43 protein-coding genes and 1 pseudogene (2 of these 44 cut by a window edge) are annotated in these 57,671 nt (G+C 66.7%); 11 read left to right on the forward strand and 33 right to left on the reverse strand.

Annotated features, from left to right (window positions below):
* The 4 genes from GO999_RS19315 to GO999_RS19330 form a co-directional block, all read left to right on the forward strand.
* Positions 1 to 1,121: the 3' portion of an aminotransferase-like domain-containing protein gene (locus GO999_RS19315; protein ID WP_058908114.1), read on the forward strand. Its footprint begins 283 nt before the window's first position; only the last 1,121 of its 1,404 coding nucleotides appear in the window; its start codon lies off the left edge, out of view; it ends in the stop codon at positions 1,119 to 1,121.
* Positions 1,122 to 1,651: 530 nt separating this feature from the next.
* Positions 1,652 to 2,395 (forward strand): acetoacetate decarboxylase, encoded by a 744-nt coding sequence (locus GO999_RS19320; RefSeq protein WP_058908115.1) that lies wholly within the window; start codon positions 1,652 to 1,654, stop codon positions 2,393 to 2,395.
* A gap of 44 nt (positions 2,396 to 2,439) precedes the next feature.
* Complete coding sequence (locus GO999_RS19325) at positions 2,440 to 3,225, forward strand: 3-hydroxybutyrate dehydrogenase (RefSeq protein WP_011004348.1); 786 nt, start codon at positions 2,440 to 2,442, stop codon at positions 3,223 to 3,225.
* Positions 3,226 to 3,256: 31 nt separating this feature from the next.
* Positions 3,257 to 4,525 (forward strand): DUF3734 domain-containing protein, encoded by a 1,269-nt coding sequence (locus tag GO999_RS19330; protein WP_019719593.1) that lies wholly within the window; start codon positions 3,257 to 3,259, stop codon positions 4,523 to 4,525.
* A 16-nt stretch (positions 4,526 to 4,541) separates the two neighbouring features.
* Here GO999_RS19330 and GO999_RS19335 read toward each other — a convergent pair whose 3' ends face one another.
* Entirely contained in the window at positions 4,542 to 5,639 is a 1,098-nt protein-coding gene (locus GO999_RS19335; protein ID WP_211907125.1) for an oxidoreductase, read from the reverse strand.
* A gap of 265 nt (positions 5,640 to 5,904) precedes the next feature.
* Between GO999_RS19335 and GO999_RS19340 the strand changes: the two genes are divergently transcribed.
* On the forward strand, positions 5,905 to 8,037 hold the full coding sequence (locus tag GO999_RS19340) for a TonB-dependent receptor (protein WP_020829945.1): 2,133 nt from the start codon (positions 5,905 to 5,907) through the stop codon (positions 8,035 to 8,037).
* 49 nt (positions 8,038 to 8,086) lie between these two features.
* On the opposite strand, the gene GO999_RS19345 is transcribed toward GO999_RS19340, so the two are convergent.
* From GO999_RS19345 to GO999_RS19415, 15 genes and pseudogenes are all read right to left on the reverse strand, one after another.
* Entirely contained in the window at positions 8,087 to 8,548 is a 462-nt protein-coding gene (locus tag GO999_RS19345) for an acyltransferase (RefSeq protein ID WP_165591900.1), read from the reverse strand.
* On the reverse strand, positions 8,545 to 8,694 hold the full coding sequence (locus tag GO999_RS24840; RefSeq protein WP_020829944.1) for an HU family DNA-binding protein: 150 nt from the start codon (positions 8,692 to 8,694) through the stop codon (positions 8,545 to 8,547). Before GO999_RS24840 ends, GO999_RS19345 begins: the two co-directional genes overlap by 4 nt.
* 235 nt (positions 8,695 to 8,929) lie before the next feature.
* Positions 8,930 to 9,493: an HI_0983 family protein gene (locus tag GO999_RS19355; protein ID WP_064478533.1), complete on the reverse strand. Its 564-nt coding sequence runs from the start codon at positions 9,491 to 9,493 to the stop codon at positions 8,930 to 8,932.
* Positions 9,494 to 9,674: 181 nt separating this feature from the next.
* Entirely contained in the window at positions 9,675 to 10,076 is a 402-nt protein-coding gene (locus GO999_RS19360) for a hypothetical protein (protein ID WP_211907126.1), read from the reverse strand.
* A 70-nt stretch (positions 10,077 to 10,146) separates the two neighbouring features.
* Positions 10,147 to 11,061 (reverse strand): PoNi-like cognate immunity protein, encoded by a 915-nt coding sequence (locus GO999_RS19365; RefSeq protein WP_081350319.1) that lies wholly within the window; start codon positions 11,059 to 11,061, stop codon positions 10,147 to 10,149.
* Positions 11,062 to 11,175: 114 nt separating this feature from the next.
* Positions 11,176 to 11,325 (reverse strand): hypothetical protein, encoded by a 150-nt coding sequence (locus tag GO999_RS25120; protein WP_111374528.1) that lies wholly within the window; start codon positions 11,323 to 11,325, stop codon positions 11,176 to 11,178.
* Positions 11,326 to 11,367: 42 nt separating this feature from the next.
* On the reverse strand, positions 11,368 to 11,742 hold the full coding sequence (locus GO999_RS19375) for a hypothetical protein (protein ID WP_011004358.1): 375 nt from the start codon (positions 11,740 to 11,742) through the stop codon (positions 11,368 to 11,370).
* A gap of 147 nt (positions 11,743 to 11,889) precedes the next feature.
* Positions 11,890 to 12,804: a PoNi-like cognate immunity protein gene (locus tag GO999_RS19380; RefSeq protein ID WP_211907193.1), complete on the reverse strand. Its 915-nt coding sequence runs from the start codon at positions 12,802 to 12,804 to the stop codon at positions 11,890 to 11,892.
* Positions 12,804 to 15,428, reverse strand: a pseudogene (locus tag GO999_RS19385) (hemagglutinin repeat-containing protein); the annotation flags it as partial. The pseudogene GO999_RS19385 and the gene GO999_RS19380, both read right to left, overlap by 1 nt.
* Before the next feature lie 20 nt (positions 15,429 to 15,448).
* On the reverse strand, positions 15,449 to 15,721 hold the full coding sequence (locus GO999_RS19390) for a hypothetical protein (RefSeq protein ID WP_173940863.1): 273 nt from the start codon (positions 15,719 to 15,721) through the stop codon (positions 15,449 to 15,451).
* A gap of 131 nt (positions 15,722 to 15,852) precedes the next feature.
* Positions 15,853 to 18,672 (reverse strand): hemagglutinin repeat-containing protein, encoded by a 2,820-nt coding sequence (locus tag GO999_RS19395; protein ID WP_328517103.1) that lies wholly within the window; start codon positions 18,670 to 18,672, stop codon positions 15,853 to 15,855.
* A gap of 52 nt (positions 18,673 to 18,724) precedes the next feature.
* A complete protein-coding gene (locus tag GO999_RS19400; protein WP_211907128.1) occupies positions 18,725 to 19,057 on the reverse strand; it encodes a DUF6572 domain-containing protein in 333 nt (110 codons plus the stop codon).
* 6 nt (positions 19,058 to 19,063) lie between these two features.
* Positions 19,064 to 28,561 (reverse strand): hemagglutinin repeat-containing protein, encoded by a 9,498-nt coding sequence (locus GO999_RS19405; protein ID WP_249215121.1) that lies wholly within the window; start codon positions 28,559 to 28,561, stop codon positions 19,064 to 19,066.
* Positions 28,558 to 29,118 (reverse strand): protein-lysine palmitoyltransferase, encoded by a 561-nt coding sequence (locus tag GO999_RS19410; RefSeq protein WP_011004363.1) that lies wholly within the window; start codon positions 29,116 to 29,118, stop codon positions 28,558 to 28,560. Before GO999_RS19410 ends, GO999_RS19405 begins: the two co-directional genes overlap by 4 nt.
* Before the next feature lie 8 nt (positions 29,119 to 29,126).
* On the reverse strand, positions 29,127 to 30,863 hold the full coding sequence (locus tag GO999_RS19415; RefSeq protein ID WP_011004364.1) for a ShlB/FhaC/HecB family hemolysin secretion/activation protein: 1,737 nt from the start codon (positions 30,861 to 30,863) through the stop codon (positions 29,127 to 29,129).
* A 530-nt stretch (positions 30,864 to 31,393) separates the two neighbouring features.
* Here GO999_RS19415 and GO999_RS19420 point away from each other — a divergent pair.
* Complete coding sequence (locus GO999_RS19420) at positions 31,394 to 32,548, forward strand: Gfo/Idh/MocA family protein (protein ID WP_019719731.1); 1,155 nt, start codon at positions 31,394 to 31,396, stop codon at positions 32,546 to 32,548.
* Positions 32,549 to 32,600: 52 nt separating this feature from the next.
* On the opposite strand, the gene GO999_RS19425 is transcribed toward GO999_RS19420, so the two are convergent.
* From GO999_RS19425 to GO999_RS19500, 16 genes are all read right to left on the reverse strand, one after another.
* Complete coding sequence (locus GO999_RS19425) at positions 32,601 to 32,897, reverse strand: hypothetical protein (protein ID WP_211907129.1); 297 nt, start codon at positions 32,895 to 32,897, stop codon at positions 32,601 to 32,603.
* 262 nt (positions 32,898 to 33,159) lie between these two features.
* Positions 33,160 to 33,945: a DUF2968 domain-containing protein gene (locus GO999_RS19430; protein ID WP_087452639.1), complete on the reverse strand. Its 786-nt coding sequence runs from the start codon at positions 33,943 to 33,945 to the stop codon at positions 33,160 to 33,162.
* A 101-nt stretch (positions 33,946 to 34,046) separates the two neighbouring features.
* Positions 34,047 to 35,450, reverse strand: coding sequence for a sigma-54-dependent Fis family transcriptional regulator (locus GO999_RS19435; protein WP_011004368.1), 1,404 nt, complete (start codon positions 35,448 to 35,450; stop codon positions 34,047 to 34,049).
* A 15-nt stretch (positions 35,451 to 35,465) separates the two neighbouring features.
* Complete coding sequence (locus GO999_RS19440) at positions 35,466 to 37,127, reverse strand: TadG family pilus assembly protein (protein ID WP_211907130.1); 1,662 nt, start codon at positions 37,125 to 37,127, stop codon at positions 35,466 to 35,468.
* A 46-nt stretch (positions 37,128 to 37,173) separates the two neighbouring features.
* A complete protein-coding gene (locus tag GO999_RS19445) occupies positions 37,174 to 37,503 on the reverse strand; it encodes a DUF3613 domain-containing protein (protein ID WP_211907131.1) in 330 nt (109 codons plus the stop codon).
* The gene (locus GO999_RS19450) at positions 37,500 to 38,411 is read right to left on the reverse strand and encodes a tetratricopeptide repeat protein (RefSeq protein WP_249215122.1); all 912 of its coding nucleotides are present in this window, start codon (positions 38,409 to 38,411) and stop codon (positions 37,500 to 37,502) included. The genes GO999_RS19445 and GO999_RS19450 overlap by 4 nt, the downstream gene beginning before the upstream one ends.
* 2 nt (positions 38,412 to 38,413) lie before the next feature.
* Complete coding sequence (locus tag GO999_RS19455; RefSeq protein ID WP_019719726.1) at positions 38,414 to 39,394, reverse strand: type II secretion system F family protein; 981 nt, start codon at positions 39,392 to 39,394, stop codon at positions 38,414 to 38,416.
* Between the two features lie 16 nt (positions 39,395 to 39,410).
* Positions 39,411 to 40,337, reverse strand: coding sequence for a type II secretion system F family protein (locus GO999_RS19460; RefSeq protein WP_020829926.1), 927 nt, complete (start codon positions 40,335 to 40,337; stop codon positions 39,411 to 39,413).
* Complete coding sequence (locus GO999_RS19465; protein WP_019719724.1) at positions 40,330 to 41,682, reverse strand: TadA family conjugal transfer-associated ATPase; 1,353 nt, start codon at positions 41,680 to 41,682, stop codon at positions 40,330 to 40,332. Before GO999_RS19465 ends, GO999_RS19460 begins: the two co-directional genes overlap by 8 nt.
* Positions 41,679 to 42,998, reverse strand: coding sequence for a CpaE/TadZ family protein (locus tag GO999_RS19470; RefSeq protein ID WP_211907132.1), 1,320 nt, complete (start codon positions 42,996 to 42,998; stop codon positions 41,679 to 41,681). Before GO999_RS19470 ends, GO999_RS19465 begins: the two co-directional genes overlap by 4 nt.
* Positions 42,999 to 43,016: 18 nt before the next feature.
* Positions 43,017 to 44,381: a type II and III secretion system protein family protein gene (locus GO999_RS19475; protein WP_021155626.1), complete on the reverse strand. Its 1,365-nt coding sequence runs from the start codon at positions 44,379 to 44,381 to the stop codon at positions 43,017 to 43,019.
* The gene (cpaB, locus tag GO999_RS19480) at positions 44,374 to 45,309 is read right to left on the reverse strand and encodes a Flp pilus assembly protein CpaB (protein ID WP_211907133.1); all 936 of its coding nucleotides are present in this window, start codon (positions 45,307 to 45,309) and stop codon (positions 44,374 to 44,376) included. The genes GO999_RS19475 and cpaB overlap by 8 nt, the downstream gene beginning before the upstream one ends.
* Positions 45,310 to 45,360: 51 nt before the next feature.
* The gene (locus GO999_RS19485; protein WP_011004379.1) at positions 45,361 to 45,852 is read right to left on the reverse strand and encodes a TadE/TadG family type IV pilus assembly protein; all 492 of its coding nucleotides are present in this window, start codon (positions 45,850 to 45,852) and stop codon (positions 45,361 to 45,363) included.
* Between the two features lie 77 nt (positions 45,853 to 45,929).
* Positions 45,930 to 46,394: an A24 family peptidase gene (locus tag GO999_RS19490; RefSeq protein WP_019719720.1), complete on the reverse strand. Its 465-nt coding sequence runs from the start codon at positions 46,392 to 46,394 to the stop codon at positions 45,930 to 45,932.
* A gap of 96 nt (positions 46,395 to 46,490) precedes the next feature.
* Positions 46,491 to 46,667: a Flp family type IVb pilin gene (locus tag GO999_RS19495; RefSeq protein ID WP_011004381.1), complete on the reverse strand. Its 177-nt coding sequence runs from the start codon at positions 46,665 to 46,667 to the stop codon at positions 46,491 to 46,493.
* Positions 46,668 to 47,242: 575 nt separating this feature from the next.
* On the reverse strand, positions 47,243 to 48,304 hold the full coding sequence (locus GO999_RS19500; protein WP_197369188.1) for a collagen-like triple helix repeat-containing protein: 1,062 nt from the start codon (positions 48,302 to 48,304) through the stop codon (positions 47,243 to 47,245).
* A 474-nt stretch (positions 48,305 to 48,778) separates the two neighbouring features.
* On the opposite strand from GO999_RS19500, the gene GO999_RS19505 reads away from it, so the two are divergent.
* The 5 genes from GO999_RS19505 to GO999_RS19525 all read left to right on the forward strand — a co-directional run bounded on the left by GO999_RS19505 (position 48,779) and on the right by GO999_RS19525 (position 56,567).
* On the forward strand, positions 48,779 to 50,158 hold the full coding sequence (locus GO999_RS19505) for a collagen-like triple helix repeat-containing protein (RefSeq protein ID WP_028854444.1): 1,380 nt from the start codon (positions 48,779 to 48,781) through the stop codon (positions 50,156 to 50,158).
* Between the two features lie 297 nt (positions 50,159 to 50,455).
* Positions 50,456 to 52,129, forward strand: coding sequence for a ShlB/FhaC/HecB family hemolysin secretion/activation protein (locus GO999_RS19510; protein ID WP_087452632.1), 1,674 nt, complete (start codon positions 50,456 to 50,458; stop codon positions 52,127 to 52,129).
* A 271-nt stretch (positions 52,130 to 52,400) separates the two neighbouring features.
* Complete coding sequence (locus GO999_RS19515; RefSeq protein ID WP_011004385.1) at positions 52,401 to 53,543, forward strand: helix-turn-helix transcriptional regulator; 1,143 nt, start codon at positions 52,401 to 52,403, stop codon at positions 53,541 to 53,543.
* Positions 53,544 to 53,782: 239 nt separating this feature from the next.
* Positions 53,783 to 55,870: a putative bifunctional diguanylate cyclase/phosphodiesterase gene (locus GO999_RS19520; RefSeq protein ID WP_211907134.1), complete on the forward strand. Its 2,088-nt coding sequence runs from the start codon at positions 53,783 to 53,785 to the stop codon at positions 55,868 to 55,870.
* A 388-nt stretch (positions 55,871 to 56,258) separates the two neighbouring features.
* Positions 56,259 to 56,567 carry an H-NS histone family protein gene (locus GO999_RS19525; RefSeq protein ID WP_011004387.1) on the forward strand — a complete coding sequence of 103 codons (309 nt, stop codon included), beginning with the start codon at positions 56,259 to 56,261 and terminating at the stop codon, positions 56,565 to 56,567.
* A 105-nt stretch (positions 56,568 to 56,672) separates the two neighbouring features.
* On the opposite strand, the gene GO999_RS19530 is transcribed toward GO999_RS19525, so the two are convergent.
* Positions 56,673 to 57,671, reverse strand: the 3' portion of a protein-coding gene (locus GO999_RS19530; protein WP_111374532.1) for a methyl-accepting chemotaxis protein. 543 nt of this gene lie beyond the right edge of the window; 999 of the gene's 1,542 nt are visible here — the last part of the coding sequence; its start codon lies off the right edge, out of view; its stop codon occupies positions 56,673 to 56,675.

The following is a 57,671-nucleotide window of genomic DNA, read 5'->3' on the forward strand; positions in this document are numbered from 1 at the left end:
CCGCGCTCAACGCGGCCTGGCTGCTGTCGGACGTGTTCGCCGACCGCTCCATCGCCATCAAGCCGGGCTGCGGCTGGCTGCCGAACGACTGGCTGGACGAGCGCGGCGTGCAGGAAGCGATGCGCATGGTCAGCCGCGTGTCGGCGCTGCGGGTGGCGGGCTATGGGCACCCATGGGGCTACGCGCCGCTGGGCGAATATGTGGCGCAGTCGCTCGCGCTGCGCGGCCTGCCCGTCGAGCGCGCCCAAGTGCTGCTGACCAGCGGCGCCACCCAGGCGCTGGACCTGATCGTGCGCACGCTCTTCAAGGCGGGCGACGTGGTGGCGGTGGAAGATCCGGTCTACTGCAACGTACTCCAGGTGCTCAAACTGGCCGGCCTGCGCGTGGTGGGCGTGCCGCGCACCCCCGAAGGGCTCGACACAGCAGCGCTGGAAACCGTGCTGCGCCAGGACGAGGCCAGCCGCCCGCGCGCCCTCTTCGTCAGCACCGTGCTGCAGAACCCGACCGGCTCGTCGATGACGGCGCAGAACGCCTACCGCGCACTGCAACTGGCCGAGCAGCACGGCCTGTGGATCGTCGAGGACGATCTGCACCGCGAGCTCGCCGACCCCGCCGCGCCGATGCTGGCCGCGCTCGACGGGCTGCGCCGCACGCTCTATGTGAGCGGCTTCTCCAAGACCATCTCGCCGTCGCTGCGCGCGGGCTACGTGGTGGCGGACGCAGCCATCACGCGCGAACTGGCGCGGACCAAGATGGCGGTGGCGCTCACCTCGTCGGAGATCACCGAGCGCATCGTGCACGCCTTCGTGACACGGCCGGCCTACGCGGAGCACGTGGCCCGCCTGAACGCACGGCTGGGCGCGGCGCATGCCGGCGTCGAGGCGACCATGCGCGAGCACGGCGCCGTCGTGTTCGACACGCCCGGACGCGGGCTCTTCCTGTGGGCGAGGCTGCCCGGCCATGCGGATGCGTCCGCGCTGGCCGACCGCGCCATCCGCGGCAATATCTGGCTGGCGCCGGGCCAGTACTTCCGCCCGGACGACGCGGCCAGTCCGTGGCTGCGCTTCAATGTCGCTTACTCGGGCGACCCGGCGCTGTGGGATTTCCTGGCGAGCGCCTAGTAAGGGCCGGTATCTTCATGCTTTGCCGTGCCGGGGTCGAACGATGGCCTCGCGCGCTTGGCACGGGCACCCCATCACGCCGCCGCCGGCTGACCGGGCCGCGACCGCGGCGTCACACATTCCACATCACCCGCGGCTAGGATGGCCGAAGCCGCGATCGGGGCGGCGGGGCCACGGTACAGATATCGGCCCGTCGGATTGGCGCGCGGCCCGAGACAACGGTGTGCCGGTGAGCCGGCGCCCATGCCGGGTGCGGCACCCTTGCACTTTGTCTATCGTGGTCGAGGCACGCCAGCACGGCCAGGCCGGGCGCTCGACCGCGCGCCGACCCAGTCGAGGCCAGCCGGCGCGGGCGCGACCCTGCGACGGACGGAACGGTCGCCAGGGACATGCGCCCCGGCTGCCGGCCGGTGTCAGGCGGGCACGGCCGGCCGCTGGCAAGGCCGACCTGCCCCGGATCGCATGCAGCCGGGTGTCCGCCGCTGGCGCCACGGCGGGCCCGAGGATTCGCACCACGCACAAGGAGAGCCATGGACATCGATACCGTCCGCAAGACTGCCTTCGCCATGCCGCTGACCAGCCCGGCCTATCCGCCCGGCCCCTACCGCTTCATCAACCGCGAATTTTTCATCATCACCTATCGCACCGACCCGGCCAGGCTGCGCGCGATGGTGCCCGAGCCGCTGGAGGTGCCCGAGCCGCTGGTGAGCTATGAGTTCATCCGCATGGCCGACTCCACCGGCTTCGGCGACTACACCGAGAGCGGCCAGGTGATCCCCGTCACCTTCGAGGGCAAGCCCGGCACCTACACGCTCGCCATGTACCTGGACGACCATCCGCCGCTGGCCGGCGGCCGCGAGATGTGGGGCTTTCCCAAGAAGCTCGCCACGCCCAGGCTGCAGACCAGCAAGGACACCCTGCTCGGCACGCTCGACTACGGCCCCGTGCGCGTGGCCACCGGCACCATGGGCTACAAGCACAAGGAGCTGGACCTCGCGGCGCAGCAGCAGCGCCTGGCGCGGCCCAACTTCCTGCTGAAGATCATTCCCCACGTGGACGGCAGGACGGCGCGCATCTGCGAGCTGTCGCGCAACACCATGGACGACATCGTCATGAAGGGCGCCTGGACCGGCCCGGCTTCGCTGGAGCTCGCGCACCATGCGCTGGCGCCGGTGGCCGACCTGCCGGTGCTGGAAATCGTGGAAGCCCGGCACCTGATCGCCGACCTGACCCTCGGCATGGGCGAGGTCGTGTTCGATTACCTCGCCAAGTAGGTCCCCATCCCCCTGTCCCACCCCACCCTCGCGGAGCACACAGCATGTCCGACCTGAAAGGAAAAGTCGCCGTCGTCACCGGTGCCGCCAGCGGCATCGGCAAGCAGATCGCCCTCACGCTTGCCCGGGCCGGCGCGGCCATCGGCATCGTCGACCTGAACGAAGATGGCGCCCAGGCCGCCGCCAAGGAGATCACCGACGCCGGCGGCAAGGCCATCGGCCTGCGCATGGACGTCACCGACGAACAGGCGGTCGACATCGGCATCGACCGCGTGGCGGCCGAACTGGGCTCGGTCGACATCTTGGTCTCCAACGCCGGCGTCCAGATCGTCAACCCGATCGAGAGCTATGCCTTTGCCGACTGGAAGAAGATGCAGGCCATCCACGTCGACGGCGCCTTCCTGACCACGCGCGCGGCGCTGCGCCACATGTACAAGGACAAGCGCGGCGGCGTGGTGATCTACATGGGCTCGGTGCACTCGCACGAGGGCTCGCCGCTGAAGTCGGCCTACGTGGCGGCCAAGCACGCGCTGCTGGGGCTGTCCAAGGTGCTGGCCAAAGAGGGCGCGGCGCATAACGTGCGCTCGCACGTGGTATGCCCGGGGTTCGTGCGCACGCCGCTGGTCGACAAGCAGATTCCCGAGCAGGCCAAGGAGCTCGGCATCAGCGAGGAAGACGTGGTGAAGAAGGTGATGCTGGGCGGCACCGTCGACGGCGTGTTCACAACGGTGGAAGATGTGGCCGAGACCGTGCGCTTCCTGGCGAGCTTCCCTAGCGCGGCGCTGACCGGCCAATCGTTCGTGGTCAGCCACGGCTGGTTCATGCAGTAAGCCCGGCCCAGTGCCAGCAAACGGAGGAGACATGCCCGCATCCACACCACGCAAGCCCGCAGCCAAGCGTTCGGCCCCGGCCGCCGCGCCATCCCCCGGCCCGGCCGACGCCCCGCAGACCGGGGCCCCGCGCATCGCGCTGCCCGCCTACGAGAACATCGCACTGGTGCTGCAAGGCGGCGGCGCGCTGGGCGCGTACCAGGCCGGCGTGTTCGAGGGGCTCGATGCGGCGGGCATTGCACCGAACTGGATCGCGGGCATTTCCATCGGTGCGCTGAACACCGCGATCATCGCCGGCAATGCGCCGGAACAGCGGCTGGCCAGGCTGCGCGAATTCTGGCAGACCATCTGCCAGCCGGGCTTCTCGCCGCCGCTGCCGGACATCCTGGAGAACGCCTGGTTCGACGGCAACATGCACATGCGCAAGTGGCTGACGGCCATGCAGATCGGCGAGACGTTCATCGAGGGCCAGCGCGGCTTCTTCGCGCCCCGCTGGCCGGCGCCGCTGCCGGCCAGCGAAGTCGATCCGCTGGAGGCGAGCTACTACGACACCACGCCGCTGAAAGCCACGCTGGAGCGCCTGTGCGATTTCGACCGCATCAACGACGGCGGCATCCGCGTGTCGGTGGGCGCGGTCAATGTGCGCACCGGCAATCTCGAATGCTTCGACAACACCGAGCGCCGCCTGCGCGCGGAGCACTTCATGGCCTCCGGCGCGCTGCCGCCGGGCTTCCCGCCCGTGCTGATCGACGGCGAGTATTACTGGGACGGCGGGGTCGTCTCCAATACGCCGCTGTCCTACGTGCTGGAGAGCACGCCGCGCCGCGACACGCTGGTGTTCCAGGTGGACCTGTGGAGCGCGGTGGGGCCGGTGCCCGACACCATGATCGGCGTGGCCAGCCGGCGCAAGGACCTGCAGTATTCCAGCCGCACCCGGCTGGTCACCGACTGGATGGAGCGCGCGCAATCGACGCGGCGGCTGGTGCTCACCATGCTCGACCACCTGCCGGCCTCGGAATTCGGCCACACGGCGTGGTACCGGCACGCGCAGGAGCTGGCCAGCAACAAGCACTTCAACGTCATCCACCTGATCTACGCGGCCAAGGAAGACGAGGGCCCGGGCAAGGATATCCAGTTCGGCCCGTCGACCATGCGCGACCATTGGCATTCGGGGCTGGCGGATATCCGCGAATCGCTGTCGCACCCGGAGTGGCTGGCGATGCCCGACAGCGTATCCGGCTTCGCCACGCACGACATCCACCGCAAGGCCGGCTCGCCGCGCCCCGGCAAGCGCATGTAGGCGCCGGGCGCCCGGCTTACCCCGCCGGCGCCGTCGCTGCCCAGTCGGCCCGTTCGGAATCGGTCAGGTCGGGCACGGCGGCGGCGCCGGTCTCGGCCGCCGCCAATGCCGCTTCGAGCACGGCCATCACCGCCACGGCCTGGACCGGCGGCACCGGGTTCGGCGCGGCCCCGCCGATCGCATCGCGCACCGCGGCGTAGTACGCGCGCTGGTCGCCGGCCGGCGCGGCAATCTCGGTGACGGCCGCGCTGGCGCCGTCGATCAGACGGGCGGCATCGTGGTCGCTGCCCCAGCCGGCGGCGCCCGGCGCCATGCCGGCCAGCAGTTGCGCCTCCTGCCGATCCATCCCCTGCTTGATGAACGAGCCGCGCGTGCCGTGCACGATCCAGCGCGGTGCGCCGCCGGCCACCAGCATGCTGGCGTGCAGGATGGCGCGCCGCTCGCCGTAGTGCAGGACGACGTGGGCCCAATCGGCCGTCTCGGCGCCGGGCCGCTGACACGCGAACGAGGCGCTCACCAGCTCCGGCAGGCCCAGCAGCACCAGTGCCTGATCGACCAGGTGCGGCCCCAGATCGAACCAGATGCCGGTGCCCTGCCCGGCCTGCTCGCGCCAGCGGGCGCGCACCTGGGGGCGGTAGCGGTCGAAATGCGCCTCGACATGCATCGCCTCGCCGATCGCGCCGCTGGCCAGCGTGGCGCGCAGGGCCAGGAAATCGCTGTCCCAGCGCCGGTTCTGGAACACCGACAGCAGGCGGCCGGTCTCGCGCGCCACCCGCGCCAGGTGCCGCGCCTCGGCCAGCGTGACGGTGAACGGCTTGTCGACCACTACGTGCTTGCCGGCGCGCAGCGCGGCCTCGGCCAGCGCGGCATGGCGATCGTTCGGCGCCGCGATGACGACGAGATCGGCCTCGGGATGCACGGCCGCGGCCTCGGGCGGACAGACCAGCGCATCGGGCAAGTCCGCCAGCACGGCCTCGGGCCGATTGGAGCCGACCACATGCAGGCGCAGCCCGGGCACGGCACCGATCAGCGCGGCATGGAACAGCTTGCCGGCGTAACCGTAGCCGACCAGCGCCACGCGCAAGACCGACGGGGAAGGTGCAGAAAGCGACATAGCGACCAGAACAGGAATGGGAACAGGAAGATGAGACGGCGCCACACAACCACCGACGCTGCGTGCCGCCCGGTGCACAGCATTGTGCGCGGAATGCCACCGCGCCCAGCGACGAAAAACCCACACTCAGTCAAAAGTATTGCTTAACACTCTTGTAAATAGGAATTGTTCTCATTAGTATTTGCGCCTTCACAAATTGAAGGCGCCACCCCGCGGGAACGGCGCCCTGCCCGCCATCGGGCCTGCTCACTTTACGGGAACCGTCATGCCGCCGAAACGCCTGTGCCTCTCTCTGGCTGTCCTTGGAACCTTGCCCTTCTTCGCCCAGGCAGCTTTCGCCGAGGAAGCCGCAAAGGCCGGCCCGACCGTGGAAGCCGGCACGCTCCCCGCCGCCACCGTGCTGGGCACGCGCAGCCGCACCAGCTATGACACGCCCGTCGCCACCACGGCCACCAAGATCCCGGCGCCGCTGCGCGAGATTCCGCAGTCGGTCAACGTCGTGCCGCGCGCGGTGATCCAGGACCAGGGCGCCCTGTCGCTCAACGATACGCTGCGCAACGTGCCCGGCGTGTCCGCCTCGCTCGGCGACGCGCAGCGCGATCAGGTCACCATCCGCGGCTTCTCGGCGATCAACGACCAGTACGTCGACGGCCTGCGCGACGATGCGCTGTACTTCCGCGACCTCTCCAACGTCGAGCGCATCGAGGTGCTGAAGGGGCCGGCCGCCGTGCTGTACGGGCGCGGCTCGTCGGGCGGCATCATCAACCGCGTGACCAAGAAGCCGCTCGCGACGCCAATGGCCGAAGTGGGCGTGCTGCTCGGCACCGAGGGCCAGAAGCGCGCCGAGTTCGACCTCAACACCTCCATCAACGACGACGCCGTCCGCGCCCGCCTGACCGGCGCCGTGGAAGATTCCGGCGGCTTCCGCAACGACTATTTCCTGCGCCGCCAGGCGATCTCGCCGTCGTTCCTGTTCAACTTGTCGCCCGATACCAAGCTGACGCTGCAGTTCGACTACCTGCACGACACGCGCATCGCCGACCAAGGCGTGCCGTCGTACCGCGGCCGCCCCGTCAACGTGCCGATCGAGACGCGCTATGGCTCGGCCAACGCGGGCGACGGCAATGTCGAGACCACCGTCAAGAGCGTGACCGGCACGCTGGACCACCGCATCAACGACCAGTGGTCGTTCCACAGCGTGGTGCGCAACTACGAATACGCGCTGGGCCGCAACAACTACGTGACCGTGAGCCGGGTGACCGGCGGGGCCGTGCCCACCGTCACGCTCGGCGTCAACCAGCGCAACCGCAGCGACCGCGGCACCGTCTGGCAGAACGAGCTGACCCAGCAGGCCGAGACCTTCGGCATCCGGCACACGCTGCTGTACGGCATCGAGCTGGGCTACCAGGACAAGAGCGACCGCGTGGCCGCCGCCTCGGGCAGCTTCACCTACAACCTGTTCAACCCGGTGCCGGTGGTCTTGCCGACGGTGCCGGCCAACGCCACGCCCAGCAACTACGGCCTCACCCACAACGAGACCTACGCGATGTACGCGCAGGACCTCATCAAGTTCTCGCCACAATGGACGGTGCTGGCCGGCCTGCGCTACGAAGTCCTCAAACAGAGCCGCGACGACCTGACCCCGAAGAACCAGGACCTGTCGCGCACCGACAAGCCGGTCAGCCCGCGCCTGGGCATCGTGTACCACCCGGTCGAAGCGCTGTCGCTGTATGCGTCGTACAGCCGCTCGTTCCAGCCGCTGGCGGACAGCTTCACCTACTACACCAACAGCAGCGCGCTGGCCCCGCAGTCGACCACCAACTACGAGATCGGCGCCAAATACGATGTGTCGGCCAGCGCCAGCGTGAGCGCCGCGCTGTTCGACATGAAGCAGACCAACCTGACCAGCGTCGACCCCGCGACGCAGCTGGCCGTGCCCATCGGCACGCAGCGCACGCGCGGGCTGGAACTGTCCTTCACCGGCGAGGTGGTGAAGACGTGGTCCGTGATCGCCAGCTACGCCTACCTGAACGGCGTGCTGACCAATCCGTTCGACAAGAGCAACGGCGTGTCGGTCTCGGGCAACCAGCCGTCGCTGACGCCGCGCCACAGCGGCTCGCTGTGGGTCAAGCACGATCTGCCCAACGGCTTCTACGTGGCCGGCGGCCTCCGTGCCGAAGGCGCGCGCTTTGCCTCGCAGTACAACGTCACCACGCTGCCCGGCTACATGACCGTCGACCTGGGCGCCGGCTATCGCAGCAAGCATGTCGACGTGACGCTGAACCTGCAGAACCTGTTCAACCGCGCATACTACGTCTCGGCCCACGGCGGCGCGGAGAACTACAACCTGCCGGGCGCGCCGCGCATGGCGCTACTGGGCGTGCGGTACAAGATGTAAGACGCTGCGGCGCGCCGGCACACGCAGACCGGCGCGCTGCGCATGCACGTCAGGGTGCGCCGGCCGAGGGCGTACCCGCCGGCTGCGGAAAGCGCCAGGCCAGGAACAGCGCGCGTGCGCCCGGGTCGGTGGCGAGCTTGTGCACGGTCCCAGCACTGTTGGCGTACCGTTCAGCGCTGTGGAAGATGTCGTCCGGGTCGTCCGTCAGATTGAGGGATGCCACCACCGAATCGCCAACCATGCCGAACCACGGCGCTTCCTTGGCGTGCCTGACGAGGTCCGGATAGGCGGCTTCGAATTCCGCCACGGCAGCACGCAATGCCGCGGCCTCCGTCGGATAGCGGCTGCAGAACGCCCGCAGGTGATCGCCGTGTGCAAACAGCGCGACGCCCGCATCAATGCCGTCATACCGTGCCATGCTGGCCTGTGCCTCCTCCACCGTCGCGGCATGGACCGCCGGCACGCAGACAAGCGCCCACGCCGCCAGCACGCGCCGCAGCCCCGCCGTCATTGGAACAGCGACGACACGCCAAACGCCACCACCAGCAGCGCCGTCCACTGCAGGGGAATCCAGAACAGCGTGTGCCTCGCCTTCAGCTCGACCTGCTGCCCCGTCTTCGGATCGACCAGCACCCGGCCCGGCCGGCTGTTGAGCACCTGCCCAGATGCCAGACAGCCGCGGCGCTGAGCACCATCAGCGTGGCAAACACGGAATGGTGCGCGGTGTAGTAGCCCTTGCCGAACAGCGCATCGGCCGCAAGCTGGCCGACGAGCGAAACGCACAGGGGAATCAGTACGGCGAGAAAGCCGAGGCCTTGCCAGATCAGGATCACGATGGTTCTTCGGAAACAGTCGGTGGATTCGAAAACGGTGCCGTCGCAAAGCACGCGCGTCAGTCGCAGCGTGGCACCCAGGCCTGCTTTTTCAGAGCGTCGGCCAGCTTGGCGTTCTCGCCGGCAATCCAGTCCAGCCGCTCGAAGCGGCCCTTCGGGGAGGCATCCGCGGCCGGCTCGTACTTGACCGCCACCTGGTAGATCACCAGCCCATCGCAGGCACCGACATGGTAGGAACGGTGCGCATCGGACTCGTAGGTCGGCGCCTTCGCCGTCGGCTCGTAGAGGATCCGCGCGTAACCGCTCGGCCCATCGACGGACAACTGGTAATGCGGGCGCGGCGTGGCCCGGTCCAGGGCATGCTTGGTGGCGACGACCCACGCCGTGGGGTCCTGCTGAATGTTCTTGCCGTAGCGCAAGGTCAACAACGTCGTCCAGGCGTCGACGGACTCGCCGTTGGTCGTGTACTCATAGAAGCGCTGGCCATCGGGCAGGGCGTTCTGATAGGCGAGCTGGTAGGTACGGTCTTGCCAGACCAGGGTGTCCGGCGCGTGAAATTCGCCGGCGTGGCTCAGCGACGCCATCAGCGGGAGCAGCAGCGCTGCCAGGTGTTTCTTCTGCATGGTTTGTTTTCTTTACAGCGGCCGATGCTCGGTCAGTCGATTCGTCGGGCTGCTGTCTGCCGATTCCTGCGGGGTAGTTTGGCAGGAAGAAGCCGGTGCGGGTGTGGAGATTTGTGTCGCTGCGCGGGAATCCACCAAACTCTGCCGGGCGTCTCAATTGACTCTGAATGCCTACGGCCGCTCAAAAATTTGAAAGAACAGTCAACCCTGCCCGATCTCTAATCGCATAAACCTTCTCGTTCTCAAATGCAACGATGAAGTATGCAGGACTTACGTCAATCAGCCTTGAGATGAATTCATGCATCTCTGAACTGCACGCAGCATAGCGGCTCATAACATAATAAAACTCTGCCCTAATCCCAATGATCCAGTCCTTCGCAAAATCCGCCCCCTCTGTAAGGGGATGCATGCGATCCGGATCCGTCACGACCTTTGCGACAACACACATATTTGAAGCCGGAAGACCACCCCGAATTTCGCCGTCATCTTCCTGCGTCACGAACAGTCCCATCGCGAGCAAGATATTTTTCATTTCCTGCCAAGTTAAGCGATTTTCCACCTCTACACAGATGGCAATAGACAAATCACCCTCTTAAATTCAGTGAATTTCGTGAAGTTCTCACCCTAAAGAACATCATCGGCACGAGCCACCGCTACAACTTCCCAAACAAGCGGGACAGCCAGCCGGACCGTTTCACAACATCGGCTGTCCCACCGGCTTCCCCGCTGCCGCCTCCTTCTGGCGCGGGACGCGAAGGATGCGTGGTCGGCGCATCGGCATGCAGCAAATCCCCTGGATAATTCGGATGCCCCAAACAAAGGCTGTCGTCAATACCAAATACTCTCACTGCCGCGACGGCTTCCACACACCAGCGCCCAAAATAAGCGCCTCCTTCGAAATTCTGGTCGCCGTATCGATGCCAATAGGGCCTGTCATACATCGCTGTCTGCTCAGACAACCCTTGCTTGGGCGGCCAGTCCAGTTCGACATACCAATTGTTGACGAACGCGAAAAGCGGTTCAGCTTGTTCGTCACGCGGCGCATTCACTGCGTCCAATAACCGTCGATACGGTTGCGGGTGGCACAACCGTGTGCCGATCTGGCGCCCCGCCTGCCGAGAAGCAATGACGCGGTCCAGCAGTTCGTCCTCCCCTTCGTTTCCGATCAATTGGAGAAGACGATTCCACAGGTCATCTGGAATATCCAGTACCAGAGCAAGGCCCACCAGCCAGAAACACACAATGTAGTGGTCCAGATTCACAGCCCACGCATGACGGGTGTACTGCTGCTTCTCCGTCCAAACTGACTTCCCGAGACGCTCCGCCTCTTCCCACGCGTCCAGCAGCGGGGGGAAATACCGAGTGATCTGCGAAACAGCGTCACCTCGCGAGTAGCGACGCAACATCTGATGCCAGTACCCCTTTGCAAGATTGAAGAGATATTGGGGCTCGTAGCTCGCATCTCCCGCCGCAGTCTTCAGGGAATCGTGGACCGCTTGGAAGCGATCCTCTGCGTACTCAACCCATTCGTCCCAATATGCTTGGTCTCCACACGCCGAACGAATCAACCGCCACCTCCAATAATCTTCGAAGCCTGTGCTGGGTTAGGAATGAACTTGCCGCTCTTATCCAAGACACCGACGGTGACCTGACCAAAGGGATCCGTATGCACGAACCACTTTTCAACTCTTCCAGAGCGCAAAGTAGTCGACGCTGTCTGCCACCTGTTGGTTACCGCTCACGGATTCCAATATTCGATCATAGCCAGTATCGTCATACTGACCGAATAGGTCGATCGAGTAGTGTTTCAGGCTGAGTTCACGTGGCGACATGGGCGACGCGGGTAGCGGCTTGCCTGTGCGCGTATCCGGCTGTCAAGGTGCGCCGCACCCTGGCGAGGATTGGCTATAGCACGTTCCCATGTAGCGATAGCCCTTCCCGAGCATGCAGCGTTGCCATCTGTGATGAAGGCGGGAATATGCAGCATTCTCCTTTTCGCCGGAACGCTGTTCTGCCTTGATCTCAGCAGCAGTAAAAAGAGGAGCGTGGTTACTGTCTCCTCCCCCGCAGCTTTCCGAATCCCGGCGCCGCATCTCAGATGTCACACTGGGCTTCTCCCATTCCTCTATGTAAGGCTTCAGGTCTTTTCCAGCGGAGGGATCACCATTCATCCAGAATCCGCCAATTCCACAGCCGTTTAGCAATAACGTTGCGCAGAAAATCGCGGCGACAGAATTCGGATTCTTCATTTTTCAGCCTTAAGTAGGATAGAGATTGCATTCCACACAGGAGAGGGCAACTGCTCTGACATGGCAAACGACGCTGATTCGACGCCTGCCCGATCCAATCCTTCGTGGAGTTCCCCCCCCAAAGACCATCATCGGCATGAACAACCGCTACGACTTCCCAAACAAGCGGGATAGCCAGCCGGACCTTTTCACAACATCGGCTGTCCCACCGGCTTCCCCACTGCCGATTCCTTCCGGCGCGGGACGCGAAGGATGCGTGGTCGGCGCATCGGCATGCAGCAAATCCCCTGGATAATTCGGATGTCCCAGACAAAGGCTGTCGTCAATACCAAATGCTTTCACCGCCGCGACGGCTTCCACACACCAGCGCCCAAAATAAGCGCCTCCTTCGAAATTCTGGTCGCCGTATCGATGCCAATAGGGCCTGTCATACATCGCTGTCTGCTCAGACAACCCTTTCTTGGGCGGCCTGTCCAGTTCGGCATACCATTTTTCGACAAAGGCAAACAATGATTTCCCCTGTTCAGTTTTCGGTGCATTGACTGCATCCAATAACCGCTGATATGGCTTCGGATGACAAAGCTTCTCACCGACCCGCCTACCAGACTGGCGAGACGCAATAATACGATCCAGCAATACATCCTCGCCTTCATTTCCGATCAATGCAATCAAGCGCCTCCATTGGCCATCCGGAATATTTAGCGCTAGCGCCAACCCCACAAGCCAGAAACAAACTATATAGTGATCTAAATTAACGCCCCATGCATGGCGGGTATATTGTTGCTCTTCCGTCCAAACATCTTTTCCAAGGAGCTCGGATTTCTCCCATGCATCAATTAGCGTGAGAAAATAGTTTTCCAACTCCAAAACAGAGTCACCTCGCGAGTATCTTCGCAGCATCTGCTCATAATTCTCCCTGGCGATCTCATAGACGTATTGAGGCCGATAGCCTGGATTACGGGATGGCTCCTTTGCGCGATTGATCATCTCCGCAATACGAGCGTCGCCGTAGTCGACCCACTTGTTCCAGTAAGCCACATCGCCCAGATTTTCTCTGACCATCATTTTGATCCTAGAATTTTCGATGCCTTGACGGGATCGGGGAGAAATTTCCCGTTCTTATCCAGCACACCTACGGTGACGTTTCCGAAGGGATCTGTATGGACCAGCCACTTCTCAACTCGCCCGGCATCAAATGCATCCATAAATTTTCCTGCCTCAACCCTATCACCACTCAATGAATCGAGAACACGACTCTTGCCTGTTTTCGCTCCTGCAATCCAATCATCACTCATCTGCAAACCATCTGCTGGATTACCCAGCTTAGATGAGCCAAATTTGTATTCTACGACTACGTAATCCACACCCGGCTTATTGACCTTGTAGAGATCATCAATGCCGGCTTCACCAACGCCTGGGGTTCGACCAATTTTCTGAGCATCCGGCAGTAGCTGCTTAACCTTTTCGCCACCCAGCATGTCACCCACAATACTCTTCTGCGGATTGCTAAGGCTCCGGAAGTCCATCAGAGGCTTGCCGTCTGCGGCGAACAAGCCGCCGTTCGCAAGCAGGCGATCGAACTTCGCAGCACCGGACAGCGTTTCCATCATGTCGGTGCCAAGACGGACACCCACTGATGCCAGCTTGGTCGCCCCCTTTGCAACCCCGCCCACGCCAGTCACAACACTACCCACCTGCCACAGCAGCCCACCCAGGTCCTTGCCCAGCTGTTCCGCATTCGCATCCCCACCCTCATTGAGGGCCTTGCTCATGCGGTCGATCTTCGCATCCAGCTCCGTGAACAACGCATCGCCCAGTTGCTGCCGGGCATCCGGGCTGCTGATCAGTTGCTTCAGCCCCTTCAGCCCCTCAATCGGGTGCGCCAGGAATTCCGCCACGCCCTTGACGTCGTTCCAGCCCGACTCCGCCAGCCCCTTGCCGATGCCCGTGGTGGTCAGCACATCCTGCTTGGTCGAGATATAGGCCCACTTGCTGGCCACCTTCAACTGCTCCAGCGTCGACTTCGCGTTGGACAGCTCCTTCTTCATCTGCACGATCTGCTGCGTCGCCAGCCAGTTGTTATCAACCGCAGCGATGGCGCCGTTGGTGGCCGTGGTGGCATCCGCGCCGCTCATGGCGGCGATGCCGGTCACCAGGCTGGTGATGAGATTGCGCTTGCCCTCGCGCTGCGTGGCCGTCTCGTCCGGGCTGGTTTCGCTGAACAGGCCGGTCAACAAGCTGCTCGCCGCCGCACCCAGCGCACCTGAGCCGCAACTTTGACTGCTCGCCGCCGCACCCGCGCAAGCGACGATCGCATGCAACGCGGCGTGGGCCGGGCTGCCTTCGACCAGCGTGCCGTCCGCGACCAGCTTGCCGATGTAGCTCGCCCCCTGCTGCTGCACATAGTTGACCACCATGTTCTGGGCGAACTGTGCCGTGCTGCCCGTCACGTTGCCGCCAACGCCGGCCATCAGCGCCGAGGTGATCTGGCGATAGGTGCCACCCGCGCCCCACTTGTCATTGATCGCTTGCGCTTCCGAGCGCAGCGCCGAGGCCTGGTCGCGCAGTGCAAGACGCTGCTCGTCGGTCAGGCCATTGCTGGGGTCGGCTGCCTTTGCGTCCGCATCCTTGGCCTGAGCGTTCTTCTGGTCGACTTCCTTGGCGCGGTTGCTCAGGAACGTTCCAGCCTCCCGCTGCAACGCGCCAACGATCTCGAACCCCGCCTGAATCTCCTTCTCATTAAAGATCGGCTTGAGCGCATTGCTGCTATCCCGCTCGGTGCTGACGTTCCGGTTGACGCTCGCCACCGTCTGCTCGCCGTCCTTGCCCGTCAGCGCCTGCTGCTTCGCATCGTCCGTGATGTGGATCGCGCCGCCGCTGATGCCGCTGCCCGTCACGCTGCTGCCGCTGCCCGAGGCGCCCATCACGACCGGTGGCGTGGCGCTCCAGTTGCCGCTGGTCGGCACGTTGCTGCCCGGCACCTTGTCGCCGCCCGTTGTGGCCTGGCCCTGCTGGTTGGTGCCCACGCCACCGGCCGTGGTGTTGCCACCGCCACCGCTGCCGCCACCGACCGGCATCATGCCGCCGCCACCGTAGCTGTAGCCCCCGCCGATGCCGATGCTGCTCGCGCTGTACTCCGCCCGGTTGTGGATCTCGCTCTGCGTCAGCGTCGCCGTCGTCAGGCTGTTGACCCCGTCCTGCACCGCCTTGTCTGTGCTGGCGATCACCGCGCCCTTCAGGTCGGTGTTGCCGTGCACATTGACCTGGAAGCCGCGATCGCCCGCCTTGATGCCCGACTGCTCGGTCACGCTGGCGAAGTCGCTGTCGATCTTCTGCTGACTGAAGTTGGCGCTGCCCGAGAAGCCAAAGCCCACCGTCACGCTACCGCCGATCGACTGGTCCTTGGTGTGGTACGTGCTCGTGTCTTGCAGGCTTTCGATGTTCAGGTCGCCGCCCACGTTGGCCACTACCTGCTTGCCGGTGGCGACCGCGCCCTTCAGGTTCGTGTTGCCGCCCGATTCCAGTGTCAGCGTGTTGCCGGCCGATACGTGCGTGTTGGTCCAGCTCACGTCCGAGCCCTCGCCCTTGCCGCGCGAGGCGCTCGCGTTGGCCGTCACGCCGAAGGCCGCGCCGTTGGAGTTCAAGCTGATCGCCACGCCGAACCCGCCGCTCATGCTGCTAGACGCGCCCCTTCAGATCGGTGTTGTTAGGGTGCTCCGCACGCTGGTGACGACTGGCTATAGCACTCTCCGGTGTACCGATAGCCCTTCTTGAGCATGCAGCGTTGCCATTCATGATGCAATCGGGAATACGTAACGTTGTCTTTTTCTCCCGGGCGCTGTGCGGCCTTGACTTTTTCCTGGCTGAAACCTGGCGCGTATTTACCATAACCGCCACCACAACTCTCCGAGTCCCGATCACGCATTTCTGATGTCGCTCCTTGCTTCTCCCATTTCTCAATGTAGGGCTTGGGATGCATCAATTTCTCGTACGCCTCACGATCACAATAGAACGCAGGTGTCTGCGGTCCACAGATGTGCCCGTTACCAATGGTGCAGCCCGATGTAATCAATACAACTGCCATCATTGCTAGTTTCAGCCTCATAGCTACTACCTCGCGGCTTTCAAAAAAACAGAAATCGCATTCCACACCGAAGGCGGAAGATATTCCGCCATCGCAAACGGACTGGATGTCACGATCGCGCCAGTAGCGCTCCACGTATCTTGTGCCTTAACCACGGAGGCGGGTCGCCCTCGGGTCGCATTGCCTTGGTCATCATACAAACCACTGAGCTTGCCGCCGATCAGATCGTGTGTACCGGCAAACGATTCGATCAGCTTGTCTTGCCAGCTTCCAGCTTCGTATGGAACGCCGAATAGCGTGCCCTTCACGCCTTGAATACCGCCCGTTGTACCCCCGAGCTTCTTACCCTCATCAGTTTGCAAGAATGCGTCTAGTGTCATCTTGGCTGCTTTGGGATCAAACTGCACCTGCCCTTTTTCGTTGAGAGCCAGTTGTGTCTTGCCATTGGCGTCCAAGATCGGTTGTTCATTCGTGTCTCGCAACACCTTGCACCGAGCATTATCGGCTCCGCAAAGACCATCCAAATCCCACCGCGTCCCGCCCACCTTGTGGCCATCCCCGCGCACGCCAGCACTCTCCGCCGACAGATTGTCGTAAGTCGTCGTGCCATCCGTCACGCCCGCAAACTTGGCGGAGTCCTTGATCATCAAGCTGCGCATCTCATCTGCAGCGGCAGAGAGACCTTCCTTGGTGACCGCGGCAGTCCCCACGCCAGTGACCGCGCCGACAAGGATGTTCATGACACGCTCTTGCAACTTGAGATCATCGAGCTTGCCTTGCACGGCGCTGCGCTCTTCCTCCGTGGTGGCTTTCTTCATCTGCGCGATCAGTTCGCCGCGATTTTTCTCAACATAGTTGCTCACGGCTTGGCCCGCCTGCTGGCTGAAGGCTAGGGTGATCTGCATCTGGGCGTTGATTTCCTTCTGCACCTTGTCGGCATCAAAAATCTTGGCGATACCAGTTTCCGCGTCTCCCGTGCGCACAGCGGTGTTGCCCGCAATGCCGGAGATGCCGGATGTCGTTGTGCTGCTCGCGCTGCCGCTGTCCTGCCCCACGCCCGCTCCGGTTGGCGAGATGCGGCCACCCTTGACATCCTTGCCGCCGCTGAGCGTCATACCGATGCTGCTCGCGCTGTACTCCGCCCGGTTGTGAATCTCGCTCTGCGTCAGCGTCGCCGTCGTCAGGCTGTTGACCCCGTCCTGCACCGCCTTGTCGGTGCTGGCGATCACCGCGCCCTTCAGGTCGGTGTTGCCGTGCACATTGACCTGGAAGCCGCGATCGCCCGCCTTGATGCCCGACTGCTCGGTCACGCTGGCGAAATCGCTGTCGATCTTCTGCTGACTGAAGTTCGCGCTGCCCGAGAAGCCAAAGCCCACCGTCACGCTACCGCCGATCGACTGGTCCTTGGTGTGGTACGTGCTCGTGTCTTGCAGGCTTTCGATGTTCAGGTCGCCGCCCACGTTGGCCACCACCTGCTTGCCGGTGGCAACCGCCCCCTTCAGGTTCGTGCTGCCGCCCGATTCCAGCGTCAGCGTGTTGCCCGCCGACACGTGCGTGTTGGTCCAGCTCACGTCCGAGCCCTCGCCCTTGCCGCGCGAGGCGCTCGCGTTGGCCGTCACGCCGAAGGCCGCGCCGTTGGAACCCAGGCTCACCGCCACGCCCACCCCGCCGCTCACGCTGCTGCTCGAGCGGTGCATCTCGCTCGCGTTGCGCGCGGCCAGCAGGTCGATGTCGCCATCGGCCTTCAGGCTCACGTCCCCGCCGCCCTTGATGTCGCTGCCCTGCACCGTCAGCGTCGAATCCTGCCCCGCGCCCGTGGCCTGGATGCTGACATTGCCGCCCGCCGCCACCTGCGAGCCCGCCGCCTGCGTCGCGTCCTGCGTCGTCTTGCTCTGGCTCTTGCTCCCTCCCACCGTGATCGAGATGCTCACCCCGCCGCCCGACTTCGGATCGGCCGCCACCGCATCCGCCGCGTTCTTGCCGGCCAATGCGGTCGTCGCACCGGCCAGCACCTTCATCCGCCCGTCCGACGTCTGCCCTGCCGCACGGCCCATCTGCTGCGCCGTCTGGATCGCCGCGATCACCGGCGCCGTCACCGCCACCGTCAGGCCCGACTGCTTGAACTGCGTCTCCTGCGTGCTATGCGTGGTCTCCTGCGCTTCCAGGATGTCGACCTTCTTGGCCTGGATGGTGATGTCGCCCTGCGGCGCTACCACGTTGCTGCCCACCTGCTGGTAGTGGTTGCCCGCCCCGATCGCCACATTGCCGTTGGTCGAACCCACCGTGGACGCCGCCGCCGTGGTGCGCGCGTCCTGGTTGTCCTGGCTCTGCTGCTGGGTGCCGATCGTGAAGCCGATGCCGCCCGAGCTGAACAGCCCCGACTTCTTCTCCTCCCGGAAATGCCGCTCCGTGGTCGAATTGGTCGCCGCATCAATGTTGACGTCGTGCTTGGCGATCAGCGTCGTCCCATCGGTCGACACCACGTTGCTGCCCTTCACGTTGATGTCGTTGCCCGCCTGCACGTACGTCGTGTTGCCCGAGAACGTCGTGCCCTGCGTCGTGGTCTCCGACAGCGTGTTGCGCGTCGTGATCGTCTTCTTCGAGAACCAGCTGCTGCTGCCCTTGAACTGGTGCGCCTCGTCCACCTCGCGCGTGGTCTGCGCCGCGCCCAGGTTGACGTTGTTGCCCGCCGTCGCCACCAGCGCGCCCTGCTCGCTCGTCACCGAGGCGCCCCGCGCGTTCAGGTCGTTGCCCGCCGAGAGCCGCAAGTCACCAGTGGTCTGGATCGATGAGCCGACCTCCTGCTGCGTGCTGTCCTTGCGCCAGTTCTTGCTGTTCCACGCCAGCGACGCGAATCAGCACTCCCGAGCCTAGACCTGCTAGCCGATCATCTCTCCCTCAAGGAGCAAATGAATATCTCAACTCCACTCCAGAAGCTTCCAGAATACGCTTTGCTGCAACGAAAAAATCTTTCGCACTCTCGTTATTCATCTCATATTTTGCAATTATTTCGATTACAAATCGCCTCCCTCTCGCAGAGGGAAACGCATCATATATCTCCCCACTCTCCACAAATCTCAGATAGCAGTTTATCTTTTCCTGCAACAGAAGCAGGTGTTCCTGCGCGCCACTTCCCCAATCGAGATGATCTGAGATACCCATAACGACAAGAGACAAGTCGTCGGAAGGCACTCCAATCATGTCAACCACATTTGAATCAACGATAGACATAAAACCTCAATTCTTAGGAGGCGTATTTGGCCTAACAATATCAATCTTCGTAGGTGGTATTACCGTACCACCAGGAAATCCTGGTTTCCCCTTACCTACAACAACAGCCCCTCCAGTTTCAATTTCAGGAAAGGCTATCTGTTGATTTTTCGTCAAGGGCGCAGTAGCCGAAGCCTTGCATTCTTGACACTCAATCTTTCCATTGTCGTCTCGCCCGATTATATCTATGCGAGTCTTTGTCCCACTCTGAGTCCGAACCGTAACCTGCTGTGCAGACTCTACCATTCTGCTTTGAAACTGCTGGTACTTCTCTGCCTCAAACGCGTCCCCGACGAATTTATTCTTCACAACTTGACTGACTGGTGGGACAGGAACGAATTCACTTTGCGTCGTCGCCAACCTTGGACCGCTCCCGCTCCCCGACGACCTGATCGCAGAACTACCTCCCCCACTAAACGCCATCGAACCAATCGCCGCTCGCATGAACTCCTTGGTCCCCACGATCTCCTGCGGGGTCATCAGGTTTTCCAACGCGGCCCGCTCAGCAACGGACATCCACAGCGAATTGAAATTGAGCGCCTCCTGATTGGACAAGTTGCCGGCCGAGGCCGCCTCCTTCAACTTCGCCAATGCGGCTTCAATATCCTTCCGTGTGACCTGGCCTTTCGGCTTGCGAAGGATTTCGCCAACGCTGATCGAAGCCTGCTGGACACGCTCCGTCGTACCCTTCACAAAGTTCGCAGCGTTATTCTCGGTCTCTATCTCAGCCGCCACCGTTGCTGCCACGGCGTTTCCGCCAAGCGCTGTGGTTGCCCCGCCCACGATCGTCGCGATGATGTTCTCACGGGCTTGCTTCTTCTCCGGCGTCAACGTCGCCGCCTGCTCTCCATTCAGGCTATCCAACAGATTATTGAGGACGACGCTCGCGGCGGCCCCTGCGGCACCTGCCCCACAACTTTGACTTTGAGCCGCAGCGCCGGCGCACGCAACAAGCCCTTGCAGCGCTGCGCGAGCCGGTTCGCTATCAAGAAGGTCCGCGATCCCCTTGACCTCCTGTGCTGCCAAGCCTTGCAAGTAGTATGCGGCGGCGCTCTGGAGCATGGCTCCGGACGAACCTGTCACGTTCCCGCCGGCCCCAGCCGTGATCGCGGTCAATACCAGCCGGCCGGTACCGCCCATCTCCCACGTTTCATTGTTACGCAAGGTCTGGGTCAACTGCGCAATCTTGGTCGCGTCCTGCTGGTCCGCCGGCTTCGCCTTCTCTGCATCGAGTGCCTTCTGCGCTTCCGTCGACTCCTTCGCCCGATTGCTCAGGAACGTCCCCGTCTCCCGCTGCAATGCACCTACGATCTCGAACCCGGCCTTGATCTCCTGCTCATTGAAGATCGGCTTGAGCGCATTGCTGCTATCCCGCTCGCTCGACACCCCCCGGTTGATACTCGCCACCGTCTGCTCAGCATCCTTTCCCGTCAGCGCCTGCTGCTTCGCGTCGTCCGTGATGTGGATCGCGCCGCCGCTGATGCCGCTGCCCGTCACGCTGCTGCCGCTGCCCGAGGCACCCATCACGATCGGCGGCGTGGCGCTCCAGCCGCCACTGCTCGGCAGGTTGCTGCCCGGCACTTTGTCGCCGCCCGTCGTGGCCTGGCCTTGCTGGTTGGTGCCCACGCCGCCCGCACTGGCGCCCTTGCCACCGCTGTCGTCGCTCTTGCCGCTGCCACCGCCAGAACTGTAGCCCCCGCCGATGCCGATACTGCTCGCGCTGTACTCCGCCCGGTTGTGAATCTCGCTCTGCGTCAGCGTCGCCGTCGTCAGGCTGTTGACCCCGTCCTGCACCGCCTTGTCGGTGCTGGCGATCACCGCGCCCTTCAGGTCGGTGTTGCCGCGCACGTTGACCTGGAAGCCCTTGTCGCCCGCCTTGATGCCCGACTGCTCCGTCACGCTGGCGAAGTCGCTGTCGATCTTCTGCTGACTGAAGTTGGCGCTGCCCGAGAAGCCAAAGCCCACCGTCACGCTGCCGCCGATCGACTGGTCCTTGGTGTGGTACGTGCTCGTGTCCTGCAGGCTTTCGATGTTCAGGTCGCCGCCCACGTTGGCCACCACCTGCTTGCCGGTGGCGACCGCGCCCTTCAGGTTCGTGTTGCCGCCCGATTCCAGTGTCAGCGTGTTGCCGGCCGATACGTGCGTGTTGGTCCAGCTCACGTCCGAGCCCTCGCCCTTGCCGCGCGAGGCGCTTGCGTTGGCCGTCACGCCGAAGGCCGCGCCGTTGGAGCCCAGGCTCACCGCCACGCCCACCCCGCCGCTCACGCTGCTGCTCGAGCGGTGCATCTCGCTCGCATTGCGCGCGGCCAGCAGGTCGATGTCGCCATCGGCCTTCAGGCTCACGTCCCCGCCGCCCTTGATGTCGCTGCCCTGCACCGTCAGCGTCGAATCCTGCCCCGCGCCCGTGGCCTGGATGCTGACGTTGCCGCCCGCCGCCACCTGCGAGCCCGCCGCCTGCGTCGCGTCCTGCGTCGTCTTGCTCTGGCTCTTGCTCCCACCCACCGTGATCGAGATGCTCACCCCGCCGCCCGACTTCGGATCGGCCGCCACCGCATCCGCCGCGTTCTTGCCAGCCAATGCCGTCGTCGCACCGGCCAGCACCTTCATCCGCCCGTCCGACGTCTGCCCTGCCGCACGGCCCATCTGCTGCGCCGTCTGGATCGCCGCGATCACCGGCGCCGTCACCGCCACCGTCAGGCCCGACTGCTTGAACTGCGTCTCCTGCGTGCTATGCGTGGTCTCCTGCGCTTCCAGGATGTCGACCTTCTTGGCCTGGATGGTGATGTCGCCCTGCGGCGCTACCACGTTGCTGCCCACCTGCTGGTAGTGGTTGCCCGCCCCGATCGCCACATTGCCGTTGGTCGAGCCCACCGTGGACGCCGCCGCCGTGGTGCGCGCGTCCTGGTTGTCCTGGCTCTGCTGCTGCGTGCCGATCGTGAAGCCGATGCCGCCCGAGCTGAACAGCCCCGACTTCTTCTCCTCCCGGAAATGCCGCTCGGTAGTCGAATTGGTCGCCGCATCAATGTTGACGTCGTGCTTGGCGATCAGCGTCGTCCCATCGGTCGACACCACGTTGCTGCCCTTCACGTTGATGTCGTTGCCCGCCTGCACGTACGTCGTGTTGCCCGAGAACGTCGTGCCCTGCGTCGTGGTCTCCGACAGCGTGTTGCGCGTCGTGATCGTCTTCTTCGAGAACCAGCTGCTGCTGCCCTTGAACTGGTGCGCCTCGTCCACCTCGCGCGTGGTCTGCGCCGCGTTCAGGTTGACGTTGTTGCCGGCGGTCGCCACCAGCGCGCCCTGCTCGCTCGTCACCGAGGCGCCGCGCGCGTTCAGGTCATTGCCCGCCGAGAGCCGCAAGTCACCAGTGGTCTGGATCGATGAGCCGACCTCCTGCTGCGTGCTGTCCTTGCGCCAGTTCTTGCTGTCCCACGCCAGCGACTGCGCGCTCGACGTGCCGACCGTGCCCAGGTTCAGGTCCCGCGCCGCGGCCACCACGGTCTGGCCGCCCGTGCTCGCGTTGCCGATCTGCGCGCCGGACAGCGTCAGATCGCGCCCGGCGGAAGCCACCAGCGTGCCGCCCGACGGCGCCGTCACATACAGGCCCGCAATGCGGCTGACGTTCGTGATGCTGCCCTGCGCGTTGCTGTTGCTGCGCGTGGTGCTGGCAACGTTCAGGTCGCGCCCGGCCATCGCGCTCAGGCTGTTGTTGGCATCGATGATGCCGCCCAGGTTGTCGAGGTCGGTGCGCGCGCGCACCGCCACGTCGCCGCCCGTGATGCGCCCGCCCAGGTTCTTCACGTTCTCCGCCGTGATCGACACCACGTCGCGCCCGGCGATGCTGCCCTGGTTCACCATGTCGCCCGACACGTTCAGGTTCACGCTCTGCCCCGCGATCAGCGCGCCCGAGCCGTCCAGGTCGCCCGGCTTCACGTGCACGTACACCTGCGGCACCAGCGCGCGCGTGGTCTGGCCGTTGGGCAGCGTCACCTCCTGCTCGACCAGCCAGACGATGTCGCTGGTCAGCTGCGCCATCTGCGCGGCCGTCAGCGCCACGCCCGGACGCAGGCCCCACGCCTTGGCATAGGTGACGCCGTTGTCAATCAGCGCGCGGTATTGCGCCTCATCGCTCGAATAGCCATCCAGGAAGCGCCGACCCGTCAGCTGCGCCACCTGCTCGCGCACCAGCATCTGCTCGTAGAAGCCATCCCCCAGGCGCTTCTGCGTCAGGGCCGGATCGACGCTCAGCTGCGTCAGCATGGTGTCCGACGACAGCCACGTGCGGTAGCTCGCGAAGCGCGGGTCCGTCTCGACCAGGTAACTGCCCCCCGGGTTCGGGTTCAGGCGGAACAGGCTGTTGTTGGGCAGCGTGGTGTTGACCCCGCCCGTGCGCACCACCAGCGACTGGCCGCCCGCGGCCGGCGTGACGGCCGCCACTTCCGTGATGGCGCTCACCGTCCGCCCGCCGCCGACGCTGCCGATGCCCGGCATCCCCTGCGTCACGGCGCCCACGGTCCGGCCCGCGCCGATGGATACGCTGGCCACCGCCGCGCTTTGCGCCCCCTGCGTCACGCTTCCCACAGTCAGGGTGCCGACCTGGGTCCCGCTGCCGCCGGGCGCGGTGTTGTCCTTGTAGACGGTGGGCGTGAGCCGGATGTCGCTGATCGCGTCGGGCGGGTTGTAGGCCGTGCTGCTGCTGCCGGTGTCGTCTCGCCCCTTCTTCTGGTGGCGCCAGTACGACGTGGCCGTGCCCGCGTCGGTCACGGTCTGCTGCCCCGTCACCTCGGTGTTCTGCAGCGAGCCGACATTGGCCGACAGCGTGCCGCCGGCGATGATCTGGCTCTTGTCGTTGAACAGCGTCCCCGCGTCGATCCGCATCGCGCCGGCCGAGGTGATCTTGCCGGGGTCGGAGCCGGTGATGACGGTCGCGCTGGTCGAGCGGTCGTACTCGTACTTGTGCCAGCTCTCGTAGTTGCCCTCGGGCGTGTGCAGGTGGTCCGACTCGTCGTTGTAGATGTAGACGTCAGGGTCCCCCGGCTTGTAGCGGTTGGCCGCCCCGTCGCCCTGGTACTCCACGATGTGCTGCGTGCCCTGCGACTGCACCCCCGTGCTGAAGTGCTCGTTGGTGTTGTTGATCCGGTTGGCCGCCAGCGCCAGGCTGCCGAGCGATTCGATCGACGCGCTGTTGTTGTTGACCGTGGCCGCCGCGCCCGTCGCGACCCGGTTGCTGTCCAGCGCACCGCCGATCGCCATGTCGCCGCCGCTGAAGATCAGCGCATGCTCGCGGTTGTTCAGGGTCTGCGCGCCGAGGTCGAGCCGGTTGCGCGCGGCGATGGTCGCCGCCGTGCCGTTCTCGACATCGTTGTTGACGGTGCCCGCCTGGATCGCCACGTGGTCGCCATAGATGCGGCCGGTGCCGAGGTTGTTGAGCGTGCCGGCGTCGATGTTGGTGTTGCCGCCGTCGATCAGCCCCCGGTTGGTGAGCGTGCCGGTGGCGGTGAGGTTGGTCGTGCCGGCGCTGATCTCGCCGCTGGCGGTGTTGTCGATGTTGCCCGCGGACACGGTGAGCGTGTTCCCGGCCTTCAGCCCCGACTGGTTGGTCAGCGTGCCGCTGGTCTTCACGGTGGCGTTGCCGTTGGCCTGCAGTTCGCCGGTGTTGGTGAAATCGCCGGCCAGGTTCAGGCTCAGGTCGCCTTGCGACAGGATGCGCCCATCGCCCGACAGGCCGGCGCTGTCCACGCCCAGCGATTTGCCGGCGATGAGCGTGCCGCCCGTGTTGGTGACACTTTGCGTCTTGTTGCCCGGATTGCGGTCCTGCACCTGCACGCTCTGGGCCGAGGAGATCAGGCCCTGGGCGTTGTTGAGCGCGCCGGAGCCGGTCAGCGTCAGCGCCTTGTCCGCGCGGATGGCGCCGCCCTGGTTGCTGATCTGGTCGGCCGTCAGCGCAACGTTCTGGCCCTCCAGCCCCTGGTTGGCGCCCTGGGTGCCGGTGTTGATCACCGACCCGGCGCGCACGTCGAGCGTGGCGCCCGAGCGCATCAGGCTACCGCTGTTGTCGACCACGCCCGAGCCGGCATCGGCCGTCACGTTGCCCATCGCCTGGATGGTGCCGCCCCGGTTGTCCAGACCCGTGCTGGTGAGCGCGATCGCCTTCGCGCCGCTGATCTGGCCGCCCTGCGCGTTGGTGATCTGCGCGGCGGTGGCGCTCAGGTCGCCGTTCGCGCCGATGAAGCCGGCGCTGTTGTCCAGGTTGCCGCTATGCAGCGTCACCTTGTCCTGGCCGAGAATGCCGCCCGTGGTGCCGGAATGCGTGTTGAGCAGCGTCTGGCCGTGGGTGTCGATCGTCAGCGCGCCGGCCGCCTGCAGCATGCCGGCGTCGTTGGTGAGCTGGCCGCTCTGCACATCCAGCAGGCCACGCGCGGCCACGGTGCCGCGGGTGTTGTCGAAGGCCTGCGCCCGGCTGTCGAGCCGCACGTCCTGGCCCGCCACCACGCCATCGGTATTGGCGATGCCGTTGCCGCTGAGGGTCAGCGCCTGCGCGGCCTCCACGCGGCCGCCCGCGTTGCTGACGCCGCCCTGGCTGGCCACAACGGCCGTACTGCCCTGCACCGAGCCGATGCGACCGCCCGCGTTGGCCACCGATGCCGCGTTGACCGATACGTCCCGGTTGGCCGCCAGCACCCCTTGCGTGTTGTCCACCGCGCCGCTCGCCTGCACTTGCAGCGCGTCGCCGGCGGTAAGCGTGCCGCCAGCGTTCGACAGCGAGGCCGCCGCGATCGTCGCCGCGCCGCCCGCGCCGATCTTGCCCTGGGCGCTGTTATCGATCTGGCCCGTCGCCGCGATGGCCAGGCCGGACGCGCCGGCCGCCTGCAGCGTGCCGCCCTGGTTGACCAGGCGCCCCGCCGCGATGGCCAGGTCGCCGTTGCCCGCGAGCGTGCCGCCGGTGTTGTCGAGCAGCGTCGTGGCCCGTACCGACGCCGCGCCGCCGCCGGTCTGCACCAGCTGGCCCGATCGATTGGACAGCACCGCCGTATCGACCTGCAGGCGCTCGGCCGTGGTCTGTGCGCCGTCGAGCGTGGCCGTCTGCGCGCGCAGCGCCAGCGTGCCATTGCTGGCGATCGTGCCGCGCGCGCCGTCGAGGGTCGTGGCGGTGATGGCCAGTGCCCCGGTGCCCGCGTGCTCGATGCGGCCGTCCACGTTGGTGAGTGTTGCCGCGCCAAGCGTCAGGTCCGAGCCGTTCGTCGCCAGGCGGCCGCCCGTGTTGTCGAAGCGCTCGGTGGCCTGGACGGACGCCGCGCCCGTGCCGGTCTGCAACAGCTGGCCCGAGCGGTTCGACAGCGTGGCCGCGTCGATCGTCAGGTTGCCGGCCGTGGTCTGCCCGCCATCGAGCGTGACGGACTGGGCGTTCAGCGTCAGCGCGCCGTTGCCCGAGATCGTGCCGCGCGCGCCATCGACGGTCGTGCCGGTGATGGCCAGCGTGCCGGTGCCCGCATGCGCGACCCGCCCGTCGGTGTTGACGAGCGTCGGCGCCTCGAGCGTGAGGTTCGGGCCGTTGGCGGTGATGAGGCCACCGGTGTTGTCGAGCGACGCGCTTGCCTGGATCGATGCGCCGCCCATGCCGGTCTGGCTGATCTGGCCGCTCCGGTTCGACAGCGTGCCGGCACGGATCTGCAGCGTGTCGGCCGAGGTCTGCCCCCCGTCGAGCGTGGCCGATTGCGCCGTCAGCTGCAGCGCGCCGTTGGTGCCGATGACGCCGCGCGCGCCGCTCAGGGTGCCCACGTTCATCGCCAGCGTGCCGGTGCCCGCATGCTCGATGCGGCCGCCGGTGTTGACCAGCGTTTGCGCGCCGAGCGACAGGTTGGCGCTGTTGGTCGCGATGCGCCCGCCGGTGTTGTCCAGCTGGCCGGGCAGTTGGATCGACAGGTCCGATGCGCCGGTCTGGACCAGTTGGCCCTGCGCGTTGGAGAGATCGTGCGCCGTCAGCGCCAGCCGATCGGCCGATGCGTTCGCGCCGTCGGTGCGCAGCGTGCCGGCCGCGTTCGCCGTCCAGGCCTGCGACGCCGAGAGCGTCGCGCGGCTCGCATCGAGATCGCCGCCGCTGGCCGTCAGCGTGATATTGCGCGCGGCGGTCCGGCTGTCGGCCAGGCGGATCGACGCGGCGCCCGCCGTCAGGTCCGCCCCCGCGAAGTTCTGGCCCTGGGCCTGGAGCTGCCCCGTCGCCGACAGCTGCAGCGCGCCGCTGCCGCTCACGGTGCCGTCACTGAGCAGGCCCGCGCCGAGCACGGAGCCGGCCTGGCTGTCGATCGTGCTCGCCGCGCCGGTTGCGGCGAGCGTCGTATTGCCCTGCGCCGCGATCACGCCGGTATTGACGACGTTGCCGCGCGTGGCGAGTTGCGTATCGCCCTGTGCGTAGACCGTGCCCGCGTTCGTGACGCCACCGTTGGTGTCAGCATGCACATTGCCGCTGGCCGTGATGCGGCCGCTGTTCTCCAGCCGGCCGTCGGCGGTGACGGTCACGTCGCCGGCCGAGGCGCCGATCTGCCCGGCATTGCGCACGCCCACGCCGGCCTCGGTGCCGACCAGCGTGATCTTGCCCGCGTACATGCCGCCCAGGCTCGCGACGTCGATGCCGTACGACGGCGCGGGGCCGGTCGCGGCAATGGCGGTGGTCTGGGCATGGTCGGCGCTGACCTCGTTGGCGCCCGCGCTGACCTTGAGCGTATTGGCCCAGATGCCGGCATTGACCTGAACCGAGCGCGCGATGATGTCGGTGTAGTCCGCGCGGCTGGTGTCCAGGCCGCCGCCCGTGATGCTGACGGTGCCGTTCTGCACGCGGTAGCCGTCGAGGTTGCCGCCGTTGAGGATCGGCGTGCCGGTCGTCAGCGTGACGCGGTTGGAGTTGATGAAGCCGCAGCCGTCGCAGCTGATGCCCGCCGGGTTGGCGATCACCACCTGCGCGCGGTCGCCGGCGACTTCCACGTAGCCCCGCAGCCGGCTCGGGTTGCTCGAGTTGACTTCGTTCAGGATCACCCGCGCCGTGCCGGTGGCCAGCCACGGGTTGCCCTGCACCCAGCCGCCGAGCTGCGTCTGCGTACTGGTGCGGGCGTTGTTGAGAACGGCGCCCTGCTGGTTGACGTCGAACTGGCCGTAGGTGTTGCGCGACACGCCGCCCGCGCTGGGCGTCTGAATGTTGACCAGCGGCACGCCGTTGGCGGCATTGAGCACGGTCGGCTGCTGGCCGCGCGGCGCGCCGGGGTCCGCCACGATCTGCGCCTGCGCCAGGCTGCCGACCAGCCCGAACGCCAGCAGGATCGAGAAGCACAGCGGCCGCACCGTGGCCAGCACGCTGCCGGCGCGCGGCGCATCGCTGGTGCCGGTCTGCTTGCCGTCGCCGGCGACGTTCTCCGCCACCGCCATCAGCAGGCCGCGCGTCTTGTTGAATACGATCCGGTAGAGGTGCTTGTTCATGATTGGGATTCCGGGAGATGCGACGTGCCGGCAGCGTGGGCGGCCAGGGGCAGGAGAGGAGGGTTGAGCGCGGACCACGCGCGGGCTTCTTCGGCCATCACGCCGATGCCGTGGAAGTCCATGACCCGCAGGCCGCGGTCATTGCCGCGGTGGTAAAGCGCGCGCACGCAGCGCGTGGCGAACAGGCGCGCCATCAGCTGGCGGGCGCACCGCGTATGTCCGAACGGCGCGATCCAGTCGAGGATCCAGGTGCGCTCGCCGCTGGCCCAATCGGCCTCGGGCATGGTGATGGGCGGATTGGCCAGATAGCGGCGCTCGGCCTCCGGGCTCAGGCCCGCCCAGATCAGGAAGAACACCGGCTTGCCATGCTCGGTCGCCAGCACGAACTGCCGCTGCTTGATGGCCGGCAGCAGCAGCGCCGACAAGGCATGCAGCGGCACGTCGCGGTGCGAGGCCGAATGCATCCACAGCCAGACCGCCGAGCCCAGCACCTCTGCCTCGTTGCAGGGTGTCTCAAGCAGGCCGGGCGCGATGACATCGAGGGTGTCGAATCGCATGCGGCCTCCTAGTACGACCAGCTGACGTTGAAACCCGCCGTGGTATGCGCGGTCCGGAAGCCCTCGGGCTTGCTGAGCGGCGTGCCGATGAAGACGTCCCAGAACAGCCCTTTGTAGCCGCCGCGCAGGCCCAGCACGGCACCGGCCAGGTGCTGCCCGATCAGCACGCGCGCGGATTGCCCGCCGACCTCGCCGTAATCCACGCCCACATAGAGCTCCTGACCGCTATTGCCGAGCGTCCAGCCGAGGTCGTTGCGCACCAGCCAGCCGCGATCGCCGATCAGCGTGTTCTCGCCGTCGAAGCCGCGCACGGTGTAGCGCCCGCCGATGGAGAAGCGGTCTTGCGGCACCAGCGGCGTGCGGTTCCACTGGCCGCGCCACGCGGTCGTGTAGCGCAGCCGCTGCGACGCGACGGCGAACGGCACCGTCAGTTGCGCATCCGCCGTGATCAGCGACGGGCGGGCGGTGCCCTCGTCGAACGACTCCTCCGGCGCCGGCAGCGACGACAGCATCCCCGTGCCCTTGCGGTACGCCACGTTCGCGTCGAGCGTGGCGGCGCCGATGAACTCGCGGTGGTTCAGGCCGATTTCCCAGCCGGCCATGCGGCGGCGCTGCACCTCGACCTCGGTGTCGTCGATGAAGTTGGCGGAACTGCGCACCCAGCCGCGCACATAGGCGCTGGTCTTGCGCACGGCGTCGCGGTAGAACAGCCGCGACAGGCGCACCTCGCTGTTCTCGCTGGTGCCGCTGTAGATGTAGGTCTGGTTGGCCCCGACGACCGACTGGTAGTAGTCGTAGCTGCTGGTGGTGAAGCCGAGCAGCCAGTAGTCGTACGGCACCTCGTAGTGGACGGTGTAGCCGCGCGTGCCCTTGCTGCCGCTGTAGCCGCCGCCCAGGTCATGATTGAAGCTGGCGTAGAACAGGTCGTTGAGCGTCCACCAGTGGTCGTACGACACCGTGACGCTGCCCTGGTATTTGCCGGTGTACTTGCTGCCGGAATCGTCGGCGGCCACGTTCAGGCGGAACGGCAGGCCCTGCTTCCAGGCGATCACCAGATCGCTCTCGCCGGGCGTGGCGCCAGGGCCGTCGGCGGGGGCGATCTGGATGTCGGCATCGGCCGTGGGCACGCGCTTGAAGTTCTCCAGCCCCTGCTCGATATCGCGCAGGTTGAGGATGTCGCCGGGCGCGGCCGGCAGCGCATTCCACCGGGTGGCGCGCGGACTGCTGTCGTCCGAGAAGCGGATGGCGCGGATGCGCCCCGGCACCAGCGTCAGGGCAAGCGTGCCCTGCTTCAGGTCCTGTGGCGCGGCCAGGACGCGCGTGGTCACGTAACCGCGCGCGACGATGGCGTTCTGCACGCGCTTCATCACCAGGTTGATGCCGGCGGTGCCCAGGCACCGGCCGGTGGCCGGATCGTCCGACGGATCGGCCGCAGGCAGCGCCCACTGGAAGCGCTCGGCGGCGTCCCCCGTCAGCGTGATGCGGTCGATGCGGAAGCACGGCGACTCGTCCGCCGGGAGGCGGCCGGTCTCGGCGGCCACCCCGCGCTCCAGCCGCACGTCCGGCTTGGACTCCTGCCGCTGGCGCAGCGCGCGTTCACGTTCCTGCTGCCGCAACAGTTCCTGCGTGGCATCTTCGGCCGGCGCGATCTGCGCCAAGGCCATGGACATCGGCAGCAGGCAAGCGCCGAGCCATACGAAACGTTTGCCGCCCCCCAGGCGGCAAACCGAACTTCCCCTTCCCATTACAGCGCATCCTCTTTTTTCACTGCGTGCGAACAGGCGCCGGCCGCGCGATACCGGATCGCGTGGCTCCACAGTGTGTATTGGATTGAATGGACAAGCGTCTCGGACCAGAGCGGCAATCTGCCTGGCCGGCCGCGCCGTCATTGGACGCAGCAGCGCTTTTGGGGGCGGATTTTAGCGACGCATGCGCCGCATGACTATGTAGAGATTTTGAAGTGTGACTTCAACAGCTCTCATGTCTTATCTGAGAGACATGAAGATCGCGCTACCCGGATACCCGCCAAGCCCGCAGCCCGGCCAGCCCCGCCTCCGTCAGCGTCCGGGAATGCTGTTGCCGCACCCGCCAGCCCAGCGCCAGGCAACGCTCTGCCGGCACCGCGCCGAGCGCGCCTGAGCCGTTGCCCCGGCACGAAGTGATGCCAGCGGGGTGCCGGGCACCGCCTTTGCTACCTCCCTACTACCACGGCGCGCAGCGACGGGCCGGCCACCTCCGGCCGGCGTTCGCACGCGCGGATTGCAAAGGAATTGTCATGTCTACCGCGTCACACGAAGCCGAGCTCACGCCGCAAGCGACACCGGGGCCCACCGCGCAGCACCCGGTCCGCTACGCCGTCGTCGGTGCCGGCTGGATCTCGCAGGCCGCTGTCCTGCCGGGCGTCGCGCACAGCGGCAACGCCGTCGTCACCGCACTGGTGACCGGCGATGCGGCCAAGGCCGGCGCGCTGGCGCAGCGCTACCGCATCGGCCACGTCTGCGGCTATGCCGACTACGAGCGCCTGCTCGCCTCCGGCGACATTGACGCGATCTATCTGGCGCTGCCCGCCGACATGCATCGGCAATACGCACTGCCCGCGCTGCAGCGCGGCATCCACGTATTGCTGGAGAAGCCCATGGCGACCAGCGAAGCGGATTGCGAAGCGATGATCGCCGCGGCCCGCCAAGGGCATGCCAAGCTGATGATCGCCTACCGGCTGCACTTCGAGCCCGCCACGCTGGCGGCGATCGAACTGGTGCGCGCCGGCGGGCTGGGGCCCGTGCGGGCATTCTCGGCCGTCTTCAGCCAGCCCGTGGCGCCGTCCAGCCACCGGGCGCACCACGGCTACTGGGCAGGGCCCGTGGCGGACATGGGACCTTACCCGATCAACACGGTACGCCACCTGTTCGACGCGGAGCCCGTGGAAGTGTCGGCCGTGGGCGTGCGCGATCCGGCCTCGCCGTTCCACTTCGATGACACCGTCGGCGTGACGCTGCGCTTTGCCGACCACCGGCTCGCGCAGTTCACCGTCAGCTACAGCAGCGCCGGCGTGGACCAGTACCGCGTGATCGGCACCCGGGGCGATCTCGAAGTGTCGCCCGGCTTCACCTTTGGCGCTGCGCTGCGGCACCGGCTGACCCTGGACGGCCGCATGCGCGAGCAGCCGTTCGAGGCCACCGACCAGGTCGGCGGCGCGCTGCAGTACTTCTCGGATTGCATCCTGAACGACCTGGAGCCGGAACCCGGCGGCGAGGAAGGCCTGGCTGACGTGCGCATCCTGGCCGCCATCGAGCGCGCGCTGGAATCCGGCCAGCCGCAAAACCTGGGGCCGTTCCAGCGTCGGGGGCGGATCGAAGCCTCGCAGGTCAGGATGCTGCCGGCCGTCGCCGCGCCGGATCTGATCCAGGCGGCCGAACTGGGCGAAGGCTAGGGAAAGCCGGCGCGCGCCCGGCACACGATGCCGGCAGGCGCGCGCGGCGAGGTCACAGCTTGTGGTACAGGGTGTCCCGCATGCGCACGCGCGTGGAGACGTCGGAGCCGCCGCCGGCATTGCCAACGCTACCGCCATCGGTCTCCATGGCGTTGTCGCAGCGCAGCTCGGTCGCCTCGCCGCGGTCGGTCAGCGCGCACACGCGGTGGCGCCAGCGGTCCCAGACAAACACATCGCTGCCGGCTTCGCCGGACAGCAGGGGCTCGAACCGGTACATCCACAAATACCCGGCGCCCACCAGCGCAAACACCAGGATTGCGGTCCAGGACGCTTTGATTCGGCGTCGCATTGTCATTTCTCCTCGCGGGGCCGCCGCGCCGGACGCATCAGAGCGTGCGTCTCCTGGCCATGAGCTCGGTGCTCCGAGGGGGGCATCGTAACATGGGGCCTGCCCGCGCTGCCCCGGCAATCTTGGCGGTGCAGCGATGCAACACCGCCGGTTGCAGGCCTGCCGCCGGCCGCGCCCGGGCGGTCCCCCAGCCGTCCCTCAATGCACATCGGGCGACCCGCAGGCCGCCCGATCGTGTCGCGTGTCGCCAGGAGGGGCCCGCTCAATGAGCGCGGGTGCCGCCGAACGGAGCGTTGACCTGCGCCTCCAGCGAGCGGATCTGGCGCTGCAGCTCGTCCAGGCGGGCGCGGGCGGCACGCCGGTCGGTGTCGAGCGTGTCGGCCTCGGTGCGGGCCACCTTCTGGCGTGCCTGCACCTGGGCCTGCTGCTGGCGCTGGAGGTCGAGATCGGCGCGCAGGCCACGCAGGCGGCCTTCCTGCTCGGCGATCTGGCGCTCGGCGCGCTCCTTCTGGGCCTCCAGGCGGATGCGCTGCAGGTCCAGGTCGGACAGCGAGCGCGTCTGGCGGGAGAAATCGGCGTAGATCCGCTCGGCGTGCGCTTCGTTGGTGGTCTTGATGACGCGCCACAGATCTTTCTGCTGGAACAGCGTCACGTAATACGTCAGATCGCGCTGGGCGAACAGCAGGCTGGCGCCGTATGCGCCGTTGTAGGTCGTGCGCAGCTCGGCCAGCTCGCGCGCCTGCATGCGGCGCTGCAGCTCCAGCACGGCGCTGTTGGCGGCCGGGGTGTCGGCGCGGGCGGCGCTGTCGGAGGCGGAAGGCGCGGCGGCGGCCGGGGCGGAACCGGTCTGCCCGACCGTGGCCGTCAGCGCCGGAACCGGCGCGGCCGGCGCCACCGCGTCGATCGCCGTGGGCGGCGCGGCCGGGCTCTGCGCCACGGCCGATGTGCAGGCCGTGCCGCCTGCCACTGCGGCCGCCGCGGCCGCGATGGCCAGTCCCCTCTTGAACACCCGGTGTACTGCCATCCCGCGCTGTGTTGTTGTTCTCATGTCGCCCCTGTGGTTCTGCTCGATGCAACCGAAAACTATACGCGATCCGGGCCCGCCGTGGCACTTCCGGCCCCCTGCATGGCGTGGGGTGTTGTTCCGTGTCACTCCAGCTCGCGCAGTTCGGCCTCACCGTCGGCGATCTGGTACTTGCGCATCTTCTCCCACAGCACCTTGCGGCTGATGCCCAGCGTGGCCGCGGTGTCCTGGCGGCGCCAGTTGTTGGCGTCCAGCGCGGCAAGGATGCGGCGGCGCTCCTCGCCGTTGTCGACGCCGCGCTCGCCGTTGCCATGACCGTTGCCATGACCGTTGCCGGCCTCGCGGTCGAAGGCATCCCGCTGCAGGCCGGCGAACAGCGGCAGGATGCGCGCCTCGTCCCAGCGGCCAAACTGGCGCAGCGTGATGCCGATGCGCTCGGCCAGGTTGCGCAGCTCGCGCACATTGCCCGTGAAATACGCCCGGCCGACCGACGCCCGCACCCATTCCGGCACCGGCGGCAGGCTGTCGAAGCCCTTGTCGCCCAGCAGATGGCGCAGGAACGACAGCAGCAGGGCCACCTTGTCTTCGGCGCCGCGCTGCTCCAGGCTGGGAATCCGCAGCTCGATCACCGCCAGCCGGAAATACAGGTCGGCGCGGAACTTGCCCGTCGCCACCATCTCGCGCAGGTGCTTGTTGGTGGCCGCCACCAGCCGGAAATCCAGCTTCACCGGCACCGTCGAGCCCAGCCGCGTGCACTCGCTGTCTTCCAGCACGCGCAGCAGCTTCACCTGCTGATACAACGGCAGATCGCCCAGCTCGTCGAGAAACAGCGTGCCGCCGTTGGCCTGCTCGAAGTAGCCCCGGTGCGCATACATGGCGCCGGTGAACGCCCCCTTGGCATGGCCGAAGAACTGCGATTCGAACAGGCCGTCGGGAATCGCCCCGCAGTTGACGGCCACGAACGGACCGCGTCCGTAGACGGTGTTCCGGTCGTGCAGCAGGCGCGCGATGCGCTCCTTGCCGGCGCCAGTCTCGCCGTAGAGCATGACGTTGCTGGCGCAGTCGGCGAAGGTATCGACATGCTCGAGCAGCGACTGCATCGCCGGCGACGCGGCCACCAGGTCGCTCTGGTCCGGCGCCTTGCTCTGCGCCGGCGCCAGCGCGGGCAGCAGCTTGCCGATCTGCGCGCGCAGCTCGGTCGCGCCGAAGTCCGGCCCCAGCACGTGGGTGTACTCCGGCGGGAAGCGCGACGGATCGTGCTGCGCGTCCGCCGCCACCCAGATCACGGGCATGCCCTGCGCCGCCTGCCAGTCGAGCACGGTGAAGCCACCGCTTTCCACCACCGACGCGCTGATCACGGCGATGCTCGGCTTGCTGCGCGGCTCCGACGGCTGGAAGTCGATGCCCCCGGCACGGATCACCTCCGCCCCGAACGGCGCCATGAAGCGCGTGACGCGATCCGCGATGTCCTGGCGGCCTTCCCAGACGAAGATTTCAAGCGTCTCGTATGCCCAGCGATCGGTTTTCATATCGTCGCGCCCCTGTCAGAACACCAGTTCGACTGCATCGCAGTTCACCGAAAGCACTTTGATGTCGGCGTAGCCGAGCTGCACGCCGAGCAGTTCCAGCACCGGGGTCAGCGAACTGTCCAGAATCGAGCCGACCGTCGACAGCTCGGCTGAAACTGCGGAAATGGGCACGGCAAGCAAAAGCGCATTGAGCACCGTCACTTTCAGATTGCTATTGCTCGACAAGAGTGAGCTGAAGAAACCGCCGGTCGCCGTCACGCGCTGGGTCTGCCCCACCGCGATCTGCAGGCCGCGGTAGGGCGTGTCGCTGCCGAAGGACACGCTCGACGAGGCCGGCGGATTGCTGTAGATCGACACCACGGGAATCCCCAGCGCGCTCAACAACGGCGCAGCGCTTGCCGACCCGCAGTTCAAGGTGCCGGACGCGACCGAGTCCGCCCCGGCCGCAATGCACGACGAGACCGGCGAGATCGTCCCCGCGATATCCGCCGACAGGTTCACCCGGGGCACCGGACAATAGGCATCGACAGCGTGCGCGCTGGCGCCTGCCACGACGACACCGATCGGCACGTTGATCGTCGCCAGGCCCAGCACGCTCGCGCTGACGTTGAGGCCCAGCCGCACCTGGCCGGCCGAGGCCTGCGTCATCCAGTTGCCCGACGTATCCTTGCCGGGCGGCCCGATGGCGATGACCGGCGGCTGGATCACCTTGAGATTCAGGGTCGTCCCCAGCAGGCCGGGCAGCGTCAGGCCGGTGGAGATCGCCACCGCGTTCTTGTTGTTGGCGATCTGCGCGGCCGTCGTCACCAGGTCCAGCACGTTGAGCTGCGCATTCAGCACAGACTGGTCGTTGCCCGCCTGCGCCAGGAACTGCAGGACACCGGGGGTGCCGGTGCTGTTGCCGACGTTGATCAGCGTATTGCGCAGCAGCGCCCCGAGCACGAGCGTGTTCGGCGCCACCACGGTGCCGACCGACACGCCGGTGAGCCCGTTCTGCCCGCCCGCCGACACCACCGCGCTGACGAGTTGGCTGAGCGAGACCTGCGCAGCGATCAACTGCTGCACGGTGCCCACGTTCAGCGCGGCCATCAGGTCGGACACGCGGATCGTCGTGTTCGCCAGCCCCTGGTAGGACACTAGGTCCAGGTTGAGCGCGCTGTTGCCGTTGCCCAGCAGCGCACCCAGCACCGAGTTGAGCAGCCCGGTATTGGTCGAGGCCAGCCCCGACCCGAGCGAGAACGACACGATCGCGGTGTTCTTGGCGATGGCCGTGGCGGTCAGGGTACGCTGGCCGACCGAGAAGAAATACGGCACGTTCTGCGTCAGCGTGACCTGCGCCGCGTTGACGGTGCCGATGCAGCCGGTGCTGCCGCTGGCGCAGAAATAGGAGGGCGCCGCCGCCGTGTTCGTCGCGTTCCAGACGCCCGGCACCACGGTGGGCGTGACGCTCAGGCCGTTCTGCGTCACGCTCTGCTGGGCGACCTGGGTCGGGATGTCCAGCCGCTGCGCCGCCGCCATCGCCGCCATGTCCGCCGCGCGCTGCAGTGCGCGCTGCGTGAAGAACACGTTGCCGATATCGACGCTCACCAGCAGCGTCAGGCCGAGGGTCGCGACGAAGACCGTGGTGAGGAGGCTGACCACGCCCCGCGCTGTCCGGCGCAGGCGGTCTGTCGGCATGGAGGGCGCAGTGGAACGTGTCACGATGGTCGCGTGCGGGAGCGGGCTAGCGCGACGACGTGCCGGCGGGCGCGGTGGGCGCGGCGCCGCGCTGGCCTGCGCTCCCCTGCGACAGGCCGGGCATCGGCCGGCTGAAGCTATCGAGATAGCGCTGGTAGGCCAGCGCCGCCTGTTCGCCGCGCAGCGGCACGGCGTCGCCGGCATAAACGCCGTCGCGCTGGGCGGACATCAGCGCACGCGTCGAATCGTTGACGCGGGGGCTGGCCTGCCGCGCCGCCTGCGTGGCGTCCGCCGCGCCGGAAAACCCCTGCGCGCCGGCCAGCCCGCTCCACGCCAGCGAGGCGGCGCACAGCAGGTACACGATCTTGGATGTCATTGGGCTGCCTCCAGGTTGTCGAGCAGGCGTCCGCGCTGGAAAGCCAGCGGCGCCGAAGACCGCGGCGCAGCGGCCGCCGGCATCACCGCCGGGTTGGCCACCACCGCGCGCTGCACCGGCTGCGGTGCCGTGTCGCGGGCCACGCGCCGGTCGCGCCAGGCGCTGCGCACGCGGGCGGCATCCTCGTCGATGGCCTTGCGCGCGGCCTCGCTCAGGCGTGCGTGCGCCGTCAGCGCGGCCGCGGCCTCCTTGCGGTCGTTGACGTCCAGCCAGATCGCCAGGTTGCCGGCGATCTTCGGGTTGGCCGCGTCCAGCTGCGCGGCCTGCATCAGCGGCACGCGCGCCTGCTCGACCTCACCGGCACGCATGAGCGCGTAGCCGAGGTCGCTCTCGGTGCTGGCATCGGTCGGGTTGCCCCGGGCGGCCAGTTGCAGGCGGCGCACCGCTTCCGCGAACCGGCCCTGGCGGCCGGCCGTGATGCCCAGCCCGCGCCACGCATTGGCGTTGAGCAGCGCACCCTGCGTGCCCGCGCCCAGGGCCGAGGTGGCCTCGACCACCGCGCGGTAATCCGCTTCGGCCGCCGCCGGCTGGTCGGTCTCGCGCAGCGCGTCGGCCCGCAGCAGCAGCACGTCCGGCGTCCGGCCGAAGCGCTGCACGTAGGCGTCGATATGCGCCAGCGACGCGTAGTACATGCCCTGCTCCTGCATGCGGCGGATCAGCGACAGATAGGTACCGGGGCTGGTGAGCTCGGCCTTCTCGTCAGCCTGGCGCTGGCGCGCCACCTCGATGTCCGCATCGGTGCGGCGGCTCATCTCGGAACCCGACAGCGAGCCGCAGCCCGCCAGCAGCGCGGCCAGGGCCAGCATGCCGGCCGCGCCGACGCGCATCGCAAATGGAAACTTCCGCACGTTCAACGTCCTCCGCTAGGCTGGGAATGGTGAAGACTGCGCGTCACGCTCATGAAGCCGGGCCCGGCCGTGATGATGAGCAGCGCCGGCAGCAGCGTCAGCACCATCACGACGGTCATCTTGACGGTCAGTTTGCCCACGCGCTCCTTGAGCCGGGAGCGGCGGTTCTCCTGCAGGCGCAAGCCGAACTGGCGCAGCGGCTCCTGCACGGCGCCGCCGAACCGGTCGACCTGGGTCAGCAGCGTGATCAACCCCTTCAGATCTTCGTTGTCGAACAGCCGGGCGATGCGCAGCAAGGTCTGCTCGCGGGACCGGCCCGACGCGAACTGCTGGTTGGCCCGGCCGAACTCGTCGGCCAGCACGGGCAGCATGCCGTGGAACTCGTTGGCGATGACCTGCAGGCTCTGGTCGATCGACAACCCCACGCCCTGCAACAGCCGCAGCATGTCGACCATCACCGGCAGCTCGTCGTCAAGGCGGCGCCGGCGGCTTTCCTTGCGCCGTGCCAGCAGCCATTTGGGCGCCAGGTAGCCGAGCGCGAACCCGGCGAACCCCCACAGCAGCGCTTCCCGGAACGACGCCGCATACAGCGCGCCCACCACGCAGAGGAACGGCGGCAGCAGGATACGCGTGCCGCCGAAGACCGTCCGTGCCTGCTCGCCGTAGTAGCCGCACTCCTCCAGCAGCTTGCGGTCTTCCTCGGTGACGATGCGGTGCCCGAGGCCCGTGTCGATCCACCGCTGGCCCACCTTCGCGACCTGCTGCTGAAGCTGCTGCGCCTGCGGCCGCGGCTTGGGCGCCGACACCGGCACGCCCGCCGGCGCCACGGCCTGCGTGCCGGCCGCCCGCACGTCGGACAGCGCCGTATCGAGCTTGCGCACGCTGCGATGGCGCATCAGCACGGCATGCACCGCAATGCCGCCGAACACCAGCAGCCCCGCCATCGCGGCCGTCAGGCTCAGGGTCAGGAGCGAGTCGTCCATCGCGCTCTCCGGTCTCCTACACGGCCTTGGCCAGCCGGGCAAGCATCAGCGACCCCATCACTTCCAGCCCGAACGCCGCCATCATCAGCATCTTCCCGGACGGATCGCGCCACATCGACATGACGTATGCCGCGTTGAACATGATGATGATGCCGCCCACCACCACTGGCAGCAGGCCGAGAATCCACGCCGACATGCGCGTCTCGGCGGACAGGGCCAGCAGTTCCTTCTGGGCCTGTTGGCGGTCTCGCATGAACGCCGCCGTGCGCTCCATCACGATGTCGGCCCGCCCGCCGTAGCGCAGCGCCAGGCGCAGCACCGACGACAGCAGGATCAGCTCGTTGACGCGATACAGCTGCCCCACGGCCAGCACCGCGGCGTCGAGGTCTTTGCCGGCGCGCTGCAGTTGCGTGACCGACGTCAGGCAGGTGCGCAGGGGCGGCTCGGTATTGGCGCTGGCCGCCTGGAAGGCCGCCGGCACGGCACTGCCGATGCTCATCAGCCGGACCACGCCGTCGAGAAAGCCGGGCAGTTGCTGCATCAGACGCTCGTTCATGCGGCGGGTGCGGTTCCAGAACAGGAACGCGGCCACCAGCACATACAGCGCAACCGCCATCGCGGCCGATAGCAGGCTCGACACCACCCAGGCCAGCAGCGCAATCGCCACGAGGGGGCCGAACAGCAGGATGTACAAGCGCCGGCCCGGCTCGAGATCGGCGCGCCGCAGCGCGTCGTGCCAGGCCCGGTGCAGACTGTCCGGCGCGCCGGCGGGCACGCTCTCCGTGTTGGCCTGGTAGCGTGCGTTGATCTGCTCGGTCTGCGCGCGCACGAAATTGCGCGACGCCTCCCGCTCGCGCCGGCGCACGGCCTCCGCCCACAGCATCAGCGCGGCGCCCACCAGCAGCAGCGCCAGGCAGCCGGCCCAGAGCGCGCCCTCAGACATGGAAGCGTCCTCCGCCGCCGAAGCCGGCACCCAGGCCGCCGCCATCCGCCGCCGTGTTGCGCATGCGCGCCAGCTTGGGCGAATGCGGCTGCAGGCCGAGCGACGTCCAGCGGTCCAGCTCTTCGCCGTCGGGGCCGATATAGGGTTCGTAGCGGTACAGCTCCTGCGTGGAGACGATGTTGTCGCCCAGCCCGGTGATCTCCGTCACCGACAGGATGCGCCGCTTGCCGTTGGACAGCCGCCCGATCTGGACGATGAAGTCGATGGCATTGGTGATCTGCCGCCGCAGACTCACCTCGCTGCCCTGGAAGCCGGCAAAGCCCGCCAGCATCTCCAGCCGGTACAGGCACTCGCGCGGGCTGCTGGAGTGGATCGTGCCCATCGACCCGTCGTGGCCGGTGCTCATGGCCTGCAGCATCTCCAGCACCTCGCCGCCGCGCACTTCACCCACGATGATGCGGTCGGGCCGCATCCGCAGGCTGTTGCGCAGCAGCTCGCGGATGGTGACCACGCCCGTGCCCTCGAAGCCGCCGGGCCGGCTTTCCAGCCGCACCACGTGCGGGTGGTTGAGCGAAAGCTCCGCCGTGTCTTCGATGGTGATGACCCGCTCGGTGGTCGGGATGTGATACGCCAGCGCATTGAGCAGCGAGGTCTTGCCCGAGCTGGTCCCGCCGCTGACGAGGATGTTGCAGCGCGCCCGCACCGCCGCGCGCAGCAGCTCCCCGATCTCTTCGTTCATGGTGCCCAGGCCGAGCAGGTCTTCGGGCTTGAGCGGATCCTTGCGGAACTTGCGGATCGACACCACCGGCCCTTCCAGCGCCAGCGGCGGAATCACCACGTTGATGCGGCCGCCGTCCGGCAGGCGGGCATCGACCATCGGGTTCGACTCGTCCAGCCGGCGCCCGATCGGCGCGAGGATGCGGCGCACGATGCGCAGCAGGTGGTTGTTGTCGGCAAAGCGCACCGGAATGCGCTCCAGCACGCCATGCCGCGACACATACACGTCCAGGTGGCCGTTGACCAGGATGTCTTCCACCGCCGGGTCAGCCAGCAGGTCTTCGATCGGTCCGAAGCCGGCCAGCTCCTTGGTCAGCGCCTCGGCGATCTCCCGCACCTCGGTCTCGTTGACGGGAATGCGGCGCATGCGGGTGAAGCCCTCGACCTCCAGGTCCACGAAGCGCTGGATGGCGCTGCGCGACCACCGGCCGAACTCGGCGCCAAGCTCCTCGATGCGGGTCAGCAGGTGCTCGTGCGCGGCTTCCTTGATGTCCTGGAAGGCCTGCGAGACGGCAAACGCGCCGTTGCCCGCGTCGGTCTGGTTGGAGAACTCGATGGGTTGTGTCATGTCGCGTTCCGCTCCGTGGTGCGCAGATCCAGTTCAGCCGGCTCCGTCGGTTTGCGCCTGAAACGCTCGCCCAGCCGCGCGCGCATGCCCGCCATCCAGCCCGCCACGCCGGGCGCGCGCTCGCCGGGCTGGGTGTAGCCCAGCGTCTGCACGATGCCGGCGATCGCCCGAACGTAGGGATCGATCGGGTGGGTCTCCGCCAGCATCGCGCCCTGGTTGGAGGCCACGACCAGCGCCCGGCGTCGGCTCGGCACCGTCAGCACCGAGGGAATCTCCAGCCGCGCCCCGATCTGCTCGGCATCGAGCGACAGGCGCGCATCGAACTTGGAGAGAATCAGGTGCAGGCGCTCGCGATCGATCTCGCGCTTCTTCAGTTCCTGCATCAGCTCGGCGGCGGAGACGATGGCGCCCACGCTCTGCTCCGTCACCAGCATCACGTCGTCGGCCGACTTGACCAGCTGCGCGATGAAGTCGATGTTGTTGAAGCCGCCCAGGTCGACCACCTGCAAATCGAAGAAGGTGCGCAGGCGGTTGAGCAGCCCCAGCGCCTCGGAGAACGAGATGTCGCGCATCTCCGCCAGCGAGACCGGCAGCGGCAGCACGGCCAGCCCGTTCGGGTGGCGCGACAGCGCGGTCTGCACGAACACCTGATCGAAGCGGCGCAGGTTGCGCACCGCCTCCACGAAATGGAAATTGGCCGGAACGTTCAGGTACAGCGCACCGTCGCGCAACGGCTGGCCAAGGTCGAGCAGCATCACGTCGCCGCCAGAGGTGCGCCGCACCAGCGTCGCCAGGTTGGACGCCAGCGTGGTGGTGCCCACACCGGGCCGGGCCCCCAGGATGGCCAGCACGCGGCCCCGGCGCGTCGGCTCGGCGGAGGCGCGCTCGGCCAGCAGCCTGCGCACCACGCGCACCGCCTCGGCAGGCGCGCCATCGACGTCGATGAAATCCTTCACACCCGCCCGCAGCGCCGCCAGCATCGCCCGGCCGTCCGACGCCGAGCCGACCGCCACCAGCGGCAGGCCCGGGAACAGCCGCGTCAACTGGGCAACCAGCTGCGTCGCCTCGCCGATGGCATCCGTGCCTTCGCCCAGCTTCTGGTCATGCTCGGGTACGTCGATCCGGGCGGGCGACGACGCAAAGCGCACGAACACCACCTCCGGATGCACCGCGCCGATCTGCTCGAGGAAGGCATCGTGCCCGCTGGTCTCGGCCACCAGCATGCCCAGCTCGCGGATCGCTCCGGCCAGCCAGCGGTGCACGCCGCCCGATTGCCTGTCGGCATTGCCGCCGCCATGCAGGAGAAAGTAGTCCATGTCTGCCCCGCCCCGGTCTTACCGCGAGAAACCCGGCATGGCCGCCGAGTCCGTCACGCCAAGGACGAACGGCTGCCACACCGGCAGTCCCGCCTTGTCCCGGTCCTGCCCCCCGGTCTGGCCCGGCAGCATCTTGTCGATCGGCGCGTTGCGCGCCATCGGCCGCACCAGACGCGGCGTCACGATGATGACGAGCTCGCGCTCCTCCTGGTTGTAGTTCAGCCGCTTGAAGAACGTGCCGATGATCGGCACGTCGCCGAGGAACGGCACCTTGTCGACGTTCGACAGCGTGGTCCGGCTGACCAGCCCGCCGATGACGAAGCTCTCGCCATCGCCGAGCTCGACCGTGGTGTCGGCGCGGCGCGTGACGATGGCCGGCACGGTGGCGCCGTTGAGCGTGACGCCCCGGCTGAAATCGAGATCGCTGGCCTCCGGCGCCACCTTCAGCGCGATGCGGTTCTCCGACAGGATGGTCGGCGAGACCGTCAGCCCGATGCCGAACGGCTTGTACTCGATGGTGGTGGTGCCCAGCGCCTGCGGCACCGGGATCGGGATCTCGCCGCCGGCCAGGAAGTTGGCGCTCTGGCCGGACAGCGCCACCAGGCTGGGTTCGGCCAGCACGCGCGCCAGGCCGTTCGATTCGATCAGGCTCAGGTCGGCGAAGATGCCCTTGCTGAACGATGAGATCAGCAGGTTGAACGCGGTGCCGATCGGCGTGGTGGATTGCGTCGTCAGGCTGCTGGGGGTCACCGTGTATTGCGTCAGCGACGACGGCGAGAAGCTGCCGAAGGTGAAGCCGCCGCGCGTGCGCGTGAAGATGAAGCCGGCCTCCTTGAGCACCGTCTTGCTGAACTCCACCACGCGCACATCCACCTGCACCGTGCCCGGCACGGCCATGGTGGTGTTGTCGATCACGCTGCCGCCCTTCGGCGGCTCCGCGCCGCCCGCGACCGCCGCCGACTTGCGGGCCCGCGCCAGCGAGTAGACATCCTTGACCTGGCCGGTCAGCACGGCCGTGCTGCCCTGCACCGCCAGGTCGGGACTGCCGGCACCGCGCGGCTCGGCATCCACCTGTACGTTGTAGGTGAGGGCCGTGCCGCCCTGCGTCCAGACCATGATGTTGGCCGCGCCGGGCTTCTTGGCAATGATCAGCAGACTGCCGGCCGCACCGTGCCCCTTGAGCAGCAGCGCATCGGCCACCTCCGGATTGCCGATGGCGATGCGCTCCAGCGGCTTGCCGAGGCGGATCTCGCGCTGGCTGCCGCTCAGCAGATGCAGCGCCTGGTCGGCCGGCATGCCCTGCGCATGCGCCGCCGGCGCCAGGGCGGCACAGCCCAGCGCGAGCGCGCCCATCCAACCGCGAACGACGGCGGCTTCAGTCATGTTGCTCCTCTCGTTTGCCCGCACGGATGATCTCGACACCGGTCGCCGCCGCCGCGCTGCGCACGACCGTCTGCGCGGCCGCCACGGCAGGCAGCGCCGCGGACGATGGGGCCGCCGTGCGGCGCGTCCCGCCCGTCACGCTGACGAGCGACACGCCCGCCTGCGCCGCATCGAGCGGATTGCGGTTGGCCACCGCGAGCGCCTGCGCATCCTGCGGCCGCACGGTCGGCTCGGCCTCGTCGGACGGATTGCGCAGCGCCATCAGCAGCCGGCCCGATTGCTGCGCGATCGCCAGTTGGCTCACGGATTCCACCGGCACCGCCAGCACCGCCGTCTTGGCCTGGTCGACCCTGCGCGTCGCCGCCGTGCCGGCATCGGCCGGCTTCTGCTCCCCCTCGTTGACCGCCAGCGGACCGAATGCCAGCACGCGCAGATGCGGCAGCAGCAGGTGCGCCTTGCTGTCGTCGATCTCCTGGCCGTCCTTGCGCAGCACCAGGAATACATCGACGTAGTCGCCCGGCATCACGCGGTTGCCCACGCCGACCACCTCATCGACGGTGATCGCCACCGCGCGCTGCCCGAGCGCGACCTGCAGCGCCAGCCCCGACGACAGCTGCGAACCGATCAGCGGCACACCGATGCCGATCGGCACGATCGGCTCGCGGCCCACCACCTTGTTCACCTCGGAGAAGGCATCGGCCGGATTGATCGGCAACGATTCGACGCCGACCTGGTCCGCCGTGATGGGCTTGCCCGCCTCCAGCGGCTTGACGGTCACCACCACCGGGTACAGCGTCTTGCCGTTCTCGTTCTGCTGCGCCGCGGCGGGCACCGGCTGGCGATGCGCGTTCTTCCACGCCACCACGCCGAGCACGACGGCGAGCAGCAGCAACGCGGCGGCGATGATCTGGAGATGTTTGCTGGTCATCTGGGCGACCCGTAGGGCAGTCGTGAAAGAGGTGTCAGCCGGCCACGCGCATCACGATCCGGAGACCAGTTGCACGACGGCCGAGCCCGTCAGCGTGGACGGAACCGGCAAGAGCGGAATGGCGGGCAGCAGCGGATTGTTGCCGGTGGTCAGCGGCATGGTCAGGACCACGCTCAGGCATTGCATCCCGGCCACGTTCTGGCAAGCGACCAGGGGCGTGCTGCCCTGGTTGGTCTGGACCCGCCCGTTGAGAACGGTCGGCAGCACGGAAGAGACCGCGGTATACGCCGCGGCCACGCGCTGGGCATTGGTGGACTGGTACCGGAGCGCCGCGCGCGCGCCTTCTTCCGCGGCCAGCGTCAGCGCCTGCTGCATGGCGAAGATCACGCCGTAATAGACGATGCCGAGCATCAACAGCAGCAGCACCGGCACCACCACGGCAAACTCGACCGCGGCCACGCCCCGGCAGCCACGCCGCGCTGCCGCGCGCAATCCCACCCGCCCCCGATGTGCACTGACCCATTCCCGTTGCAATGTCGGCATGGCCGACTCCTTTTCTAGGCGTGCTGGTCCGCTCGAGCGGCTCTCGTTCAAGACGGTCTGTGGTCTGTGCTGTGCGCCTACATGCCCGGCAGCCACGGCACCCGCATCACGTCGGGCAGCCACGGCAGGCTCAGCAGCCCGATTGCCATGTAGGCGGCGTACGGAATGCCGCGCCGGCCGGCCTGTCCGGCGTCCCAGCGCGCCAGCGCCGGGCAGACACGCATCAGCATCCAGCCGGCCGGCGCTGAAGCATCGGCCCTGCGCAGCAGCAGGATCGCCAGCGCATGCACCCCGGCGAGCACGCTGGAGACCAGCCATATCGCCACCAGGCCATGCCAGCCGGCCAGCAACCCAGCAACCGCGAAGAACTTGACGTCACCCGCCCCCATCCAGCCCAGTGCGTAGAGCGGCAGGAAACCCGCAAGCGCAATCGCGCCGCCCAGCCACACGTCGCGCCAGTCGTAGGCGAGCGCCACCACCGACCCGAACTTGACGAGCACGATGGACAGCACCAGCCCGACGGCGACGAGCCAATTCGGCACGCGCCGTGACCGGAGATCCGACGTAATGACGAGAACCGCGAGAACGACTACGCTTGCCCAGCCTGCGATGTCCGCGTGGCTATACAAGGCGGCTGGCTAGCAGGCGCTGCCCTTGATCGCGGTGCAGACGTTCCCGAACGCAGTCTTGATTTCAGTGCCCAGAGTGGTCACGGTGCCCGCGATCACCGCGGCAATCAGGCCGGCGAGCAGGCCATACTCGATGGCCGTTGCGCCTTGCTCGTCGCGAAGGAACTGAAGAATGGCGTGTTTCATGCTGTCTCTCCTGTGCGTGCACTCGCCCTGCGGATGTTGTTGGTCATGACCGGCCTATGACGCTCCATCGTGGCCGGTTCAGTTATGGAATCGCAAAAACCGAGGAGGGGTGGATTCGACCGCTGGCAGCCGGACTGACCGGCAACCCGTTTCCGTGACATCGAAAACCGAAACCGATATTCGCAATCGTTTTCGCCTCTTATGAAAAAAATCACGAATGGCCTGCGACCACCCCACCGTTACTACATTGACTACAAGTTGTTACCGGCATGTCACGCGTGTCACGTAACGTACCGTAACGGTTTTATAGGCGTGCCGCAGCGCAAACGGAATAACTCAAACAAGGTACTTGCGTTGAATTAGAGTGAATTCTCAATTCAAACCAAATAAGGGCGAGTCAACACATTGAAAAACAATGTAAATCCCGCACGAAAACCGCCTCCACCAGATTATGTGCGAGGGTTTTCCATTATTCCCTGAACACAAAAACGCTCCCCTCTCCGCCTGGCTGAAAAAAGGATGCGCGGACGACGGGAACACGCCCGCGCACCTTCAAGAGCACAGACAGGTACTGCTCAGTGCGCCAGGCTGCTCACGCCGCCCAGCAGATTGGTGATGGGCGACAGGGGATTGCCGGAACTGCCGGTCCCGCTCACCACGCCCGTGACCGGCGCCAACGCCGTGCTCCCGCCCGAGACACCGCCCAGCAGGCCGGTGACGGGCGCCAGCGGATTGCTGCTGCCCGAAACGCCGCCGACGCCACCCAGCAGGCCGCCAAGCGGATTGCTGCCGGAGCTGCCGCTGCCCGCCGTTCCCACACCGCCCAGCGCCGCCACGGTCGTGCCGGCCGCCGTCACCACCGGCCCGACACTGGACACCACCGGCACGCCGGTATTCGTGATGGTGGCGCCCGCGCCGGCAATCCCGTTGCCGACCGTGCCGAGCAAGGCGCTGAACGGACCGCCCAGGCCGGTTGCATCGCCGGTCATCTGGGTGCCGCCGGTGACTTGCGTGGTCACCGGCACAACGGCGGAACTGGCCTGCTGCGTGGCCTGCTGGGCCGCCCCGGACGACAGCGCACCGCCCAGCAGCGTTCCGCCGCCGATCACCGCCTGCCCCACCTGCGAAACCGCCCCACCGACCGGCGTGGTGACCGGCGCCAGCGGCGTGCCGGACCCCTGCCCCAGCCCCTGCACGGCCGAGCCGGCATTGACCGTGGCCTGTCCGAGCTGGGTGACGACATTGCCGCTGCTGGCCGCCGTGGTGCCGATCGGATTCGCGTTCTGGCCCGTCCGGCCCAGGCCGGCGCTGACGCCGTCTCCCAGCGCGCTGATCGCGCCGCCCGTGCTGGTGATCGTCCCGGCCAGCCCCGTCTTGGTCTGGTCGGATACGCCCGGAATATTCGCGTTCTGCACGGTCGTGCCGAGGCCGCTGACCGCATTGCCCGTGGCCGTCACAACGTTGCCCGTGCCGCCAGCGACCTTGCCGACCGGCGTCACGCCGCTCTGATCGCTCGGGTTGAGCGGAGCGCTGCTCCCGGAACCCGAACCGCCCGATGAACAGGCCGCCAGCGCGGCGGCGGCAGCGATGGCGCACGCCAGCGGCGCGACGCGGATGGATGACTGAACCCGTTGCATGACCTGTCTCCTCATATTTGTGTGTTTCTGGAATCCGTACTGCGTGCCGGATTCTGCAATTGCTATGCCAGAGGAATCAGGTCGGATTTTCGATTTTTCACAATTGGCGCCGCTGCAAGATTTGATGTTTGCGAGCGGCATTCCCCCTAGCAGGCGAGGCGCGCGTTACGGCCGAAAATCCGCGCTTCGGACGTTACGGCGTAACGTGACACGGAACATTCGCTGTTACGGGTTATCCCTTACGCAAACGATATAACACCCCCGACTCATAATGAAACCTCGTACCTAAAACACATTAATTTCACGATAAAAAATCATGCGATCGACCAAAAAACAGGGAAACAACATAACCGATTACGCATCGCGCAAAAATCAGAACATGGCATAGCGCTTGCAGATATCCGCTCACCCAAAACGACATTGGGACCATTTTCCAGCTGGCAACAGCGGATTTTTTTGCAACGGGAGAAGATCATGAAGACCATCAAGCGCCTGACGATGATTTCCACCGCAGTGGCCGGCCTGCTGATCCTGGGCGGCTGCGCCAGCTCGGGCTCCGGCGATACGAGCGGCACGCTTGGCAGCTCGGGTTCCTCCGGCAATGGTGCAAGCGGGAGCGCGGGCGGGGGAAGCTCCGGCTCCGATGGCACCAGCGCCGGCACCAGCGGAACGAACGGCAGCGGCACGACGCCCACCCTGACGACCGCCGGTACGGTCCTCAACAACTCCGGCGGCGTGGTCACGACCGCGGGGTCGACCCTCTCCGGCATCGGCACCAGCCTCAAGAATGCCAACCTGCCCCTCGTGCCCAGCAGCGCGCAGAGCGGCCTGGGCGGCGTGGTGGAAAACCTCGGCGCGACGGTCTCGGCATTGGGCGCGGGCGTGCAGGACGGCCTGGGCAGCATCGGCAGCAATCCCAACCCGATCGGCACCACCGTCGCCAGCACCGGCAACGTGGTGACCGGTGTCGGCAACACGGTGACCAGCGCCGGCACGCTCGTGGGCGGCCTGGGCACAGGCCAGTTGTCGCCGATCGCGCCCCTCACCACGCCGCTGGCTGGTGCCCTCACCCAGGTCGGCCAGGCCGTCGCCGGCGCCGGCACGACACTGGGGACGACCCTGTCGACCGGGCCGGTGGAACAGCTCACGCAGCAATTGAGCACGGCCATCGTGCCGCTCACCTCGCAGATCATTGGCGGCACCCAGACCGTCGGCGCCACCACCGGCACGGGCACGCCGGCCAACTCGCTGCTGGGCACGCTCGGCGGCGCCATCGCCAACGGCGGCAGCACGCTCACGAACGCCAACGTGCCCGTGGTCAGCAACGTGGGCGGGGTGGTTGGCGCGGTAGGCAACACGGTTGCCTCGCTGGGCGGAGTCGCTTACTCGCCGAGCGCATCGTCGGCCAATCCGCTCGCGCCCGTTACCGGCGCGCTTGGCGGCGGCAACCCGCTGGGCGCCGTGACGAGCGTGTTGGGCGGCCTGGGCGGCTCGACCGGGAGCGGCAGTCCGCTGGCGCCGGTCACCGGCGTGCTGAGCAGCATCGGCGGAGCAACGGGCGGCAGCAGTCCGCTCGCAGCGGTCACCAGCACACTGGGCAGTCTCGGCGGCGCGGCCGGCAGCGGCAGCCCCCTGGCGCCGGTCACCAGTGCGCTGGGCAGCGTCGGCGGGACAACGGGCGGCGGCACGCTCGCACCGGTCGCGTCCATCACCGCGCCCGTCGGCACCGTCGTCGCGACCGTGGGCAGCACCCTGACCTCGACGGGCGCCACGACCCCGCTGGCACCGGTGACCGGCTCGGCGGGTGGCCTGCTGGGGACAGTCGGCGGCATCCTGGGCGGCACGCACCGTTGAGCGAAGCCTGCCGGCTGCGCCGACACAGTGAACGCATCACCGTCCTGCTTGAAACGCATCGGAGCCGCTTCATGCGAGGCTCCGATGCACCTACGGTTGGCGGCCGCCGGAAGTCATCGGCATGCACCGCGTTGCGTTGCGCTGGGTGGACGCTCCTTTAACATTGTTGTGTTGTAAAGCACCATGTCTCGCGGTTATCGTTCCATCCGGCGCGGCGGCCGGCACCGGGTCGCCCCGCTCGCCGCTTGCCTCCCGGCACAGCCCGGCTGCCGAACGTATAGCGAGAAGGAGACAGGTTTGCGGACCACCACCATGCGGTTGGCCCTGGCCACAGGCGTCGCACTGGCCGGCCCCTTATCGAGCTGGGCACAAAGCAGCCCCGCACAGGGCAACCCGATCGACACGCTGCCGCGCGTCGACACCTCCCGCCCGCCCGAACAGAAGATTCACGTGCAGGTCCAGCGCCCCAACCCCGCGCTCGAAAACCTGCTGGCCACGCACCTCACACCGAGCAAGTTCCAGATCGAAGGCGTCAAGGCCCTGCCGTTTCCGGAGATTGCCGCCCACTTCGCGCCGATGGCCGGCCACGACGTCACGGTCGCGCAACTGCTGCAGGCCGCCAGCGAGGTCACCAAGCTGTATGCCGACCGCGGCTATCCGCTGTCGTTCGCCTTCGTGCCGGCGCAGACCTTCGAGGGCGGCGTGGTGCGCATCACCGTGGTCGAAGGCTATGTGGCGCGCATGCGCATCGAGGGCAAGCCCGGTCCGCTGGAAGAACGGCTGCGCGCCATCTCGAAGCACATGATGGATGAGCGCCCGCTGCGCCGCGAGACCTTCGAGCGCGTGACCGGCGTACTGGCATTGCAGCCCGGCGTGCAGATCACGGCGACCGTGCAGCCGCCCACCACGACCGACGGCGCCAGCGAACTGGTGCTCGATGTCAAGCGCCAGCCCTACACCATCGGCACCGGCATCGAGTATCGCTCGCCGGGCGTGCGCGCCGTCGTCACGGGCACCCTCAATGGTCTGACGCCGCTGGGCGAGCAGATCAGTGTCTCGACGCTGCAGCCGCGCGGCCGCGATGACGAGAAGTACTACTCCGCCACGTGGGCGCAGCCGATCGGCACCGATGGCCTGCTCGCCAAGCTCACGTGGTCGCACTATCGCGGCAGACCGGAAAACCTGCCGCTCGAGCAACTCGGCTACCAGTCGCGCTACCTCACCGATGCGCAACGCCTCGGCCTGTCGCTGAGCTATCCGCTGCTGTTGTCGAACACGCGCAGCCTCACCCTCACCGGCACCTTCTACGCCAACGAGGACATGCAGCGCTACAGCCCGCAGAACCTGGCCATCGCTCCCGTCGATATTGCCTCCAAGGTGCGCGTGGTCGGCGCCGAAGCGCTCTATACGGAAGTGCGTCCGGGTGAGACCCGAAGGGCATCGCTCGGAATCTATCAGGGCATCGATGGCGTGGGTGCGAGCAAATCGTTCAGCAACAATATCGACCTCGGCTTCCTGCGCACGCGCATCACCGCGAGCGAAGCGCATGACCTGCCGTTCGGCTTCGGCATGGCGATCTCGGGCGCGGCACAGTACAGTGGCGCCGTGCTGCCTTCCTCGGAGCAGATCAGTTTCGGCGGACGTTTCTTCGGTTTAGCGTATCCTGCCGGCGAAGTGGCGGGCGACCGCGGCTGGGGCATGTCGTTCGAAATCAACCGACTGTTCCAGGCCTCGATGACCTACCTCAAGACCGTGCAGCCCTACGTGCTGTTCGACACCGCGAAGGTGTACTCGAACTTCGCTACGATCATGCACGACCAACTGGGGTCCATCGCGCTGGGTATCCGCTTCTCCGACCGCAAGTACTACACGCTGGATCTGGCGCTGGCCCGCCCGGTGGGCGACAAGCCCATCAACGCCAACGCCCGCAGCCTGCGCTTCAATGCGGCGTATACGTATCAGTTTCCGTGACGGGCGACCGGCACGGATTTGAAATTTATGAATTTTTGATTTTCAGCGCTGAAAGTTGATCGCACACCCCTCTAAAGGGGGGGATACAGCACTGAGGGAATTTGGGAGCATCGACCGAGCAATGTTAAGTTTTGCCAAAGAATTGCCGATCACGACGGAAGTCGCGCAAGAAAAGACACAAAAGCATAGCGACAGCGGCACCACGCCGCACATAAGCGATGGAGCGGCTGCGCAACCGCAACCGTCGCAACAGTACGCACCGGGGGCCATCATGCTGCAACGTCTGTCGGATGACGCAGAGTTCCACCGACTCGTGGACACCATCTACGAATCGGTACTGGATCCAGCGCAAATGCCGATCGCGCTCGCCCTGCTGTCGGTCTACGCCGGCGCAGAAAGCGCGCACTACTTCGTCTGGGACAAGCACGCCGATGCGCCGCGCAACGGGGCGTCGTCCGGCTGGTGCCACAACTGCCCCCAGGCCGGCCACTGCCACGAATTCTGCCGGGATCCGCAACTGCTGCGCAGCGACGCCGCCAGCTGCTGTACCGATACCCCCGTCGACATGGGCGCCGACGGCACGCATCCGATCGCCGGCATGACCCTGATGGACACCCCGGACCTGTGCGTCACCATGCGCCTGCGCACGCGCGACGACACCTCCGAAGTGAGCGCACTGGAGCGCAAGCAGCGGCTGGAGCGCGTGCTGCCGCACCTGCAGCGCGCCGCACGCATGCAGCAGCGCAACCAGGAACTCAATGAACTGGCCGCGCTGGGCATGGCCGGACTCGATACGCTGGACTTCGGCGTAATGGTCATCGAGCGCGGCATGCGCGTGAAGTATGCGAATGCCTGGGTGCGCGCCATGGTCACCGAAGACGACCGCCTGTCGCTCGACGGCGGCATCCTCCGCTCCGCCGACCACAGCCACGATGCGGCCTTGCAGAAACTGATCGACCAGGCATCCGGCTCCATCGGCGTGCAGGGCGCGGCCGGCTCGTGGATGTACCTGGCGCGCGACGGGCGGCCCGTGCCGTTCATCGCCACCCCGCTGGCGCCTTCCGATGCCGTGCGTCCGGCCTGGAAATCGCCGCTGGCCCTGGTGCTGGTCGGCAACTCGGAAACCCGCTCGGTGATGGACGCGGGCGTGCTCGCCTCGCTGTTCGGGCTGACCAACAAGGAATGCATCGTCGCCGCACGGCTGGCGGCCGGCGAAACGCTGCAGGAAATCGCCGACCGCGAGTTCCTGTCGCTGCACACGGTGCGCGTGCACATCCGCGATATCCTGCGCAAGACGGGTACGCATCGTCAGTCGGAGCTGGTACGGCTGCTCCATCTGCTGCCCAGCGTCGATCTCGAGCGCGCCGGCGCCGCCACCCCGGCCTCGCGCAAGCGGCCCCGCCTCCACGCGTAGCCTCGCCATCCGCGTATACCCGCAGCAAGTTCAGCGCCGTTCCGCCGATTTCCAAAAGAGGCGCGCGGAACGAGCGCCGCGGAATGACATAGCGCAACAACGGCAGACAAACCGACGCACTTTGTGAGCGGCACGCAACAAATGCGTCTTTTCTTTGCCTGAAGTGACTGCCTTTTGCGCTATCCTCGCCGCAAAAATACAGTCAGGCGTGGAATCGGGGCCACGCCGAATGCGCTTGCATGCATAACAATTTCCATATTGCGCTACTGCTGTTTGCGTGGACCAGTGTCGGGCTGACCACGTTTGCGGCGTTGGATGCCGCGACACGCCTGCCAGGGGGGGCGTCCATTGCGAAACGCCGGGTCTGGCGTCTCGCCTGCGGCGTCATACTCGGCGCCGGGCTCTGGTCGGGGCTGTGGCTGGCTGAGGCGGGCCTGCACCGGCTACCGGCCGCATCGGCCACAGGACCGCTCACCGCGTCCCTGGCGGTGATGCTGGCCGCCTCGCTGATCGTCTTCGTCGCCGTCCTGCCCCGGGCATCGTTTGCGGCCGCCGCCCAGCCGCTCGGGCGCCGGCGCATTGCTCTGGCCGCGGCCGCGCTCGGCATGGGGCTCGTCGCGGCCGAACTGATGCTGACGCGCCCCTGGCTGTACGCGCCCCGATCGCTCCTGCAAACGGTGACCAGCTGCGGCGGCGGCACGCTGATCCTGCTGGCGGGCGCCAGCCTGGCGATCTGCATGGCGTTCTGGCCGCCTGCCAGCCAGCGTCGCGCGGCGGTCGGCGTACGGGCGCGCGCCGCAGGGGTGCTGGCCACCTCCGCCGTGCTGTCGTTGATCGTGTGGCCGTGCGCAGGCGCCCAGGGAGCCGATGACACGCTGCTGCACGCCATCCCCATCATTGTGCTGAGCGCTGGAGGCATACTGCTTGCGCTGGGCCTGCATGCGGCATTGATGATGTTCGAGGCGCGCATCGATTCCGCACAGGCGCACCTCGCGGCCTCGCTGGAGCGCGTGACGCGCCAATCGGCGACCCCCGAGCCCCACGACACCCTGACCGGCCTGCCGACCCGCCTGCAGCTGCAGCAGGCGCTCGACAGCGCAATCCTGTCGTCGTCACGGCGCGGGCGCCCCTTCGCCCTCTTCTATCTCGACCTGGACGGCCTGGGGCGGATCAACGAGCAGTACGGCCGGGCCACCGGCGACCGCGTGCTGGAGATCATCGCCGAACGGCTGCGCCAGACCATGCGTGACGAAGACACGGTTGCACGGCTGGGCAGCGACGAATTCGGCCTCCTCGTCGAGGGCCTGCCGCTACCGGAAGCCGCCGCCCCCATCGGTGACAAGCTGCTGTTCCGCCTGCGCGAAGCGGTCGAAGTCGACGGGCGCCGCCTGCGCGTGGCCGCCAGCATCGGCGTGGCGATCCATCCCTACAACGGTGCAACCGCCGACGCGCTGCTCGCACACGCCGACGCGGCCATGTTCGAATGCAAGCAGGCCGGCGGCAACGCCTACCGGTTCTATGAGCCTCGCCTGAACACCACCGCCCACCGGGTGCTGCAGATTCAGCGGGCGCTGTCGCACGCTGCGCTCAACGGGCAGCTCTTCCTGTATTACCAGCCCAAGTTCGATGCCCACACGCAATCCATGACGGGCGCCGAAGCGCTGCTGCGCTGGAATCACCCGGAGCTCGGCCCCGTCTCGCCGGCGGAATTCCTGCCCCTGGCCGAACGCACCGGCACGATCGTCGAACTGGGCGATTGGGTCATCGAAGAGGTGTGCCGGCAGATCATGCACTGGGACGCGGCCGGCATGGCGCCCCTGAAGATCGCCATCAACCTGTCGCCACGCCAGTTCCTGCAGCCCGACCTGGTGCAGCGGCTGTCGCAGATCCTGTATCGCTATCAGGTGGCGCCGGACCGACTGATGTTCGAGATCACGGAAACGGCCGCCATGCGCGATGCCGGGCAAAGCATTGCCGCGATCCGGCAGATCCAGTCGCTCGGTTTTGAAGTGGCCATCGACGATTTCGGCACCGGGTATTCCAGCCTCAGTTATCTGCAGCGTTTTCGCGCCCAGCAGATCAAGATCGACCGCGCCTTCATCGGCGCGCTCGATGACAGCCCGTCGGACGCCTACGCCATCATCCGCGCGATTTGCGCGATGGCCCATTCGCTCGATATGACGGTGGTGGCCGAAGGCGTGGAAACCGGCACGCAAATGCAGGCACTGGTGAATCTGCGCTGCGATCAGGTCCAGGGCTATCTGCTGGGCCGTCCGCTTCCCGCCCGGGATTTCCAAACACTGATCGACCACAGGCAGGTGGCTTGAAAGCCGTTACGAATGCAATTTTTCTTTGCATTTGAGGCTTTCTTTCATCCAGCTTTCAACTCCTTAAACGCAATTCCGCAGATGTCGGGATCGGTGATTGCCAAAGCAATGAAGTGGTCACATAAAAGCGCCATTTCGGTGCGCGCGTGCTGCCGCTTGCCGCAAAGCCAATGCCGGTGCGGCTAGTCGACTCATTCACATGTTCATGATGTCAAGCCCGAGCTAAATCGGCATGACACCGATTTGTAACAGCTAATGCACGACGAAACCCCCGTGTCGAACATGATTTCTTTACGAATATCGGAGCGGTTGAAACAAAGCCGTTATAATGGCTTGGGCGCACGGGGAGCGTGCCCATGTTTCAATTGCAAAAGTTGAGGAATCCATAATGTCGACATACAAGGAAATCGTTCAGAAGATCTCTGAACTGCAGCGCCAGGCCGATGAACTCCGTGCAAGCGAACAAGCCACGGTGATCGCCGAAATCAAGCAGAAGATCGTTGATTACGGCCTGAGCGCCGACGATCTCGGTTTTGGCGCCAAGGGTGGTCCGGCGTCCAAAAAAGCCGGCCGCAAGGTGCCGGTGCGTTATCGCGACGGCCAGGGCAACACCTGGACCGGCCGCGGCAAGCGCCCGGGCTGGCTGGTCAAGGAACTGTCGGCCGGCAAGAAGGTGGAAGATTTTCTGGTTGCCTGACGTTTGAACCGCGTCTTCCGAGAAGCCCCAGAAATCTTCCGGAAAACCACATGAACAAGGCCGGCGATATTTGCCGGCCTTGTTCTTTTTCCGTCACCCACAGCCTTACATCTGGAAGCGGCCCACTGCCGTACGCAACACCTGCGCCTGCTCTTCCAGCGACAATGCGGCGGCCGCTGCCTGCTCCACCAGGGCCGCGTTCTGCTGCGTCACCTGATCCATCTGGTTCACGGCCTGATTGACCTGCTCGATGCCCGAGCTCTGCTCGGCCGATGCGGCGCTGATCTCACCCATGATGTCCGTCACGCGCTTGACGGCCACGACGACCTCATCGATCACAGCCCCGGCCTCCTCCACCAGCGCAGTGCCGTTCCGGACACGGCCGACCGAGTCGCCGATCAGTTCCTTGATCTCCTTGGCCGCCCCCGCCGAGCGCTGCGCCAGGCTGCGCACCTCGCCCGCCACCACCGCGAAGCCGCGACCCTGCTCGCCGGCCCGGGCCGCTTCCACCGCCGCGTTCAGCGCCAGGATGTTGGTCTGGAATGCAATCCCTTCGATCACGCCGATGATGTCGGCGATCTTCTTGCTGCTGTCGTTGATGCCGGCCATGGTCTCGACCACGCGGCCGACCACTTCGCCACCCTTGACCGCGACGTCCGAGGCATTGACCGCCAGCGTGCTCGCCTGGCGTGCGTTGTCCGCGTTCTGCTTCACGATCGAGGTCAGCTCCTCCATGCTGGAGGCCGTTTCCTCCAGCGACGAAGCCTGCTGTTCGGTGCGCTGCGACAGGTCGGCGTTGCCGGCGGCGATCTGCTGGGTGGCGCTGGCGATCGAATCCGCCGAATGCTTGATGTGGCTGATGGTGCCCGTCAGTTCCCGCTGCATCTGCGCCATGGCGAACAGGACGCTGTCGCGATCCCCCGGACGGGTTTCGACGCGCATGGCCAGATCGCCCGCGGCAATCCGCGCCGCGATATCGGCGGCATAGGCCGGATCCCCGCCCAGCTGGCGCTGCAGGCCCCGCGCGAGCGTCGCCACCACGAGCGTCATCAGCAGGCCGACGCCCAGCAGCAGCCCCAACGACTGCAGCAGTGAGGCGCGGAA

Source organism: Ralstonia nicotianae, assembly GCF_018243235.1.
GTDB classification, from domain to species: Bacteria; Pseudomonadota; Gammaproteobacteria; order Burkholderiales; family Burkholderiaceae; genus Ralstonia; species Ralstonia nicotianae.

Excerpts from the sequence above, each read along its gene's own strand:
- GO999_RS19430 (WP_087452639.1), bottom strand. The coding sequence starts at position 33,945 with ATGAGAACAACAACACAGCGCGGGATGGCAGTACACCGGGTGTTCAAG.
- GO999_RS19400 (WP_211907128.1), bottom strand. The coding sequence starts at position 19,057 with ATGTCTATCGTTGATTCAAATGTGGTTGACATGATTGGAGTGCCTTCC.
- GO999_RS19520 (WP_211907134.1), top strand. The coding sequence starts at position 53,783 with ATGCATAACAATTTCCATATTGCGCTACTGCTGTTTGCGTGGACCAGT.
- GO999_RS19500 (WP_197369188.1), bottom strand. The coding sequence starts at position 48,304 with ATGCAACGGGTTCAGTCATCCATCCGCGTCGCGCCGCTGGCGTGCGCC.
- GO999_RS19410 (WP_011004363.1), bottom strand. The coding sequence starts at position 29,118 with ATGCGATTCGACACCCTCGATGTCATCGCGCCCGGCCTGCTTGAGACA.
- GO999_RS19525 (WP_011004387.1), top strand. The coding sequence starts at position 56,259 with ATGTCGACATACAAGGAAATCGTTCAGAAGATCTCTGAACTGCAGCGC.
- GO999_RS19475 (WP_021155626.1), bottom strand. The coding sequence starts at position 44,381 with ATGACTGAAGCCGCCGTCGTTCGCGGTTGGATGGGCGCGCTCGCGCTG.
- GO999_RS19415 (WP_011004364.1), bottom strand. The coding sequence starts at position 30,863 with ATGGGAAGGGGAAGTTCGGTTTGCCGCCTGGGGGGCGGCAAACGTTTC.
- GO999_RS19325 (WP_011004348.1), top strand. The coding sequence starts at position 2,440 with ATGTCCGACCTGAAAGGAAAAGTCGCCGTCGTCACCGGTGCCGCCAGC.
- cpaB (WP_211907133.1), bottom strand. The coding sequence starts at position 45,309 with ATGACCAGCAAACATCTCCAGATCATCGCCGCCGCGTTGCTGCTGCTC.
- GO999_RS19485 (WP_011004379.1), bottom strand. The coding sequence starts at position 45,852 with ATGCCGACATTGCAACGGGAATGGGTCAGTGCACATCGGGGGCGGGTG.
- GO999_RS19405 (WP_249215121.1), bottom strand. The coding sequence starts at position 28,561 with ATGAACAAGCACCTCTACCGGATCGTATTCAACAAGACGCGCGGCCTG.
- GO999_RS19420 (WP_019719731.1), top strand. The coding sequence starts at position 31,394 with ATGTCTACCGCGTCACACGAAGCCGAGCTCACGCCGCAAGCGACACCG.
- GO999_RS19320 (WP_058908115.1), top strand. The coding sequence starts at position 1,652 with ATGGACATCGATACCGTCCGCAAGACTGCCTTCGCCATGCCGCTGACC.
- GO999_RS19470 (WP_211907132.1), bottom strand. The coding sequence starts at position 42,998 with ATGGACTACTTTCTCCTGCATGGCGGCGGCAATGCCGACAGGCAATCG.
- GO999_RS19445 (WP_211907131.1), bottom strand. The coding sequence starts at position 37,503 with ATGACATCCAAGATCGTGTACCTGCTGTGCGCCGCCTCGCTGGCGTGG.
- GO999_RS19375 (WP_011004358.1), bottom strand. The coding sequence starts at position 11,742 with ATGAAGAATCCGAATTCTGTCGCCGCGATTTTCTGCGCAACGTTATTG.
- GO999_RS19345 (WP_165591900.1), bottom strand. The coding sequence starts at position 8,548 with ATGACGGCGGGGCTGCGGCGCGTGCTGGCGGCGTGGGCGCTTGTCTGC.
- GO999_RS19435 (WP_011004368.1), bottom strand. The coding sequence starts at position 35,450 with ATGAAAACCGATCGCTGGGCATACGAGACGCTTGAAATCTTCGTCTGG.
- GO999_RS19515 (WP_011004385.1), top strand. The coding sequence starts at position 52,401 with ATGCTGCAACGTCTGTCGGATGACGCAGAGTTCCACCGACTCGTGGAC.
- GO999_RS25120 (WP_111374528.1), bottom strand. The coding sequence starts at position 11,325 with ATGTCGCCACGTGAACTCAGCCTGAAACACTACTCGATCGACCTATTC.
- GO999_RS19455 (WP_019719726.1), bottom strand. The coding sequence starts at position 39,394 with ATGGACGACTCGCTCCTGACCCTGAGCCTGACGGCCGCGATGGCGGGG.
- GO999_RS19460 (WP_020829926.1), bottom strand. The coding sequence starts at position 40,337 with ATGTCTGAGGGCGCGCTCTGGGCCGGCTGCCTGGCGCTGCTGCTGGTG.
- GO999_RS19390 (WP_173940863.1), bottom strand. The coding sequence starts at position 15,721 with ATGCATCCCAAGCCCTACATTGAGAAATGGGAGAAGCAAGGAGCGACA.
- GO999_RS19335 (WP_211907125.1), bottom strand. The coding sequence starts at position 5,639 with ATGTCGCTTTCTGCACCTTCCCCGTCGGTCTTGCGCGTGGCGCTGGTC.
- GO999_RS19440 (WP_211907130.1), bottom strand. The coding sequence starts at position 37,127 with ATGCCGACAGACCGCCTGCGCCGGACAGCGCGGGGCGTGGTCAGCCTC.
- GO999_RS19465 (WP_019719724.1), bottom strand. The coding sequence starts at position 41,682 with ATGACACAACCCATCGAGTTCTCCAACCAGACCGACGCGGGCAACGGC.
- GO999_RS19355 (WP_064478533.1), bottom strand. The coding sequence starts at position 9,493 with ATGCAGAAGAAACACCTGGCAGCGCTGCTGCTCCCGCTGATGGCGTCG.
- GO999_RS19425 (WP_211907129.1), bottom strand. The coding sequence starts at position 32,897 with ATGCGACGCCGAATCAAAGCGTCCTGGACCGCAATCCTGGTGTTTGCG.
- GO999_RS19380 (WP_211907193.1), bottom strand. The coding sequence starts at position 12,804 with ATGGTCAGAGAAAATCTGGGCGATGTGGCTTACTGGAACAAGTGGGTC.
- GO999_RS19505 (WP_028854444.1), top strand. The coding sequence starts at position 48,779 with ATGAAGACCATCAAGCGCCTGACGATGATTTCCACCGCAGTGGCCGGC.
- GO999_RS19340 (WP_020829945.1), top strand. The coding sequence starts at position 5,905 with ATGCCGCCGAAACGCCTGTGCCTCTCTCTGGCTGTCCTTGGAACCTTG.
- GO999_RS19330 (WP_019719593.1), top strand. The coding sequence starts at position 3,257 with ATGCCCGCATCCACACCACGCAAGCCCGCAGCCAAGCGTTCGGCCCCG.
- GO999_RS19495 (WP_011004381.1), bottom strand. The coding sequence starts at position 46,667 with ATGAAACACGCCATTCTTCAGTTCCTTCGCGACGAGCAAGGCGCAACG.